The sequence below is a fragment of the Bradyrhizobium sp. SZCCHNR3119 genome (assembly GCF_032487775.1).
Classification (GTDB): Bacteria; Pseudomonadota; Alphaproteobacteria; order Rhizobiales; family Xanthobacteraceae; genus Bradyrhizobium.
On the sequence record NZ_JAUEUV010000001.1, the window covers coordinates 5,583,982 to 5,640,640 of the forward strand.

Below are 56,659 nucleotides of genomic sequence, written 5' to 3' on the forward strand. Positions count from 1 at the left end.
GAGCTGCAGCCCCGTGAGCTTGCCGTCCTTGTCGGCTCCGGCTCTCACGGTGACGCGCATTGGATGCCGTGTCGAGGTCGCGATGAACTGCTCCTCGCGGGTGAATTCAAGCTTCACCGGCCGGCCGGTCTTCAGCGCGGCCAGCGCCAGGACGTCCTCGACGAACATCTCCTGCTTGCCGCCGAAGCCGCCGCCGACGCGTTCGCAGAACACGCGAATCTTCTCCGCCGGCAAGCCGAAGATGTCGGACAGCGCGCGCCGGGTCAGGAACGGCACCTGCGTGCTCGAGCGGATGTTGAGAACACCGGAGGGCTCGAGCCAGGCCAGACCGCCGTGAGTTTCCAGCGCGGCGTGCTGGACCCGCTGCGTCGTGAACGTTCCCTCATAGGTCACGGCGGAAGTCGTGAGCGCCGCTGCGACGTCGCCATATTCGCCATGACTCTCTGCAACGATGTTCCGCGCGGCATTGGCGACGCGATCTTGCGGCGTGCGGCCAGGATGAATGATCGGTGCGCCCGGTGATATCGCCTCAACGGGATCGGCCACCGCGGGGAGGAGTTTGTAACTGATTGCAAGCCGCCGGCAGCCTTCCTCGGCCGCCGCCTCGCTCTCTGCGACCACGGCCGCGACCTTCTGCCCGATGAAGCGAACGACATCGTCGAGCACGCGCGTGTCATCCGGATCCATCCACGCCTTCTCGTGTCGCGCCGTCGAGAACAGCGTGGCTGGTGCATCCTCATGCGTCAGCACGGCCACGACGCCCGGCACGGCGAGTGCCGCAGCCTTGTTGATCCCGACAATCTTCGCATGCGCATGAGGCGAGCGCGCGAGCTTAATATGGCAGAGCCCGTCGATAGCGGTATCGAACGTGTAGCGGGCCTCGCCGCGCACGATCTGCGGTCCGGCAGGTGCCGGCAGGCTGCGGCCGAAAGCCTCGCCGGCAGGCACATTCTCGATATTGCAGATGCCATGAAGCGCATCCTCGATCGCGCGATAGCCGGTACAGCGGCAGAGATTGCCCTTGAGCGCGACACCGAGTTCCTGCCGCTGCGCCTGGTTCAGCGAAGCACAGGTCAGGATCATGCCGGCCGTGCAGAATCCGCACTGAAAGCCTTGGGCATCGACGAAGGCCTGTTGCATCGGATGCAGCCCGTCGTCGGATGCCAGCCCTTCGATGGTGGTGATGGCATGTCCTTCGGCGCGAAGCGCCGGGATCAAGCAGCTATGCACCGGCTCGCCGTCGAGCAGTACGGTGCAGGCGCCGCAATCGCCGGCATCGCAGCCTTTCTTCACGCCGAAATGACCGGTCTCGCGCAGGAAGGTGCGCAGGCACTGACCTGGGCGCGGCGCGGCGGACAGTTCTTTGCCGTTGACGAGATAGCTCATGCTCGCACGTCGTCCGTCAGTTCGCGGCGGACTTGCTCGGCGAGCCGCAACGTCATCGCCTGGCGCCAGACCGGCTTGCCATGCAGGTCGCGATGATAGAGGTCGTCGGGAACATCGTGCAGGATCGACTCTCGCATCACCTCTGCGGTGGGCTTGGTGGCGAAGCGAAGCTGGACCGGCTTCACGGTCGAGGCGGTCACGGTCAGCAGCAGATCGCCACCATGATCGGTCGTACCGATCACCAGGGCGGCCGAACGCCCGACCGGCGTCAGCGAGATCTGGCGAAAGGCGGCGCGTCGCCGCAACGCCACGAGCGGCACATCGATCTGTCGTAACAGGTCGCCTGGGCCAAGCACGTTGCGCTGATTGCCCGTCACGAAGTCAGCGACTGCAATCCTCTGCTCGTTGCCGTCGGCTTTCCAGATCGTGCAGACGCCATCGAGGGATGCGAGCAAGGAAATCATCGGCCCGGCCGGCAGCGACATGCAGAGATTGCCGCCGACGGTTGCCGTCTTCCAGATCTTGAATGAGGCCAGGAAAGCGCGGCAGCACTGATTGATCAGCGGCGCGGCGAGCCAGTCGGCGGGGCAGGGGAAAGCGTCGAGCTGTGCAACCGTACAGGTTGCAGCGATGGCCAGGCTGGTTTCGTCGACCTCGAGCGCCGGCCAGTGAAGGTCGCTGAGGTCGATCAGTCGCGACAGATGCGCCTGCGGTTCCGAGAACAGCCAGGTGCCGCCGGCGAGCCAGGCGTCGCCTGCCTTCCAGACCGGCAGCTCCGCCCGGCTGCGCGGACGAACCACTTCGGTGATGGTGTTCAAATCCATGACCTGTCGACGCTCGTGAGGCGACCATCGCCATTGAAATCCTTGCAAGACCGGCGCCAACTGGCAATAGCGTGCTGTTGGCCTTTCGATTGCAGGCGTAGTCTTGGATAACCGAGGGGTGAGCGCCGATATGGCCGGCACAGAGCGCAGGCGGAAGATGAACATGAGCGAGTCGCAGCCGATCTGGATCAGGGACCCTCTCGCCATTCTCGCCGATGGTGCCGCGCGCGGTGTGGTCACCAGCGGAGGCCGCATCGTTGAGCTGGTCGGGGCGGGGTGCGAGCCCGCGACCCCAAATGCCGCGGTTTTCGATGCGAAGGCGCATGTCGTGATCCCCGGGTTGATCAACACCCACCATCATTTCTACCAGACGCTGACGCGGGCGTTGCCGGCAGCGATGGATCGGGAGCTGTTTCCCTGGTTGCAGGCGCTTTATCCGGTCTGGGCGAAACTGACGCCGGAGGCGCTCGATCTCGGCGTGACAGTGGCGATGGCGGAGCTGATGCTGTCCGGCTGCACCACGACCACCGATCATCATTATGTGTTCCCCGCAGGGCTCGAGGACGCCGTCGACATCGAGGTGGCCGCGGCGAGGCGGCTGGGGCTGCGGGTGTCGCTGACACGTGGCTCCATGAACCGCTCGCAGCGCGACGGTGGCCTGCCGCCGGACAGCGTGGTGCAGGACGAGGACACGATTCTCGCCGACAGCGCCCGCGTGGTCGCCAAGCATCATCAGCGTGGACCGGACGCGATGGTGCAGATCGCGCTCGCGCCGTGCTCGCCATTCTCGGTCACAACCTCGCTGATGCGCGCGACCGCCGAACTGGCCGAGAAGCTCGACGTGCGCCTGCACACGCATCTGGCGGAAACCGAAGACGAGAACGCCTTCTGTCAGGAGATCCACGCCTGCCGGCCCCTCGATTATCTGGAACAATGCGGCTGGCTCGGCTCGCGCACCTGGCTTGCACATGGCATCTTCTTCAATAAGGAGGAGATGACGCGCCTCGGCAAGGCAAAGACCAGCATCACCCATTGCGCCTGCAGCAACCAGATATTGGCGTCCGGCTGCTGTCCGGTATGCGAGATGGAAGAGGCGGGCGTCGCGATCGGTCTTGGGGTGGACGGCTCTGCCTCCAACGATGGATCCAACCTGATGCAGGAGGTGCGCGCGGCGTTCCTGTTGCAACGGGCGCGCTATGGAGTCGGCAAGGTCAGCCACAAGGATGCGCTGAGCTGGGCCACCAAAGGCTCGGCTGCCTGTATCGGCCGTCCCGAGCTCGGCGAGATCGCGGTCGGCAAGGCCGCGGACCTCGCGCTGTTCAAGCTCGACGAACTGCGGTTTTCCGGCGCGGGTGATCCGCTTGCCGCGCTGGTGTTATGTGGCGCGCATCGCGCGGACCGCGTCATGGTCGCCGGAAAATGGGCGGTCGTGGACGGCGTCGTTCCCGGGCTAGATCTGGCCGATCTCATCCGGCGCCACAGCGCGGCGGCACGCAGGATGCAGATCGGTTAGTTTCTCAGCTGGGCAAAGATGGTTCTGCTGCAGCGGTGGGCTCTCTCCCCCGCAAGCAGGGGAGAGAGAAACGAAAGCTTCACCGACGCGTCACTTCCCCGGCACCTTGTCATCGACGCCCTTGACGTAGAAGTTCATGCTGAGGATCTGGCTGTCGTCGAGGTGATCGCCGCCCTTGCACTCCACCTCCTTGCCGTCTTGGGCGAACACCGGGCACTTGAACGGATGCAGCTTGCCGGCAGTGATCGCGCCCTGGGTGTCCTCGGCCATCTTCTTCACATCATCAGGCATGTTGGTGTAGGGCGCCATTTCGAACATCTTGGATTCGAGCCCGCCCCAGGTGTTCTCCGGCTTCCAGGCACCGTCGAGCTCGGCCTTGACGCGTGCGACGTAATAGGGCGCCCAGGTGTCGAGGATCGAGGTCAGCTGCGCCTTGGGACCGAACTTGATCATCTCCGAATCCTGGCCAAAGGCGAACTTGCCGCGCTCCGCCGCGACCTGCATGGCCGCCGGGCTGTCGGTGTGTTGCATGATGATATCGGCGCCCTGATCGAGCAGAGCCTTGGCCGCATCGGCTTCCTTGCCGGGATCGAACCAGGTGTTCGCCCAGATGATCTTGACCTTGATGTTCGGATTGATCGACTGGGCTCCGATCATGGTGGCGTTGATCCCCGAGATCACCTCGGGGATCGGGAACGAGCCGATATAGCCGAGCACGCCGGTCTTGGACATCTTCGCTGCGATCTGCCCCTGGATGTAGCGGCCCTGATACCAGCGCGCCGAATAGGTCGACATGTTCTTGTCGCGCTTGTAGCCGGTGGCGTGCTCGAAATGCACATTGGGGTATTTCTTCGCGACTTTCAGTGTCGGGTCCATGTAGCCGAACGAGGTCGTGAAGATCAGCTTGTTGCCGGCGCGGACCAGCTGCTCGATCGCGCGTTCGGCGTCGGGACCCTCCGGAACATTCTCGAGATAGGTCGTCTCGATCTCGTCACCGAACTCCTTGACCAGCGCCTGTCGCGCCAATTCGTGCTGATAGGTCCAGCCGAGATCGCCGATCGGGCCCAGATAGATGAAGCCAACCTTCAGCTTATCGGCGGCGAGCGCCGCGCCGCTGACGGCAGCGGTAAGGATGAGCGCGGCAGCTGCCGCCAAAAATCTGTTCGCCATCATCAATCTCCCAAAACGGTCGGGGGTGAACTTGCAGAACAACATGCGGCCCCCTCGCATGTGCCCCGAGTGATCTTCATCGATCCGGCACGAACACCGTCCCGAGCGCCGCCGGCGCGGTTGAACCGCCGGTCCGGGTCCGCGCCAGCAGCACCAGCACGATGATGGTTGCGAGATAGGGCAGGGCCGACATGAATTGCGATGGGATGCCGACGCCGGCGCCTTGCGCGTGCAATTGCAGGATCGTCACCGCCCCGAACAGATAGGCGCCTATCACCAGGCGAACTGGGCGCCAGGACGAGAACACGACGAGCGCGAGCGCGATCCAGCCGCGGCCGGCGGTCATGCCCGGAATGAAGAAAGGTGTATAGGCAAGCGGCAGATAGGCGCCGGCAAGCCCGGCGCAGGCGCCGCCGAACAGGACAGCGTACATTCGAATGCGCAGCACGGGATAGCCGAGCGCATGCGCCGAGACATGATTGTCCCCGCAGGCTCGCAATACGAGCCCGGCACGCGTTCGGTACAGGAACCACCAGACTCCGACGATGAGCGCAATCGACAAGTAGACGAAGGCATCCTCGCCGAACAGGATCCGGCCGACCAGCGGGACCTCGCTTAGCCCGGGAATATGCAAATGCGGTGCGGTCGAGATGCGCTCGCCCACGAAGCGCGCGCCGATCAGGCCCGATAATCCGATGCCGAAAATCGTGAGCGCAAGACCTGTTGCGACCTGGTTGACCGCGAGCCCAAGTGTCATCAAGGCAAAGATCAGCGACAATGCCGCTCCCGCGAGTATCCCGCAGAGCGCGCCCACGACGATGGAGCCGGACAGCCAGGCACCGCCGAATCCGCAGGCGGCGCCGACGATCATCAGGCCTTCGACGCCGAGGTTGAGGACGCCGGAGCGCTCGGTCACCAACTCGCCGGTGGCCGCGATCAAGAGCGGCGTCGAAGCCGCCAGCACCGAGAGGATGATGGCCTCAACCAACTCCACGTTGCACCCCCCGTGACGCGAGGATCAGCCGAAAACGGTAGAGGATCAGGGAATCGCAGGCGAGCACGTAGAACAGCAGGATGCCTTGGAAGACCTTGGTCACATCCAGCGGAATCTTCATGGTGATCTGAGCCTGCTCGCCCCCGATGAAAGTCAGCGCGAGAAACAGCCCTGCAATTAATATTCCAATCGGGTTGAGCCGGCCCAGGAACGCCACGATGATCGCCGTGAAGCCATAACCTGGCGAAATTCCTGGTTGCAGGTGCCCGACCGGTCCGGCAACTTCGATGATGCCGGCCAGCCCGGCGAGCGCACCCGAGACGGCGAAGGTCAAGACGATCAGTTGATCGGCATTGAAGCCGCCGAAACGTGCGGCGCGCGGGGCTGCGCCGACCACACGGATCTCGAATCCCTTGATGGTTCGCCGTAGCACGATGAAGGCGCCAGCCACGACCAGGAGGGCAATGATGGCGCCGAGATGCAGGCGTCCGCCCTCGATCAGCACAGGCACCGTCGCGACGGGATCGAACTCGGCGGTGGTCGGGAAATTGAAGCCGGCCGGGTCGCGCCAGGGACCGCGGACCAGGTAATCAAGCAGCAGATCTGCGACATAGACCAGCATCAGGCTGGTGAGGATCTCGCTTGCGCCGAACTTCACCCGGCATAGCGCCGGGATCAGCGCGTACAGCGCACCGGCGGCAGCGCCTGCCAGCAGCATGGCGGGCAGGACCCAATGGCCGGCGTCGGTGCCTTGGGTCTTCACCGCGATCCAGCTGCCGGCGACCGCGCCGATCAGGAACTGCCCTTCGGCGCCGATATTCCAGGCGCTGGCGAGATAACATAGCGATAGCCCGATCGCGATCATCACCAGCGGCGTCGCCTTGACCGCGATCTCCTGCAACGAATAGCTGTCGGTGAGCGGTGCGATGAAATAGGCCGCCAGGGCGGCGAGCGGATTCTTGCCGAGCAGGGCGAACAGGATCGTCATCGTTACGAGGGTGAGCCCGATCGCGATCAGTGGTGAAACCAGTGCTATCGTGCGCGACTGTTCGGCGCGTTTTTCAAGCACGAGTTGCATGCGCCGTATCCTTCTGATCGAGGCTGCTGCCGCCCATCAACAGGCCGAGCTTTTCGCGCGTCGCCTCCGACCGCGGCAAGGCGACCGACAATTGGCCGTGGAACATCACTGCGATCCGGTCGGCGATCTCGATCAACTCATCAAGATCCTGGCTCGTGACGAGAACTGCGGCACCTTGATCCGCCAGATCGAGCAGGGCTTGGCGAATCACAGCCGCGGCGCCCGCATCAACACCCCAGGTCGGCTGGTTGACGACGAGCACGGCGGGGTTGCGCAAGATTTCCCTGCCGACCACGAATTTTTGCAGATTGCCGCCTGACAGGCTCGCAGCCTCCGGATCGCGCTCGGCCTTGCGGACGTCGAACGCCTCGGTGGCGCGGTCGACCGTTCGCAGCGTGGCTGCGGTATTGACAAAGCCATGCTGAACCATTTCGCCGGCCGCATGGCCGGTCAGCAGAGCATTTTCAGAAAGCCTCATCCGCGGCGCCGTGCCATGCCCCAGCCGCTCTTCCGGCACGAACGCAGCACCCAGCTTCCGGCGTTCGGTGATCGAGAGGTGCCCGCAGGCGATGCCGTCGATGATGATGGTGCCGGGTTCTTTCACCCGCCGCTCACCCGACAGAGCCGCGAATAGTTCATCCTGGCCGTTGCCGGCGACCCCTGCGATGCCGAGGATCTCGCCGCCTCGCAGTTCCAGCGAGATGTGCCGCAGGTTCACGCCATGCGGGTTATCGGGCGGAAGAGCGAGGTCGTTGACGACGAGCCGCGGCACGGTCACCCGGCGTTCGCCCCTGGGCTTCACCGTCTTGACCTCCGAGCCCACCATCATGCGCGCCAGCGAGGCGGCGGTTTCGAGCCTGGGATTGCAGGTCGTGATTTTCCTGCCACCGCGCAAGATCGTGGCGGTATCGCAGAGCCGCTTCACCTCCTCGAGCTTGTGGCTGATGTAGAGGATCGCGCGGCCTTCCGCCTTCAGCCGTTCCAGGACTACGAACAGTTGGTCTGCCTCCTGCGGCGTCAGCACCGCGGTCGGCTCGTCCAGGATCAGGAATTTCGGTCTCTGCATCAAGGCGCGTACGATCTCGATGCGTTGGCGCTCGCCGACCGAGAGCTGCCAGACCTCGCGTTTGGGATCGAGCGGCAGCCCGTAGTCGCGCGCGACATGTGCGAGCCGCGCGGCAATCGCCTTGAACGACTCCTCGCCGTCGAGGCCGAGCGCGACGTTCTCGGCGACAGTGAGGTTGTCGAACAGGGAGAAGTGCTGGAACACCATCCCGATACCCAGAGCACGTGCCTGCGCCGGGCCGGACAGCACGATTCGCTGGCCCTGCCAACGCAGTTCGCCCTCGCTCGGCTGGATCAGTCCGTAGATGCTCTTGACCAAGGTCGATTTGCCGGCGCCGTTCTCGCCGAGCAGCGCGTGGATCTGGCCTGGCCAGATTTCGAAATCAATCGCGTCGTTGGCGACGAAGTCGCCATAGCGTTTGGTCAAACCGACAGTCTGCAGGAGTGGGATTCCGGGTGCAGGTGAGGCGGCGGGCGGCAAATCGGACATTCTCTGCCACAGCTTGATAGGGAGGCTTGCTGATAGGAGGCTTGCCCGAATTGTGGGCTAATTTGTCGCTGCACGTAAGAGGCGAAAAGCGTCACCCTGTGCTTAACTCCTGCTCAGCGTCAGCCTGCGATGAGCGGAGGCCGCCGCGTCGATCGACCACACCGCCTCGCCTGGATCGTGGCTGGATTGTTGTAAATTTACGACAGTCTTTGTAAATCAATCCGATGCAGCTAGCGCTGCTTGTTGGATGAGCAGCATCATTCCACGCGCAGGTTCGACAATTCGGCACATCGGCAGTCTCCGACTTGGCATGGCTCAGGCGTTCGAGCCGCGGACAAAAATCTCAGTAATGTGAACTAATAAGCTTCGCGCGCCGATCGCTTTCGGCGCCGGCCTGACCGCGCTTGCAGCTCCGTCTCGTGCATACAAGCCGATGACGTCGAGGCGCCACCCTGATGAAAGGCGCGGCAGGCGTTGAAAAAAGATGAGGCTTCTCCCCTCGGCAGATCGGCGCAACTCTCCGCTCCAACAAATGTGATTGCTTTTCAACTGGGGGTGCTCATGACGTTTCGTCGGACAATCATTGCGGCAGTGACGCTGGCGGCCGGAGTGCTGGGGACGATCGGCTCTGCTGCGGCGGCCGATCTGCCGGTCAAAGCCGCGAAGAAGGCAGCCGATCTGCCATTCTTCCTGCTGATCGATAACCGCGTAAGCTTCTCATGGATGCCGAAGGGCACCGATCCCGGTGTATTTTCGGTGCGGCCGGACGGAAGCATCAACGGCACCACCGCCAAGCAGGTCTACTCCTTTACCCATTTCGATCTCTGGCAATACGGCACCAACTTCTTCACGATCTCGATGTTCAAGTCGGACCATAACGATCCGGCCAATCCTTGCACCAATGCCGGTGTGATCTTCACGCCGTCGACCGGAATTGCCACGCCGGCGTCGTGCGAAGGTGCAACCGAGATCTATGGCCTGTTCCGCTCGACCTTCGGCTGGAACGAGATCTTCAACACCAAGGCCTTTACGATGGGGCCGCTGCACAACGTCTCGTTCGAAGTGGGCATGGATGCCAATACCGAGAACAATTATCTCTCGCCGGCCAAGCGCGACGTGGTCGCGGGTCTGCAGTTCGCGTTCGATCTGCCGTATAAGGGCTATATCGACGTTGCGCCTCTGGTCTATTGGGAGTTCTACAACCGCAATGCCTTTACGCAGTGCGGAGCTGGCTGGCAACTGCCGGCGCCTGCCGTACCCGGCGTGAACTGCCTTAATGACGGCAACCGCAGCTTCAACCCGACCTGGGCTGTCGAGGTCAATTACTACATGGATCTGGGCTTCCTGCCGCCCAACATGCAATTCTGGTCGATCAGCGGCCGCGCCGGATGGTATGGCGAGAAGGGGAGTGAGAACAATCCGCTGCCGGGCATCAAGACCGCGATCGAGTTGAACTCGGAGCCGATTCGTCTGACCTTCGACGCCAGCAAGGCGGTGCTGGGCGAGAAGTATTCGCACTTCGTCGATCTCTGGGTCGCCTACCGCTACTGGCAGAACAAGTTCGGCATCGACCATAAGGTCAGCACGGTCTGCAACGTCCGGGCGGGTGTCAGCAACAACTCCTGCACCGAGGAGACGGTGTATGGCGGCATCACCGTCAAGTTCTGATCATCGCATCTGATGAGCCGATGGCGCCGCGATCGCATCCGGCGCCATCGACCGTCTTCCTAGGGACCCGCCGTCAGGTCCCCCACACGCCGGCGTGAACCGCTTCGGCCTCGTCCTCGAGCAGCGGTCCGATGACCTCCGTCGGCCGCTGCCCACTGGCGAACACATCGCGGCAGGGCAGGTCGAGTGTCGGGTTCTCCGGATGGTTGCCGGTGATTGCGCGCAAACGGTGTTCGCTCAAACCGTAGACCACACGCCCGATGCCAGCCCAGTAGAGCGCGCCTGCGCACATCGCGCAGGGCTCGGCGGACGAATACAGCGTCGCTTTCGCTCTGACGTTTTCGCTTAGCGTGGTACAGGCTTCGGTGGCGACGAGTCGTTCGGCATGAGCCGTGCCGTCGCGCGTGGGCATGTAGCCATTCTCCATCTCGATCAGGACGTTTCCGTGCTCATCGGCCAGAATGGCCGCGAAAGGGTGGTTGCCGTGCGCGAGCGATCGGAGCGCGACGGCGTAAGAACGCCGTAGGAAATCTTCATCGCCCGCGCGCGATCCGGGAACGCCGGTGCCGGCGGGTGCGCTGCCATTGATATGCTGCTTGACCATTGATCCTCCGCTGCGGAGCGATGTCCCCAATACTGAGCTTCTCAGGCTCGCGCAGCAAGTCTTCCTAGGTGCCGCGTGGGATCGTGCTGTGCGTGCGCTCCGTTTCGCAGTATGTATGAGCGGGCGGACGCATCGAAGTGCGTGGTGCGCAGAACCGATGACAGAACGACTACAGCGTCAAGAGTAAGACCTTGAACAACCGGAGCGTCTCACCGTGCATAGTTTTGACGCATGCTGGTGCGATTTGATGCAGTCATCGCTCTGATAACGCTCTTGACAGAGTCCGGGTTCTAGACGACCGTTGCCATGCGCGTTGGGCAGCGTGGCCCGTCAACGCAACGAGTTCAATCATTTCCAACACCGTCCCGAAAGGGTGCGTTTGGTTGGTGGCGAGGGCGCCCTCGGCTTCACAGCCGGCGGGCGCTTTTTTTGTTTTGGGTCGAGGAATGGCACGGAAGCAGTTTCGGATCGGCGTGATGTTCTCGACGACGGGGCCGTACAGCGTCGTCGCGCGCTCGATGCTGAACGGTGCGCTCTTGGCGCTGAGCGAGATCAATCAGACGCAGGATGGCGTCACGCTCGAACCGGTCGTGGTCAATCCGTCCGGCGATCTTGCGAAATACCGTGAGCTCAGCCTCGACCTCTTGAAGTCCGGCATTCGCCAGGTGATCGGCTGCTACACTTCGTCGAGTCGCAAGGAGGTTATCCCCTGTTTCGAGAAATTCGACGGCCTGCTCTGGTATCCCTCTCATTATGAGGGATTCGAGAGTTCCGATAACGTCATCTACACGGGGGCGGCGCCGAACCAGCATGTATTGCCGTTGGTCGACTATCTCGCATCCCGGGTCGGAAAGCGTGCCTTCTGCGTCGGGTCCAACTATATCTGGGCGTGGGAGAACAATCGCATCTTCCGCGAAGCGCTGACGGCGCGCGGCGGTACGGTCGTGGCGGAACGCTATCTCTCGGTCGGCGACATCGAATTCGACCAGGTTATCTCGGCGATCCTCGACCAGCGCCCGGACTTCGTGTTCAACAACCTGATCGGCACGAGCGCTTACGCATTCCTTCGCGACTTCCGCGCCGCCTGCCGCTCTCGCGGCATCGACCAAGCGGCGCGAATACCGGTGGCGAGCTGCACGCTCTCCGAACCCGAACTGCAGGAAATCGGCGCCGAAGCTGTCGACGGACACCTGTCCTCCAGCGTGTATTTCTCTTCACTGAACACGGTGGAGAACGCGGCGTTCATGCGGACATATACGAGCGCCTTTCCTGGTGGACCCGTCGCCTCGGCCGATGCGGAGGCCTCCTATATCGCGGTGAAGCTGTTGGGCGCGACACTTGCGCAGGCCGGGAGCGACGAATCGCGCCTCGTGCGCGGCGCGGTCGCCAATCAGCGCCTGCGCGCGCCGCAAGGCGAGGTGCGGATCGATCCACAAACCTATCATGCCTGGCTAACGCCGCGGATCGGCCGCTCGTCCCTCCACGGACAATTCGAGCTGCTCCTGGAAGCGCGTCAGCCGATCGAGCCAGATCCCTATCTCGTACAGTCGTCGCCGCGCTTTGCGACGGCCATGCGTCCTCCGCTGCTGCGAATGGTGAAATCATGACATTCCGATTGCTGCAGAACTTCAAGGGTGGCCGTGCGCTCGTGGTCATCCGCCGCGCAGGATGGGAATCCACGCTGGAGACGACGCTGGCCAAGCTCGGTGTCGCTTGCGAATATCCCGACATTGTCGACGGCCGCGCCCAAATCGATGTCGGCAGTTTGCACCCCGAGCGCGATATTCTCTTCGTCGACGGAGATCTCGATGGCGCCGTGACGTTCGAGGTCAATCCCGTATCGAAGCTGCCGCCGGTACCGGTCATCGGGCTGGTCGGCGTCGAAGCCCCGAGCCGGCTGAAAGCGCTCGTCAACCTGGGCGCGACCTCGTTTCTGCGCAAGCCCGTGCACGGCGGAGCCGTCTATACGTCACTGTTCATGGGCATCAATCAGTTCCTGTTGCGCGCGGAGATGTTCGAGCAGTTGCAGGAGCTGGAGAGCCGCCAGCGGGGCCGGCGCGCGGTGGTTCGAGCGGTCGTCCTGCGCATGCAGGAAACCGGATCGAATGAGGACGATGCCTATTCGGAACTTCGCCGCGACAGCATGCGCGTGCGACAGAAGCTGGAACTCTATTGCGAGGAGTTTCTGAAACGACGGGCGAGACCGCCCGATACGCCCGCCCGCGCGATCAGCGTCGCGCTGGAAGGCGAAAAAAAGCAAGCGATGTAGGAGCATCACGATGACCAGATCTGTAGTGAGAGGGCTGCGCGCCGCGGCCCTCACGGGAACGCTTGTCCTTGCGTCAGGCGTGCTCGCGGCGGAGAATCCGATCAAACTCGGCGTGCTGGAGGATCAGTCCGGCGACTTTGCGGCTGCCACCATCGGCAAGGTGCACGCGATCCAACTCGCCGCCGACGAGATCAACAAGGCCGGCGGCATCATGGGCAGGCCGCTGGAGCTCGTGACCTACGACACACAGTCGGACAACACGCGCTACCAAGAGTTCATGCGGCGCGTACTGCAGCGGGACAAGGTCGACGTCGTGTTCGCCGGCTTCTCCTCGGCCTCGCGCGAGGCGTACCGGCCGATCGTCGACCAGTTCAACGGCTTTGCCTTCTACAACAACCAATACGAAGGCGGCGTCTGCGACGGCCATATGATCGTGACCGGCGCGGTACCCGAGCAACAATTCTCGACGCTCATTCCCTACATGATGAAGACCTACGGCAAGAAGGTCTACACCCTGGCCGCCGACTACAATTTCGGCCAAATCTCGGCCGAGTGGGTCCGCAAGATCGTCAAGGAAAACGGCGGCGAGATGGCCGGTGAGGAGTTCATCCCGCTCGGTGTTTCCCAATTCTCGCAAAGCATCCAGAACATCCAGAAGGCGAAGCCGGACTTCGTGGTCACGCTCCTGGTCGGTACCGCGCAGGCCTCCTATTACGAGCAGGCGGCATCCGCCAACGTCAACCTGCCGATGGCATCCTCGGTCAATGTCGGTCAGGGCTATGAGCACAAGCGCTTCAAGCCGCCGAGCCTGAAGGACATGTACGTTACGACCAACTATATCGAGGAAATCGATTCGCCGAAGAGCAAGGAGTTCTACGCCAAGTTCAAGGCCAAGTTCCCGAGCGAGCCTTATGTGAACCAGGAAGCGGAGAATTCCTATCTCGCGGTCTATCTCTACAAGCAGATGGCGGAGCGGGCGAAGTCGACCAAGCGCGACGACATTCGCAAGGTGATCGCGCAGGGCGACGTCTGCATGGATGCGCCCGAGGGCAAGGTCTGCATCGACCCGAAGAGCCAGCACATGTCGCACACGATCTATCTGGCGAAGGTCGGCGCCGATCACTCGATCTCCTTCCCGAAAGTCTGGGAGGACATCAAGCCGTACTGGCTCGGCGAAGCCGGCTGCGACCTGACCAAGAAGGATCCGATGGCGCAATACACGCCGTCGAATCCGCCCCCGCCGAAGCCCTGATCGGCGGAAGAGTCGCCCCGGCGTCCCTCACGCCGGGGCGGCTCTTGCACCCCCCCCCCCCGCAAATCTGCGCCCACGCATATCTGACCTTGCGCAAACCTCGACCGAAGTCATGGACATCGCGACACTGACATTCTCCGCACTCTACCAATTCGGCGACGCATTCGCGTTCCTGGTGCTGTCGGCCTGTGGCCTGGCCGTCATATTCGGCATGATGGGGGTGATCAATCTCGCTCATGGCGAGTTCATCATGTGCGGTGCTTACGTGACCGCGGCGACGGTGCATGCCGGCCTGCCGCTGCCGCTCGGCATCCTCGCCGGCACCCTGGTCGCGGCTCTGGTCGGCGTGCTGGTCGAACTGCTGGTGGTCCGGCATCTTTATGAGCGTCCGCTCGATACGATTGTCGCGACCTGGGGACTGAGCCTGATCGCCACACAAGGCACCTTGATCCTGGTCGGCTCCACTATGGCCGGCGTCGGCACGCCGTTCGGAAGCTTTCAGGTCGGCGCCTATTCCTACTCGGTCTACCGCATCGTGCTGTTCCTGGCGGCGCTCGCGGTGCTGGGCTTGCTCTATGCGTTGTTCAATTGGACCCGTTTCGGTGTGCTCGCGCGCGCGACTATCCAGGTGCCGCACATGGCGGCAGCGCTGGGGGTCGACACCCGCCTGATCTACAGTCTGACCTTCGCATGCGGGGCAGGGCTCGCCGGCCTCGCTGGCGGGCTCTACGCGCCGACCATGACGCTGGTGCCGACCATGGGCGCGACCTTCATCATGGAGGCGTTCGTCACGGTGGTGATCGGCGGCGCCGATGTCTTCCTCGGCACCGCTCCCGCCGCCGGCGTGCTCGCGATCGTGAAATCCGCGATGACCTCCTGGCAGGGGCAATTGTTCGGCCAGATCGGGCTGCTGATCGCGGTCATCATCGTGGTCCGGGTCCTGCCGAAGGGCATTTCCGGCTTCGTGCTGCGCGAGCGGACCTGAAGGAGAGCGATCGTGACCGGACTCGTTTCGCTGCTTCGCCGTCTTGAAGGTCCTCAGACGCTCGGTCGGGGCCGGGGCTTTTGGTCGTTGTTCGCGCTGGTGCTGGCGGGAGCCGTGGCCTATCCGCTGTTCAGCGACGGCTACACCGTCGGCAACACGGTGTACTTCTTCGTCTGGGTGTTCATCGCGCTCAGTCTCAGCCTGATCTGGGGCTATGGCGGCTCGCTATCGTTTGGCCAGACGGCTTTCTTCGGCATCGCCGGGTACGGGTACGGAATCCTCACCATCAATTTCGGCTCGGCCTATGGTTTCACCTGGATCGCGCTCGTGCTCGCGGTCTTGATTGCCTCGCTGTTTGCGGCACTGCTCGGCTATTTCATGTTCTTCGGGCGTATCGCGGGCGTCTTTCTCGGCATCGTCACGCTGGCCGTGACCCTGATGCTCGAGCGCTTCATGGCGCAGACGGCGGGGCCTGAATGGCACATCGGAAGCGCACGCCTGAACGGGTTCAACGGCATGAGCGCAATGCCGCCGCTGACCATCCCCTGGTTCGACGAGCCGATCGTACTATTCGCCGACGTCGGTCTTTACTACGTCGTGCTCGCGATGCTTGTCGTGGTCTATCTCGCACTGCGCATCCTGATGAATTCCTCGTTCGGGAACGTGATTGTCGCGATCAGGGAGAATCCGGAACGGGCCGAGATGCTCGGCTACGACATCCGGAAATATCAGCTGATCACGTTCGTGATCGGGGCGGCGCTCGCCGGCCTCTCCGGCGTGCTCTACACGGTGTGGGGCCAATACATCACGCCGTCCAGCATGGGCATGACCGCTGCGTCGCTGCCCTTGATCTGGGTCGCCGTTGGCGGCCGCAGCGACATCACCGCGACCCTGATCGGCACGCTCGTCGTGCTCGCGGGCTTCCAGGCGCTGACGATCTACGGCAGCCAATATGCGCTGGTATTCATGGGCGTTCTGCTAGTGGCGACCGTCCTGATCGCACCGAACGGGCTGGTGCTCGGCATCATCAGCTGGGTCGGCCGGCTCGCCACCCGTCGTAAGCGGGAGGCAGCCTGATGACGCTGCTCGAACTGCGCGGGCTGAACAAGCATTTCGGCGGCCTGCATGTGACGAATTCGGTCGATCTGGCGCTGCAGCCCGGCGAAATCCATTGCCTGATCGGGCCGAACGGCGCCGGCAAGAGCACGCTGTTCCGTCTGATCCTGGGCGAATATAGCGTCGGCAGCGGCCACATCTATTTCAGCGGCGAAGAGATCACGACACTGAAATCCTTCGCACGTATCCGCCGCGGCCTGTCGGTGAAGTTCCAGGTGCCCGGTGTGTTCAAGGGGCTCTCGGTCCGGCAGAACCTGGAGATCGCGCTGCAGAGCCGGCATCGCGGCGCCGTACTCGCGCAGGAGATCGATCGGCTGCTCGCTTTTCTCGCCCTCGAAGCCGAGCAGGCGCAGAGCGCGGGCAATCTCAGCCACGGCCAGAAGCAATGGCTGGAGATCGGCATGGCGATCGCGCTCAAGCCGCGGCTGTTGTTGTTGGATGAGCCGACAGCCGGGATGTCGCCGGAAGAGACACATATGACCGGCGAGATGGTGCGGCGGCTCAATGCGGAGGGCGTGACTGTGCTTGCGATCGAGCACGACATGGCCTTCGTCCGTCAAGTGGCGCAGCGGGTCACGGTGCTGCATCTCGGCCAGGTCTTTGCGCAAGGCTCGATCGAGGAGATCGTCGCCGACGAGCGCGTCGCGGCGATCTATCTGGGACAGGCTCATGCTTGAGGAAACGCGCAAGGAAGTCATCCTCACGACGCTCGGCCTGCGCGCCGGCTACGGCGGCAAGCCGGTGCTGCAGGGGCTCGAGATCGAGGTGCGCGAGGGCGAGATCGTCGCGGTGATCGGCCGCAACGGCGTCGGCAAGTCGACGCTGATGAAGAGCCTGATCGGGCTGGTGCCGGCGATGTCAGGTTCGATCGTCTATCGCGGCGAAGCCGTCGAGCATCTGCCCGCGCACAGGCGTGCGCGGCTCGGCATGGGCTATGTGCCGCAGGGCCGGGATGTATTTCCGCGCCTGACGGTCGGCGAGAACATCGCCGTGGGCGCCGCGATCAAAGGCGGCATTCCCGAAGACGGCAAGCGGCGCGTGCTCGATGCGTTTCCGATCCTGCAGGAGCGTTGGACGCAGCGCGCGGGCACCATGTCCGGCGGGCAGCAGCAGCAGCTTGCGATTGGCCGCGTCTTGATCGCCGATCCCAATCTGATTCTGCTCGACGAGCCCTCCGAAGGCATCCAGCCGAACATCGTCCAGGACATCGCGCGCAACATGGTCGAGCTCAACCGCCAGACCGGTGTCACGATCATCCTGGTCGAGCAGAATCTCGACATGATCCGAGCGATGGCGCAGCGCTGCTACGTCATGGACAAAGGACGCATCACCGCGAGCCTCGCGCGCGCGGCGCTCGACGACGAGGCCGAGATGCGCCGCCACCTCGCAGTCTGATGCAAGAAACGTCACAACCAGAACAAGGAGAATGAGAATGGCCTGGCAGTCGGAATCGATCATGGCCCGCAAGGGCATCGCCAAGGGCAAGCGCGGCAGCGAGCACGTGATCACGGAGAAAGATCAGGGCAAGTACCACTATGTCTACGGGCCCTATGTGAACCCGATCCTGAGCGTCGATCCGGGTGCGGTGGTCTCCGCGGAGACCCATGACGCCTTCGAGGGCCAGATCAAGCACGAGACCGACAGCCCGTCGAAGATCCTGAATTTCCCGTTCCTCAATCCGCAGAATGGGCCGATCTACGTCAACGGCGCCGAGAAGGGCGACACGCTCGCGGTCTATATCGAGAGCATCGTGCCGCGCGGGCCGCAGCCGCGCGGCACCACCGTGGTCATGCCTGATTTCGGCGGCCTGGTCTCGACCGGAAATACGGCCTTGCTCAACCCGGCACTGCCCGAGCGCGTCAAGAAGCTCGAGATCACGCTGGAGAACGGCACCAAGTGGAACGACAAGATCACGCTACCCTATGAGCCGTTCATCGGCACCATCGGCACCTCGCCGGAAATCGAGGCGATTTCCTCGCTGGTCCCGGACTATTATGGCGGCAACATGGATCTGCCTGACGTTGGCGTCGGCGCCATCATCTATCTGCCTGTGAACGCCAAGGGCGCGCTGCTCTATCTGGGCGATTGCCATGCCGCGCAGGGCGACGGCGAGCTCTGCGGTGTCGCGATCGAGCATCCGACGGTGACGACGGTCCAAGTCGACCTGATCAAGAACTGGACTATCGCTTGGCCGCGGCTCGAGACCAAGGATTTCATCATGACGATCGGCTCGGCGCGGCCGATGGAGGATGCCGCACGCATCGCCTATCGCGAGCTGTGCCGCTGGATGGCCGCCGACTACGGCTTCGAAGAGATCGAGGCTTATATGTTGCTGACCCAGGCCGGCCGCGTCCGCCTCGGCAACATGGTCGACCCGAAATATACGCTCGGTGCTTCGATCAAGAAGTCGTTCCTGGTCTGAGGGGAACTGCAGGATGTCGTCGACATACAAGGTCGCCACCGTTCAGTTCGAGCCGACATTGTGCGAGAAGGAGCGCAACATCGCGCGCCTGCTCGAGCTTTGCGAACAGGCGGCGGCTGCGGGCGCCAAGCTCATCGTGACGCCCGAGATGGGGACGACCGGCTATTGCTGGTACGACCGCGCTGAGGTCGCCGCGTTCGTGGAGAAGATCCCGGGCTCGACCACGCACCGGTTTGCCGCTTTGGCGCGCCGCCACGGCTGCTATGTGGTGATCGGCATGCCCGAGGTCGATGACGACGACATCTATTACAACAGCGCGGTGCTGATCGGCCCCGACGGCATCATCGGCCGGCACCGCAAGACGCATCCCTATATTTCCGAGCCGAAATGGGCGGCGGCCGGGGACCTGCACAATCAGGTGTTCGAGACGGAGATCGGGCGCATCGCGCTCCTGATCTGCATGGACATCCATTTTGTCGAGACTGCGCGGCTGATGGCGCTCGGCGGGGCGGATATCATCTGTCACATCTCGAACTGGCTCGCCGAACGCACTCCGGCGCCGTATTGGATCAGCCGCGCGTTCGAGAACAGTTGCTACGTGATCGAGAGCAATCGCTGGGGGCTGGAGCGCACGGTGCAATTCTCCGGCGGAAGCTGCGTCATTGCGCCCGATGGCGCCGTCGCAGCCGTAATCGACAAAGGGGACGGAATCGCCTTTGCCGAGGTCGATCTTGCAGTTGCGCGGACAAGACGCGTGCTCGGAGAGTCGGTGTTGGCGCAGCGTCGGCCGGAGCTCTATCCGGAGCTGCTGACCAATACTTACAGCTGGAACCCCCGCGATTTCTTCGGGCTCTACGGTCATCAGCCATGGCCGGCTGGAAAGCGCTCGCGGGTAAGTGTCGGGCAATTTGCGCCCACACCAGAGGTCGCGACGAACTTGTCCATCATTGCCGATCTCGCGCGCAAGGCGAAGGTGGACGGCGCCGAGCTCGTGGTATTCCCCGAACTTGCGGCGACGGGCCTCACCGACCCGGCCGGGTCGGCGCAACCGATCCCGGGGCCGGTGACGGAGCGGCTTGTTGCGCTTGCTGGCGAACTCGACATCTATCTGGTCTGCGGGCTGGCCGAGCGCGTGGGCGAAGAGAGCTACAACAGCGCCTGTCTCGTCGCTCCCGACGGAGCCGTCTCGGTCTATCGAAAGACGCACCTTGCGAGCGGCGATCGAAGCTGGGCTACCGCGGGCGACAGTTGGACCGTCGTTGACACCCCGATTGGGCGCATCGGCCTGTTGATCGGCCACGATGCGCTGTTTCCTGAAGCAGGGCGGGTGCTCGCTTTGCGCGGCTGCGATCTGATCGCTTGTCCGGCGGCGGTGCAGGGGGCGTTCACATCGTCGCACGCGGGCACCACGGTCGCGCAGCCCGCACCGATTCCAACTGGAGCCGACCCCCAGCATTGGCATCATTTTCGGGTGAGGGCGGGAGAGAACAACACCTTCTTTGCGTTCGCAAACGTGCATGATCCGGCCCACGGCTACTCCGGACTGAGCGGCATCTTCGGCCCCGACACCTTCGAATTCCCGCGCCGTGAGGCAATTGTATCGGATGGGGCGGCGATTGCGACCGCGCAGATCGATACCAGCAACCTCGACACTGCCTATCCAACCAACGTTGTAAGGCGCAAGGATCTGGTCGCGATGCGCATGCCCCACAGCTATCGTGGGCTCGTCCGCACACAGGCCGGCAATCGATGACCTCCAGCGGAGGTTGATGACGAAGCAGAGGAGCTGACAATGGATATGGGGCTCAAAGGAGCGAAAGCTCTGATCACGGGTGCTACCAAGGGGATCGGCCGGGCAATCGCTGAGACGCTGGCGGCAGAAGGCGCCGATGTTGGTATCTGCGCTCGCAACACCGGAGATGTCGAGGCGACGGTGGCCGCGCTGAAAGCAACAGGTGTCACGGCGGCCGGAAAGGCGGTCGACGTCGCCGATGGGCCCGCGCTGAAAGCCTGGGTCAACGAAATGGCCGATGCGCTCGGCGGGATCGATATCGTGGTCGCCAATGTGAGCGCGCTCGCCATCGGTCAGGATGACGAGAGCTGGAGCAAGGAATTTTCTACGGACATGATGGGGACGGTTCGGCTCGTCGATGCCGCCATGCCGTATCTCGAGAAGAGCAAGCAAGCGGCCATCGTGACGATTGCCAGCGTGTCGGGGCGGGAAATCGATTTCGCCGCGGGTCCCTACGGCACATTCAAGGCCGCGATCATCCACTACACTCAGGGGCTCGCTTATCAGCTGGCGGCCAAGGGCATCCGTGCCAATACGGTTTCACCGGGCAACACCTATTTCGAGGGCGGCGTATGGAACACGATCAAGGATGGCAATCCTGATCTCTATAAGGCGGCGCTTGCGCTCAACCCGACCGGACGGATGGGGATACCTCATGAGATGGCCAATGCGGTCGTGTTCTTGGCGAGCCCCGTCGCGAGCTTCATTTCCGGCACGAACCTGGTCGTCGACGGAGCTCTGACGAGAGGTGTGCAGTTCTGAGCGTGGACACTGGGCGAGAGGCAGCAACGCGGTGATGTTGATCGGGCGTCGGCAGGCGGTCCCCATCACCGACGATAAGTGCCGATGAGGGTCGCTTCGGCGAGCGTGAACTGGCGAGCCTTGTGCGCGACCTCCCGGCAAGACGTCCCTGGATGGACCTTGAGGTGGTCGGTCGAAAGAGCCAGGAGCTGGAAATGATAGTGGTGAACTCCATGGCCTCGAGGAGGGCATGGACCTCCATACCCGATCGTTTTGAAATCGTTGAGCGCCTGTTTCAGGTTGCCGGCTTGGGCCGCCCCCTCGGCAAGCCCGGCCTGATCGGGCAGAAGATCGTAGACGGCCCAATGATGCCACGTTCCAGCCGGCGCATCCGGATCACTGCAAAGCAGGACCAGGCTGCGTGCGGTGCTCGGCACGCCTGACCATTGCAGAGGCGGTGAGATATTTTCGCCGTCGCAGGTGAAGCGTTGCGGCAGGGAGGATCCGTCCGCGAAGGCGCTGGATGCGAGTTTCATGCGGCCTCTCCATCAGCTTGCGAGTGAAGTCGGCTCCGGCTTCACCAATTCGTCCAGATCCGGCTCGCCGACGTGGGCGAGCATCACGCGGCGCACTTGGTCCCTCAAACGAATGACGGCCTGAAAGTCGGAGCCGGATGGCATTATCGGATCGCAGATCGCAACGCTGATTGCGCTGTGACGCGGAAACCACTGATCGCTGCGCAGCATGGTTCGCGTGCCCTTGATGATGCCCGGCAGAACCGGAACGTTGAGCTCGGCTGCGATCTTGAATGCGCCCAGGAAAAAGCCCGAAAGCCCCGCGCGCCGGGTGAAGGTGCCTTCGGGGAAGAACACCAGAATGCGTCCTTGTTGTGCGAGTGCGGTCAACGTCGCCGTGTCCGTCAGGCTGCCTGCAACATCGTAGCGCTCCACGAACGGGATGGCGAGCCGTCGTAACATCAGTCCGGCGATGACTTGTTGAGCCAATTCGCGCTTGGCGACGATAGCGGGTTCCGACGGTAGCGTCGCGGCCAGCACAAAGGCATCCATGTAGCTCGAATGATTGAACACGAGCACGGCTGCATGGCGGGGGATCTTTTCGAAGCCCAGAGTTGTGAGTGGCACGCCCATGGTGCGGAGCGCGCCGCGGCCGATGCATCGAAGCGCCGACCAACGGGCGGATACGCTCGGCAGCACCAGGACGGCCAGGCATCCGGCCAGGGCCGAACAGCCTAGTACGCTCCACCACCACGCCGCATAAGATGTTTCGGAGATGCGACGCGCCACGCGCCGGAGTTGCGGGCCGATGCCGGCGAACGTGAGCCGGAGCAATTGCCACCAGAGGACCCGCTGGATTGGGCCGATATGGCCGCTCTGATAGAGTTCCTTGGCGGCGCTTCGCCGGATTTTCCCGCTGGAGGTCTTCGGTACCGTGCGGGGAGGCGCAAGCACGATCTCGTCCGGCGGCGTTCCCGCGACATCGGTGACAATCTCATGTGCGCGGGCCTGCAAAGCGGCCCGCATGCCTGGATCGGACTCTCGCGTTTCGAGCAGAATCACTACGCGTTCGGTCCCGGTTGCGCGATCGGCAACGCCAAACACTGCAACCCCGCCTTTGTGCACACCTGGCAAGGCTGCGACGGCCTCCTCGATCTCCTGCGGATAGAGATGGCGGCCGGCCCGAATGATGATGTCCTTGATGCGGCCGGTGATGAAGATGTCTCCATCGGCCATGTAGCCGCGGTCTCCCGTGTCGCGCCAGTCGCCGCGGACCAATTCACGCGTCTTTGTCTCATTGTGGAAGTAGCCGCTGGTTGCGGACGGACCGCGAAATTCGATGCGTCCTTCCCGCCGGTCGCCGAGTTCTCGCCCGGCCTGATCGACGATCCGGATTTCGTGGCCAGGGAGCGGCTGGCCGCAGCCGACGAGTTCGAACGGTCGCGGATCTTCTGGCTTGGCCGGGACCGCAACACCATGGAGGCTGAGCTGATCCCGGTCGATGCGGTCGACCGGCGGAAGGCGTCGCGCAGGCCGGAAAGCCAGTCCGACCGAACATTCCGCCAATCCATAGACTGGCGCCATCGCGTTCGCGGGAAAGCCGTACTTGGCAAACCGTTCGGTGAACTTGCGTAGCGTTTGGACGCTGACCGGCTCGGCGCCGTTGGCGACCATTCGCAGCGAACCGAGGTCCAGGCCCTCAAGCTCCTGGTCGGCGATCTTGGTAAGGCAGAGCTCGAAGCCGAAATTGGGCGATGCCGAGAACGTCGCGCGAAAGCGATGCATCGCCCATAGCCAGCTTTGTGGCCGGATCAAAAAGCTGAGCGGCGACATGACATAGAGCCGGGCGGCGTAATGCAGGCATCCGAGCCAGGCGCCGATCAGGCCCATGTCGTGATAGAGCGGCAGCCAACTGACGAAGATGTCGGATGAGTTCGCGCCGATGACGGTTCCCATTGCGCGGATGTTGGCCAGGAGATTGGCGTGTGACAGGACCACGCCTTTTGGATCGCCGGTGCTGCCCGAGGTGTACTGAATCAGCGCGACCGCAGCCGGATCGTCCACATGCGGGAGCGCCGCCGATACAGTAGACTCGATATCGGCGACGCTGACAACGTGATCGAGATCGCCTGCCATGGCCCGAAGCAGATTCCCCACACGCAGGGCTTCCGGCACGGCTATCAGCACGCGTGCTCCTGCATTCTGCAATATGGTCGTCTGTCGACGAAGATGGTCTTCGACCTGGGATAGACGCATTGGCGGGTAGAGCGGCACCGGGATAGCACCCGCATAGAGAATGCCGAAGAACGCCACGAAGAAATCGACGCTGGTCGGAAGCATCAGCGCCACGCGGTCTCCGGGAGAGATATCCCGCTCGAGCAGTCCGTAAGCGACGCTACGCGCGCGGGCTGCAAGCTCGCCGTAGGTTAGCGTTCCCAGCGAGACCGTTTCGTCCTGCAGGACGGTCAGATGTAACCGGTCCGCATGTCGGGCCGCATGCCAGTCCAGAACGGCCGTCAAGGTGACGGCTTCATCCGGTGCAGGGACGCTCGGAAGCGCGGTCGTGGTGAGGACCTTGAGAGCGGCGACATCACCCGCCGGCCCGCCGCGTTGGACGCAGCGAATGACATCCTCGACCGTTTCCGCTTCGCCGACCGCTTGCGCCGGCAGATGCAGATGAAGCGCGCGTTCGATGCGGAGCACCAGCTCGGTGCGCGCCAGACTATCGATCCCGAGATCGCGCTCGATGCGGCTGGAGGGAGTAATCTGGATAAATCGGCTGCGCTGCGGATGCAGCTCGCGGACGAACTCGCGCACGAGCGAAATCAGATGTTCCCGCTGAGATGGTCCCAGTGCGTCATCCATGGTGTCTCTCTAAGCCGCCGAGGCGGCCTGGCGTTGACCCGTATCAATCCGGAGGATGTCGGCTCCTCTGGCTCCCGGTGGATGCGACATCGAAGGTGGCTCTGGCAGGCCTGATCTACGTCAAAGTCTGGCTCCGGCTTGTCGCTAGGCTTGGACGAGGGATGGAGACACGACGATGCCGGTCCAAAATGCCGAGATCGCCGAGATGTTCGACCACACCGCCGAGCTGCTCGAGATCAAGGGCGATAATCCATTCAGATCGCGTGCCTATCGTAATGCCGCGCGGGTGATCGAGCGGTTGCCGAAGAGCATCACGGGCCTGCTGAAGGCGGGCGAAGACCTCTCGGAACTCCCCGGCATCGGCAAGGACCTGGCCGGCAAGATCGCCGCCATTGTGACCACGCACAAATTCGACGTGCTCGAGCGACTCAAGCGCGAGTTGCCCGGTGATCTCGGCGAGATTGCCGCTTTGCCGGGTCTCGGTCCCAAGCGCGTCAAGTTGCTCTACGATAGCCTGGGAGTGCGGACGCTCGACGATCTGCGGCGAGTGATCCAATCGGGACGCTTGCGTGATCTGAAGGGATTTGGCCTCAAGAGCGAGCAGAAGCTGGTCGCTGCGCTGGCGAAGCCCCCGGCCGAAAGGCGCTTCAAGCTGGTGGAGGCTGAGGCCGAAGCGGAGGCGCTGCTCGCCTATCTCCGCAAAACAAAGGGGCTCGCTGAGGCCGTGGTCGCCGGGAGCTTTCGTCGCAGGCGCGACACGGTGGGCGACCTCGATGTTCTCGCCATCGCGCGCAATGGTGCGGCGGTCGGCAACCGACTTGTCCGCTATGAAAATGTGGCTCATGTGGTCGCGCACGGTCCGACGCGGACGACTATCATCCTCCGGTCCGGCCTGCAGGTCGATCTCAGGGTGGTCCCAAAAGCAAGCTATGGCGCGGCATTGATGTACTTTACCGGATCGAAGGCGCACAATATTGCGTTGCGCGGCCTCGCCAACGACCATGGCTGGAAGCTCAACGAATATGGGCTGTTCGACGATAGGCGTCGGATTGCAGGTGCCACGGAGAATGAAATCTATCGCAAGCTCGGTCTGGCCATGGTTCCACCCGAAATGCGCGAGGACCGCGGAGAGGTTGCGTTGGCGGCCACAGGAGATCTGCCGAAATTGATCACGCTTGGTGATATTCGCGGCGATCTTCATGTTCATTCGCGCTGGAGCGATGGAACCGCGTCGATCGAGGAGATGGCCATTGCTGCGAAGGCGCGCGGCTACGCCTATATCGCGATCACCGATCACAGCAAGCACGTCACGATTGCTCACGGTCTCGATTCCGCGCATCTTGCCCGGCAGCTCGACGAGATCGATCGCGTGAATGAAAAGCTCTCAGGCTTCACCGTGCTCAAGGGAGCGGAGGTCGATATCCTGGCTGATGGGAAGCTGGATCTGCCGGATAAGGTGCTCGTGCGTCTCGACCTCATTGTTGCTGCGGTGCACTACAAATTCGATCTCTCCCGCAAGGCCCAGACCGAGCGCATCATTCGGGCGATAACCAATCCCTACGTATCTGTGATCGCGCATCCGACCGGCAGACTGATCAATGAGCGAGTGCCGTACGAGGTAGACATGGAAGAGATCATTGCCGCGGCGGCTGAACATGGCTGTTGTCTGGAGTTGAATGGAGATCCGGATCGCCTAGATCTTGACGATATTCATGCCCATGCGGCGAAGCTGAACGGTGTCAGGCTGGCGATTTCGTCCGACGCCCATGCCATTGGCGGCCTCGGCAATATGCGCTTTGGCGTGGATCAGGCTCGCCGCGGGTGGCTTGAGGCTGGGGAGGTGATCAATACGCGTCCAATCGCCGAGTTACGCATGCTGCTGAAGCGACGGCACTAGCCGGTTTCTTGCCACGATGGACCGGCAGCAAGACGGAGGAAGAGGTGAGTAAACTCAAGATCCCACATGATGCGCTGATCTTTGTTGGCGACGGCCGAAAGGCATTATTCCTCCGCAACGAGGGAGACGAGAAATTCCCAAATTTGAAGGCTGAGAAGGTCTTCGAGGATGAAAACCGGCCGACTCACGAGCAGGGCAGCGAACGGCCTGGACGGGTCAGCAAGGCGCATCAGTCGGGGCATCGGAGCGCCGTGGATGCGGTGGACTGGCATGAACTTGAAGAGCATCGGTTCGTGCACAACGTTGCGGCTGCGATGGAGCAGATGGTCCGATCGCAAAAGGCGAAAGCACTGATCGTTGTGGCGCCTCCACGAGCGCTCGCCGATCTGCGTGACGCGTTCCACGACGACGTCAAGGCGCGCATCATTGCTGAATTGCACAAGGATCTAACGAAGCATTCGGTCGGCGAAATCGAGAAACATCTTCTCGGGGAGTGAACGACCGACGTGGAGCGCGGATCGGAATTCTAGGAGCGCTGGCAAGCGAATGAATTGGCGCGACGTTAGCTTGACGTTCCCAACGATAGAGCGCACGAAGAACTTGATCGGAAGCGTCAAGTTCGCCGTCCTAAGGCACGACGACCACAACGCAGGGGGCGAGGCTGACAAGCTTCTGAGATACGCTGCCGAGCAGTAGCCCGGTAAGGCGTCCGCGGCCTCTGCGCCCGACGACAATGGCGTCCGGTCCTAGATCTGCGATCGCATCCAGGATGGCCTCGGCCGGGTCACCCCATTTGAGCAGCGTTCTTGCGGCTGTAAGGCCGGCCAGATCCAGGCGGTGTTCGGCTGCCTTGAGAATCTGTTGGGCCATCATGTCGGACGCATCCGCAACGTTGCCCTCGGCTCGTTCGAACGCGGTCTGCTCTGCCTGCGTCAGGGGAACGGCGACCGCCAGCAGGGACAATGTTCCGGACGCAGCCTTCGTCATGGCGATGGCAACATCCAGCGCGCGCGTGGCAGACTCGGACCCGTCCACTGTCGCTATAAAGGTCTTGATCCGGATAGGCATGATGCTCTCCGCGCAACAATTGGCGGTCCAGTCTGTTTGATGACACGAGCGGTAGGTTGATTTCGCTCAAAGTCAACAGATGTTGGCGTGCTCAAATGTCTCATAACTGAGGTGGAGAATTGCGATGCAAACGTCAGCTCGGATCGAGTTCGAGGGATTTGAGGCTTCGAACGAACTGCAAGCGGCTATCGAAAAGCATCTCGCGGAACTCGAAAGCCGTTACGGCCGCGTGACCTCGGGGCGCGTCGTGGTAAAAGGGCCGGGTGAGCACCACCGCACCGGCGGTCAATATCACGTCAACATACGGCTTGCGTTGCCGGATGGACGCGAGGTCAATGTCGGACGCACGCCGAGTCAGGACGAGCGCTACGCCGACCTCACATTTGCAGTCGACGACGGATTCAATCGCGCCCGCCGCCAATTGCAGGACCAGGCGCGCGTCATGCGTGGCGATGTCAAGGAGCACGAAGCGCAGCCGATCGGAACGGTGGTACGCTTCGACAAGGACGGCGGTTTTGGTTTCCTCGCAGCTGCCGACGGGCACGAAGTGTACTTTCATCGCAATAGCGTTCTCGGCACCGCCGAGGTTTCCGTCGGGATGCGCGTGACCTATGTCGAGGAGCAGGGCCAAAAGGGGCCGCAGGCGAGCTCGGTCAGGGTGCTCGGCAAGCACGCCCTTAAGATCTGACCGGTGGAGCCCAACGTGGCCAGCGGCACGTCTTTGTCCCGACGGCCATTGAATGGCAGCGACCGGTTACGTCTGTTCGCGCTGAGGGGCTCGGTCGAAATCGGTCAGGATATCGCCGACGCGCTGGGTTGCCGACTTGCCACGGCCGAGGAGCGCAGCTTCGAAGACGGTGAACACAAGATCCGTCCACTGGACAATGTCGCGGGTTGCGACGTGTACGTCGTGCATAGTTTGCATGGGGGACCGCAAGAGAGCCCAAATGACAAGCTGTGCCGGTTGTTGTTCTTCATCGGTGCACTCAGGGATGCGGGCGCGGCGCGCGTGACGGCAGTTATTCCCTATCTGTGTTACGCCCGTAAAGACCGCCGGACCAAGACCAACGATCCCGTGACGATCCGGTATCTTGCCAGTCTGTTCGAGGCGGTTGGCGTCGGTCGTGTCGTTACGCTTGAGGTTCATAACCAAGCAGCGTTCGAAAATGCCTTTCGCTGCCCCACGGTCGCGTTGAGTGCGGTGCCCTTGCTCACCGAGAAGGTTAGGGACATGGCCGGGGTGCGGCCGATCTGCGTGGTCTCGCCCGATCTAGGCGGCGGCAAGCGGGCCGATCTGCTCCGCGAGACCCTCGAGAGGTCATTGGGGCAGCCGATCGGCAAGGCCTTCGTCGAGAAGCATCGGAGCTCCGGAAAGGTCGCTGGCGATCTGTTCGCCGGCGACGTCGCAGACGCGTTCTGCGTGGTTTTTGACGATCTGATCAGCACGGGAGGAACGTTGGTTCGCGCCGCCAAGGCGGCACGGGCTCGCGGTGCCGCCGAGGTGGTGGCCTGCGTCGCCCACGGTCTATTCATGCCTGGGGCCGAGACTAAGCTTTCGGACGGTGCGATCGATCGCATCGTGATCACGAACTCGGTTCCGCCCTTCAGGTTGCCATCAGGACCCGTTCAAGCCAAGCTCGATGTTGTCTCGGCGGCGCCATTGTTCGCGGCCGTCATTGGTCGGCTGCATCTGGACGAGCGACTGGATGATCTGCTGCCTTACCAGGCCTGATCAGCGGAACGGGTATCCGTCGCGATCCAATAATCGTTCGAGCGCCATAACATCGGTGCCGACGAGCTTCAGATAGGTCTGCGCAAGTCTTGGCCATTTGTCCGGCGTTCGTACATGGGTGTCGGCAAGATGCGCAATGGACAGGCGAGCTCGCAACATGGCACGGCCGATCCGATAGAATAGGAACAGTCCGGAAGCCGGATCGTCGTTCAGAACGACTGCCAACTGTCGCCGTAGGGTGTCGCCGACCGCGACCCCTCCGAGCCGTTCGCATTCAAGATGAAGGAAGGCGAATTCGTCGAGGGCGTCTCCGGCACGCAGCGCCGCATTGAATTCCAGGCAGTCGATGATGGGATAGGAGCCGCCGAGCCATATGTGCTCAGGTCTCAAATCGCCGTGCCCGTCAAGAATGAGCCGGCGATGGATTCGGGATGCCAGGACCGGCCGGCGCTGCTGCAGGAAACGGTGCTGAATATTGACGATCCGTTGGATTTGGCCCGGTCGCAGGTCAAACGTGCCGCCCAGGAGAAGGCGGCGGTCGGCCAGGATCGCCTTATTCAGTCCGGACAGATAGCTATCGGCGCCGAGCAGGAGGCGTGGTGCGCGCGAGTAAAAGCACGTCAGTATCTCCCCGAGCTGACGAATCCGGGCTCGCGGGATTTCTCGGCGGCCAAGCGCAGCCTCGAGGGTCTGGCTTTCGTCCAGGCGGCGCATGACAACGAGCCAGTCGACCACGGTTCCGCTAGCGCCGATCGTGTAGCCTTGCGGGGTGATCGTGAGGGGCGCGACCCCGAGGTAGACATCCGGTGCCAGCCTGCGATTGAGGGTCACTTCAGCATTCGCTGCCGCGGCGCGGCGTTCGAGCGTAGAGAAGTCGAGATAAGGAAAGCGGACCGGCTTCTTGAGTTTGTAGACGCGGTGGCCAGCCATGAAGACCCACGACATATGAGTTTCGCGGACAACGACGTTCTCCGGAGCCGGCACATAGGCCTCGGGACGGCTGAGAAAGCTCACTTTGCGCCTGAGCGAGGCCGGATCGTCTTGGTCGATATCGTTCTGATCTATGTCGCTAGTCATAGTCCGTGCTGTCGCCCGGCATGCTGTGGCCCTTGATCGATTGCGATCCGCCGTGAACTTGACGCGGATCAACCATGTGCGCAATGGGCGTCGGTAGGATTTTGAAAGCTGGAGATTGCGCCATGTCGTTTGAGAACCGAACGGATGCCGGCCGGCAACTCGCCAGGAGGCTGCTCAATTACAAGGATAGAAATCCGGTGATCCTTGCATTGCCGAGGGGCGGCGTTCCGGTTGCTGCCGAGGTGGCGGCGCTGCTCGACGCTCCCCTCGATTTGCTGATCGTGCGGAAGATCGGCGTACCGACCCAGCCCGAACTGGCCATGGGAGCTGTCGCGGAGGGAGCGGAGGCAACGGTCGTCCGCAACGCCGATGTGATCGAGCTTTGCCAGGTTTCTGCGGCGGAGTTCGATTCCGTCTGCCGCGACGAACAGGCCGAGATCGAGCGCCGCAGCAAACGCTATCTGAAGGGCCGGCATCGGGCGCAAATCAAGGGCAGGTTGGCGATCGTCATCGACGACGGTATCGCCACCGGCGCGACCATCCACGCGGCTATCAAGGCAGTCCGGAAGCAGGGGCCGGAAGAGATCGTTCTGGCGGTTCCGGTAGCTCCGTTGGAGACACTTGAAAAGCTCCGACCGGAGGTCGATGTCATCGTCTGTCTGGATACGCCGGTGGAGCTTGGGGCAATCGGCTATTTCTATCGCGACTTTCACCAGGTCAGCGATGAGGAGGTCATCGCACTGCTAGAGCAGTACGGGTCTAAAGAGCCCGTAAAGCGATCGGCAAACCCGTGATTTGCAATGACAGGGCGATCGAAGTGCTGCCGAGTGCATTGCTGACGGATCTCTATCAGTTGAGCATGATCGAGGCCTATTTGGTCTCGGGTCAGACGGATACGGCTGTCTTCGAGTTCTTCGTACGTAAATTGCCGAGAGAGCGACATTTTCTGCTTGCTGCGGGTTTGGAACAGGCACTTCAGTTCCTGGAAAATCTGAAATTCTCAGACGAGGAGCTGAACTGGCTCGCCCAGTCCCGGAAGTTCAATCAGCAGCTCCTGGACTATCTCGCCACGTTTCGCTTCAGCGGCGATGTTCATGCGATGCCGGAAGGAACAGCGTTCTTCGAGAACGAGCCCATTCTCCGGGTTACCGCACCTTTGCCGGAAGCCCAGCTTGTTGAAACGCGTCTCGTCAATATCCTGCACTTTCAGAGCTTGATCGCCTCCAAGGCCGCCCGATTGAAGCTGTTGGCGCCGGACAAGCTGCTGGTCGATTTCGGCCTCCGCCGTGCCCATGGTGCCGAGGCCGGGCTGCTGGCGGCGCGAGCGAGCTATCTCGCCGGATTTTCCGGCACCGCTACACTTTTGGCTGAGAAGACATTCGGTGTTCCCGCCTATGGCACGATGGCGCATTCCTTCGTTCAATCGTTCGACGACGAAGCGAAGGCCTTCGAGGTGTTTGCGCGCGCCCGGCCGCGCGACTTGGTCCTCCTGATAGATACGTATGATACCGAAGCAGCTGCGCACAAGGTGGTCGCGTTGGCGCCCCGGCTCACGGCGCTCGGAATTCCCATTCGCGCGGTTCGAATCGACAGCGGCGATCTGGCTGCACTTGCAAGAGGTGTCCGTCACATTCTGGACGCGGGCGGATTGAAGGACACCGGCATTTTTGTAAGCGGCGGGATCGACGAGGAGGTCCTGCTGGGCTTCTCGCGCCAGCAAGCACCGGTTGACGGTATCGGCATCGGCACCAACCTGACGACCTCATCGGACGTTCCGGGGCTCGATTGCGCCTACAAGCTCCAGGAATATGCCGGCCTGCCGCGCCGTAAGCGCTCGGTGGGGAAGGCGACATGGCCCGGGCGCAAGCAGGTCTGGCGATGTTTCGATGGCGACGGCTTCATGTGTGGTGACGTGGTGTCGACGGAGGACGATTGCATAGAAGGCGAGACCCTCGTGCAGCAGGTCATGCAGGCTGGACGTCGTGTCGGTCCGCTCGTCTCGCTCCAGGAGAGCCGTGCCCGCGCCGAACAGCAACTGAGACAATTGCCTCAGGAACTGAGGACGCCGGCGCTGGCCGCGACTTATCCGGTGTGTATATCGGAACGCCTTCAGCATCTTGCCGTTGCCGCGGATGAAAGAATCAAGCTCGCGGAATTCCCGGCATGACCGCCGAGCGCTGTTCGGGTCAGAGGCGAGCTCAGCGGGGGAGATAGTTTCCAGGACGAAGCCGGTTTGCACGGATCAGTGAGGATGGCATGGTAGAGGGGAGATACGGGAGCCGGATGGGCGAGGCTGGAGGAGGGGGGCCGCATGACCCCTTCTCCTGGTCCTTTCTTGCGGCAAAGATCGCAATCGATGCCTGGCAGTGGTGGCTCCAAGGTGGTGAGTTTGGAGAGGGCAGGCCGGAGCCTGACTTGCAGTGGACCACGCCCAATACGATCGCGCTTGAAATTGCCGATTTGCGGCTGCGGGACTTTTCACTCGCCCGCACGGGCGCGCCTGTTTTGATTTGTGCTCCTTACGCGCTTCATGGGGCTTCGATTGCGGATTTTGCTGCCGGGCATAGTATCGTCGAGGCGCTTCGGAACGGCGGCGTTGCTCGTCTTTACCTTGCGGAGTGGCGCTCGGCATCTCCCGACATGAGCTCGCGGTCCATCGACAGCTACCTCTCTGATCTGAATGTCGCAGTGGATGACATCGGCCATCCGGTCGATCTCGTCGGATTGTGCCAGGGCGGGTGGCTCTCGCTGATCTATGCGGCACGTTTTCCGAATAAGGTACGCTGCTTGGTGCTCGCGGGCGTTCCGGTCGATATGTCGGCCGGCTCGGCGCTGACTCGTGCAGTGGCGTGCATGTCGTCGGATGCCTTCAAAGCCTTGGTGGACAGTACGAGCGGCTTGGTAAGAGGCGAACAGATGCGGCGGTTCTGGGGGGCCTCTCCGGATCCGACGACCGCTTTGCAGAGAACGTTGTCACCGGACATTCTCAGTGACCGTCAATTCGTCGAGCGGTTCGATCGTTGGCAAAGGCAGACGCTCGATTTACCCGGTACGTTCTTTCTCCAAACAGTGAACTGGATCTTCAGGGAGAACCGGCTTGCGGCCGGAGAGTTCGTTGCACTCGGGCACGCGGTCCAACTGAACCGGGTGAGTGTGCCGGTCTTCCTGCTCGCTGGCGCCAATGACGAGGTCGTGCCGGCCGAGCAGGCTCTGGCGACCGCGTCGTTGCTGGGGACGCCCGACGCAGAGATCGAGACCGCCGTCGCGCCATCCAGTCATCTCGGCCTTTTCATGGGCCGCGAAACGATTGGCGTGTTCTGGGCGCGCATCGCCGATTGGCTTCGGAGCATGGACGGGAGGTCGTTGTAGGCGGTATCCGCGTGATCTGCAGCACGCTGAATTGGCTGTCTAGGCAGCCACGATGCGTCGCCCGTGCGCAATCAGCATTCGGAACGCTGCGATGATGTTGCCGCATTCGTGTATGGCAGATCGACGGATCGGAGAGCGGCTCTCTCTTCCAATAGTCGCCTCTCGATGTAGGCGCGCTCGACATCCGTCAAGGATGTCTGGAGCAACCTGCTATAGCGCTCAATATTGCGTCTGCGCGCCTGGACAAGAGTAATTGCGAAGTCCGCCATGTTCACCCCCTTTGCGAGACGGTGCATTAGAAAAGGGACGGCAAGGTCACACATTGACGGAAATCAATGGTGCTGGCGCCGATTGTCGCGGCCCGCAAGCGCAGCTTTAGATGCTCCGCTGCTTTGCGCTGTTGCGTAAGCGATGACAAAGATCCTGCAGCAGGGTTTGCCGATTCTCGAAGTTTATCAGCAGTGCTTCCGCCTGGCTGTGTTCAGCCGTACCGACGGTAAGGGCGTCTCGTATCCGACGGACATGGCTCACCCTTTCGCGTCCGCTGGCCGCTCGGCTTTCCGCGAATTCGAGCTGCTCCAGATCGTAGCTGAGCTTGTCCTCTTCGAAGATCAACAGCTTGGTGACAATGCTTCTCGTCTCGTGCGCAATATTGTGGTTATCGAGTAAGTCAAGGTAGTGATCGATATTGGCTTTGACCACGAAATCACTCATGACGCCCTCCGATACCCTGGAGTGGGCAAGAAGTACCGTTTGGATCACCTAAGAAGAGCAGAGAACAGTAGCCTCTCTTGAACGGTCTATAGCGACGAAACCCAACAGCGAAGGCCGAAAAACAACCTATGCTTGAATCTATATTGCAGGGCGGCCGATCTTGCAATATGGACATAGCCACGTAAGCGTGACACACGCCGATGTGGCAGCAGGCATGGTTAAATGTGCCGCGATGCACAAAACATGACGTTCACTGGGGGCCTGCGCGGGCCGAGCCGAAAGGTTAAGGGCGCCGCTGCCGTCCACTCATGAGGTTTAGCCTGCGTGAGTGTGGGACGGCATGGCGAGATATCGCTCGAACCAGTGCGCGGCGTATTCGATCACGGTGTCCATGGCTCCGGGTTCAGGAAAGAGATGCGTTGCGCCCGGAACGATCTCCAGCGCCTTCGGCGCGCGCAGACGTTGGAGTACATCTTCGTTCAACTCGATGACCCCGACGTCGGCGCCACCGACGATGAGGAGGGTCGGCGCAAGTACCTGGGACAGTGCATCGCCAGCGAGGTCCGGCCGTCCACCGCGAGAGACCACCGCCTTGACCCGTTCCGGATCACGCGCCGCAGCAACGAGCGCGGCTGCGGCGCCGGTGCTGGCGCCGAATAGGCCGGTCATGAGGCCGGTAACCGGGAGAGGCTGCTCGTCAAGCCAATGCAGAACCTCGATCAGCCGCTCGGCGAGCAGAGCGATGTCGAATGTGTTGGCGCGGTTGGCCTCCTCCTCCGGGGTGAGCAGGTCGAACAGCAGGGTGGCGAAGCCGCGTGAGTTCAGGGCTTTGGCAACCGCGACGTTACGCGGCGAGAGGTGGCTTGACCCGCTGCCATGGACGAAGACGATCAGTCCCGCGGGGCTCTTCGGTACGTTCAGGGTACCAGCCAAGCCCAACGGCAGGATGGTGAGATCGGATGATCTGATCGACCCGGTCATCGTAAGCAAGTGCCGGGGCTAGGCCTTGAGAGCCCTGATCTGTTCGGGCAGATGGTGCATTGCTTTTTCGAATTCGCCCGGATCGAGCTTCTGCCAGAGCAGTTCGAACACGCCGCGCGCGACCATCAGTGGATGGGCGGGAAATTGCTGCGGCAGTTGCGCAGCCACGTGTTCGACGAAATCATCGACATGACGCTCCTTGGTGGGCGTGCCCGCGACGTGCCAGTTTTCGTAGTAGATGCCGCGTACCAGGATCGGCAGCTGAGCTCCCAGCTTGATTGCGACCTCCGGAGGCAAGCGGTCGCGCAGGATATGCAGCACCGCTCGCAACGCACTATACGCTTGCTGGCGATTGTCGAGCCTGAGCTCTTCCTCCAGACCTTTGAGCCAAACGTTCGCCTCTTGAATCGTATGGTCCAGAGCGGTGACCCCTGTGACACTCATGACGAGCTCCTTTGAGGTGAAGGAAGCTCACGTCTTGCATGCATCCGTCGAGTCCAGCTTGAGCTGCATCAAACCGAATTCATGCGACGTCGGTGCAGCAGAGGTTGATCTCGCGCAAGGATGGCTGTCCTCTCGTCGGCAATATTGCGTGCGATATCTGCCTTCGTTGGAGGATGAGATGCGCAAGTTCGCGTTGCTTACTGCCGCTGCGATGGTCCTCTCGGTCGCGGCTGTAGCGCCCAGTAGCGCCCAGGCCGGCTGCTATCGGCTGGGCGAGACCGGCTACCACTGGTATCGGTCATGCTGGGGTCCGCATTGGATCTATCCCCATCATCGTGTCTGCCGTCGCGGTCATTGTTGGTATCGCTAATGGCTGGATTTGAGCCGGGCACGCCCATTTTGCCGGCTATGGAGATCGTGCGTGATCGCCCGATTGTCGTCGCGCTGCCGTGCGGTCAGTTCTGCAGGTGCTCGAGGTAGAGGTAGACGGCGGGCTCGGTGTACAGCGTGAGTGCTTGCGGCGCGGCAAGGACGCCAACGATCCCTCTCGTGGAAGGACGGAGTTTCGAGCCTGCGCCGGTGCCGGGCACGATCGGCACCGCGGGTCGCCTTGCCGGGCAGCAAATCACCATGCGGGCTTCCGATTGCTGATCGGCTTTCGTCGCCAGATACCAGCGATCAGCAGAGAAGCCTCCCCCGTAAACGGGCGCAACTCATTTGGAGCGGTCGCATGCGTGGTCCTTTGGTATGTGGTATCTTGCTCGTCTTGTGTATTCCCACGTTTGCGGCAGGGCGCGATCGAGTCCGGCCAATGACGCGACACGCGCACGCACACCGGGTGGTCAGTCCGAGTCCGGTTTTACGTACGCAATACGTGCCGTCGTTGACCCAATCCTATGGGACGTCCGGATCGCCGACGGTCCCACCCAGGACCTATGGAACATCCGGAACTTCCGTCGGAACTGTCACGGCTCCTTCAGTTGGCTCCTACTATTGGCCGACGGTTGGCGTGACCAACGCGGTGCCCACCTGGAGCAACACCAATCCGCCTGCGCGGTAGGGGCATTGCTCTCCCGTCAACCGGTCAAACACGATTGGGGCAATTGCTGAAGGCTATGGCGATCTCGCGCGGCAGCAGCCGGCACGTCGGATGATGCATCGTGGCCTGCTTCGCAGATCGGTATTTGCACGGCACTCCGTTCCGATTTTCGCATGCGCAACGTGTGCAGCGAGGGATCAAATGCGGTACAAGCGCGTGAAATTCTGGCTGGTTTGGGACGCAAACCGAGCGCGCGGAGGCCTGATCCAGTCCATTGGAAAAACAGAGTAAGCTATTGAAGTTACAGCATTATAAATTTTCGGTAGCGCCGATGATGGATTGGACGGACCGGCACTGCCGCGTTTTCCATCGGCTCTTGTCGCGCCGGGCGCTGCTCTACACCGAGATGGTCACGACGGGCGCAGTCATCCACGGCGACCGGAAGCGGCTGCTTGGTTTCGATAAAAGCGAGCATCCGGTTGCGCTGCAGCTCGGCGGCTCGGAGCCTGGCGACCTCGCGACGTCGGCGAGGATCGGGGAGGATTTCGGTTATGACGAGGTCAATCTGAATGTGGGCTGTCCGTCTGATCGGGTGAAGGATGGTCGTTTCGGTGCCTGTCTGATGGCCGAGCCTGGGCTCGTCGCCGCCTGTGTAGCGGCGATGAAGGGCGCGGTGAGGATTCCGGTCACGGTAAAATGCCGGATCGGTATCGACGACCAGGATCCCGAAGTGGCGCTGGATGTGTTGGCTCGGGCCGTCGTCGCGGCCGGGGCCGATGCGTTGATCGTGCATGCGCGCAAGGCCTGGCTCAATGGCCTGTCGCCGAAGGAGAACCGCGACGTTCCGCCGCTCGATTATGATCGCGTGTATCGGCTGAAGGCTGCGCTGCCGCAGGTACCGATCATCATCAATGGCGGCGTTCCGAGCATCGAGGCCGCGAAGCAGCATCTCGCTCACGTCGACGGCGTGATGCTGGGGCGGGCGGCCTATCAGGAGCCGTGGCGGCTATTGGCCGTCGATCCCGAACTCTTCGGCGAAGCGCCGCCGCATGCGAGCATGAAGGATGCCTTGGCTGCGCTCGAGCCCTATATCGCACGTGAACTCGCCGGCGGCACGCGCCTGCACGCGATCACCCGCCACCTTGTCGGTGCTTACCACGCCGTGCCGGGCGCGCGTGCCTTTCGCCGCCATCTCGCCGAGTACGGCGTCAGGCCGGAGGCCGGCATCGCCGTGCTGCGCGACGCGGTCGCCATGGTCGAGGAGCGCGCCGCGTCGGTTGCGGCTTACGCTTAATTCGACCCGATCGCGGCGGTGAAGCTCCGGTCGACCGCCCTGCTGACCTCGAGATGCTTTGTGAGGATGCCGTAGCGGGTGGCGCGGTCCGAGGCAGCCTGTACATCGTTGACCACACCGTCGTCGATCGCAATGGGTGAGGTGTGCTGAGCTTGATAGGCTGACTGCACCACATCCTCGGGCAGTTTGGTCAGCTCGGCCGTGTTTCTGGCATACTCCGCGATATGGTCGAGCGACCACAATCGCGCCTTGTTGAGGCGGTTGACGAAATCCTGGACGGCGGCGCGCTTGGCCACGATTGCCGCCTCCGACGCGACGATGAAAGTGATCGTGGGCGTCAGCCCGTCGCCATCGGCGATCACCCGCGCCTTGTCCTTGAGCACCGCATAGGAGACATAGGGCTCCCATACGGCCCAAGCGTCGACCGAGCCGGCGAGCAGCGCGACCTTGGCGTCGACCGGGCCGAGCGGAGCGAAGGTGGCATCGTCGAGCTTGTATCCTGCTTTCTCCAGGGTGGCATCGATCAGGAATTGGCCCCAGCCGCCGCGGGTGCCGGCCAGCCGCTTGCCCTTCAAATCGCCGGCCGACTTGATCGGCGAATCCTGCCGCACCAGGATCGCTTGCGTCTTTGCATCCGATCGTGTGCCACCGATCGCCTTGATCGGCGCGCCGCCGGCATAGACCGTGAGGAATGAGAGGTCGCCGGTGTAGCCGACATCGAGCGCGCCAGCGTTCAAGGCTTCGAGAATGGGGGCCGCCGCCGGAAATTCCGACCATTCGATTCGATAAGGCAGGTTGTCGGCGAGGCCGGAGATCTCGAGCAGCGAGCGATTGCCGCCTTTCTGATCGCCAACACGAAGGACGACCTGCTCGGCGGCTTTGGCGATTAGCGTTTCCGACAGGAGCAAGGCTGAGCCGAGCAACGCTGCAACAAGTAGCCGGCGATGCCATTGGCCATGCCGATGGGAGTTCGACCTCTTCATTCCTGGTCCCCGGATTTTCTATGTCAGTGCAGATCGCGAGTGCGCAACATCGAGTCTAAGATCGTGCGCTGTGCCGTCAATGAAATGCCTGACTGAATTGAGCGGATGGCAGATAACGTTCGTGTCGTTGATCGTGACGTGCATGAAACATGATGGTCTCGTGCTTGTTCGTGGACGAGATCGACGACAAACGTCGTGGTCTTGCGGGTGTCTGACACGACGATGTCTACAAAATCCTTTCACTGTCGATATTGGTGCGCGTGGAGATATTCGTTTGCCCGCGCGCGACATTCGAAAATCCATTTCATTGACGACGATCAGCCATCTCCGCATCATCAGTTCATCTTTTCGCGGTGCAAGAGCCGCATTTGTTCGGCGAACCATTTGACGCGCTCCGTTGATGGCTGAGTGTGCGGGCGTTGTGCGTCCGCGCAGACGGCGGAGTTTTGCAATGCAGGGGGTGGGATGAGCGACGAAGCAAAGCTTGATCAGACAAGATGGGACCGGCGCCGGTTGCTCCGGGCCGGCGGTGCTGCTGCGTTGCTGGCGCCGCTCGGGGGCTTGGGCGCGCAGGCTCTGTCATTGCGCGCGCCGCCGCAGATCGACTTCTCGGAGTTCCCGATCTGCAAGACCGGCTCCGACGCGCCGCCGCTGACAGGCGCGCCACGCAAGCTGCGGCTGTCCTGGAATGCGGGCGCGGTCTGCCTGACGCCGCTGCCGGTCGCGATCGACCAGGGCTTCTTCCGCAAGCAGAACCTCGATGTCGAGCTGGTCAATTACAGCGGCTCGACGGACCAGCTCCTTGAAGCCATTGCGACCGGCAAGAGCGACGCCGGGCTCGGCATGGCGCTGCGCTGGCTGAAGCCGTTGGAGCAGGGGTTCGACGTGAAGATTGCCGCAGGAACCCATGGCGGCTGCATGCGCGTGCTGGCGCGCGCTGATTCCGGCATCACCAAGCTCGCAGACCTGAAGGGCAAGGCCGTTGCGGTCGGCGATCTCGCCGGCCCCGACAAGAACTTCTTCTCGATCCAGCTGTCGCGGCTCGGCGTCGATCCGGTGAAGGATGTCGACTGGCGAGTCTATCCCGGCGCCGTCGTCAACCTCGCCGCCGACAAGGGCGAGGCGCAGGCGTTCCTGGCCTCCGATCCGCTGGCTTATCTCTGGCTGAAGGACCCCGCTTACAAGGAGGTCGCCTCTAACCTCGATGGTGAATATCGCGAGCGCGTCTGCTGCATCGTCGGCTTGCGCGGCAGCCTGGTGCGCGAGGAGCCGCAGGTCGGGCGAGCGCTCACCCAGGCGCTGCTCGATGCAGCGATGTTCACATCGCAAAATCCGAGCGTGGCAGCGAAGTCGTTCCAGCCTTATGCGCCGAAGAACGCCAGCCTCGAGGATATCGAGGGGATGGTCCGCTACCACACCCACCATCATCATCCGACCGGGGCTGCGCTGAAGCAGGAGCTCAAGGCCTACGCCGACGATCTGAAGGTGGTGTCGGTTTTCAAGCCGAGCACCGACACGAATAGGTTCGCGGAGCGCATTTATGTCGACATTTTCTCTGTCTGACGTCGCGGCAGCCAGTGAGCTGTCGCGGGGCAGTGCGCTCGTCGAACGGCTTCGCGGGGCGCTGCCCGGGCTCGCCGCCGCGCTCGCCTGGGCTGCATTCGGTATCTCCTGCCTGATCCGGGAGGATCTCGGCGACTGGTCGCGGACGCAGGAGGTCGCGATCGCGGCCTTCGTCGTCGCAATGCTGGTTCTGACGGGGACGTTAGGTGGCCATCATCTCGGCCGCGCAGGGGATGGATTGCGCCGGCGCGCGCCGTGGCTGATTGTGCTCGGCTTGGTCCTGTCGGTCTGGGAGCTTGCGACCGCCAAATTCGCCCTCCTGCCGTTGCCGTTCTTCCCGCCGCCGCAGGCGATCGTCGAGGTCTATACCGACGATCTGCCCAAGCTCGCCGACAGCGTTTTCGCCTCTATCAAGCTGCAACTCGGGGGCTACATCATCGGTGCTGCGCTCGGGTTCATCACCGGTGTGGCGATCGGCTGGTCGACCAGCATCGGTTACTGGGTTCATCCGGTGCTGCGCTTCATCGGCCCGTTGCCAGCGACCGCCTGGCTGCCGATCGCCTTTTTCACCTTCCCCTCGAGCTGGAGCGCCTCGACCTTCCTGATCGCACTGGCGACCGGTTTCCCGGTGACTGTGCTCACCTGGTCAGGCGTGGCGAGCGTCAGCTCGGCCTATTACGACGTAGCCCGCACCCTCGGCGCCAAGCCCTCATTCCTGGTGCTGAAGGTCGCCATTCCCGCCGCGCTGCCGCATGTCTTCGTCGGACTGTTCATGGGGCTCGGCGCGTCCTTTGCCGTGCTCGTGGTTGCCGAGATGATCGGCGTCAAAGCAGGCCTCGGCTGGTACCTGCAATGGGCACAGGGCTGGGCCGCTTATGCTAACATGTACGCCGCGCTGCTGGTGATGTCCCTCTTGTGCTCGGGCGCGATCACGCTGCTGTTCAGGGTGCGCGATCGCGTTCTTATCTGGCAGAAGGGCGTCGTCAAATGGTAGCGCAAACGATTGTCGAGCCGATCGCCTATCCGGCGGTCGGCGCCTCGATCGACATCGAGCATGTCGATCATGCCTTCGACATCGATGGCACCGAGCTCCAGGTGCTTGACGACGTAAGTCTGATCGTAGAGCCCGGAGAATTCGTCGCGCTGCTCGGCCCATCTGGCTGCGGCAAGTCGACGTTGCTGCGGCTGATCGCAGGCCTGGAGGCGCCGCGCAGTGGCGTGTTGCGCGAGGACGAGATTCGGATCAAAGGGCCGCATCCGTCTCGCGTCGTCGTGTTCCAGGATCCGACGCTGTTTCCCTGGCGCTCGGTCTGGGACAATGTGGCGCTCGGGCTGGAAGCGCAGGGCATCCTGAAGACGCAGCGGCATCGTGTCGATGCCGCGCTCGATCTCGTTAGCCTCTCTGGCTTCCGCAACGCCTATCCGCATCAGCTGTCCGGCGGCATGGCGCAGCGCGTCGCGCTGGCGCGGGCGCTGGTCAACGATCCCAAGGTGCTGGTGCTCGACGAGCCGCTCGGCAAGCTCGATTCGCTGACGCGGATCGCGATGCAGGCGGAGCTCGTGGCGCTGTGGCAGCGCAAGGGATTTACGACCTTGCTCGTCACCCATGATGTCGAGGAGGCGTTGGTGCTCGCCAACCGCGTCGTGGTGCTGAGCGACCGTCCCGCGCGGGTCAAGGCCGATATCGCGGTGGCGCGGCCCTATCCGCGCCATCGCGGCGATCCTTACCTTGCCGATCTGCGCCGCCGGATTCTCGGTCTGCTCGGTTTGGAGGCGACATGGTAGCGGCGATCGAACGGACGGCGGTGCAGCCCAAGGCGGGCGAGGACGAACTGATTGCGCGCGCGCAGAAGCTCGCGTCGCTCTTTGCCCAGCGTGCGGTGGTGCACGACCGCGATGGCAACGTTGCATCCGAGAGCTTCCAGGATTTGTTCGACGCCGGACTGTTGTCCCTGACCGTGCCCGCGGCGTTCGGCGGTCACGGCGCCGGTGCGCGAATGACGTCCCGTGTGCTCGGCGTCGTGGCTCAGGCCGATCCATCCACCGCGCTGATCCTGGCCATGCATTACATTCAGCATTTCGTGATGGCCCGGAGCAACGAATACCCGCCACGGCTGGCGCGCAAGCTTGCGCAGGAGTCGGTGGAGGCCGGCGGGCTGATCAATACGTTGCGGGTCGAGCCGGCGCTCGGATCGCCTTCGCGCGGCGGGCTTCCTGAGACCGTCGCCCGACGCACCGAGACCGGCTGGCGATTGACCGGGCACAAAATCTATTCGACCGGCGCGCCGATCCTGAAATGGTACTCGGTCTGGGCCAGGACCGACGAGGCCGAGCCGCGGCTCGGCCTGTTCCTGGTGCCGGCGGGGCTGCCGGGCACGCGCATCGTCGAGACCTGGGACCATCTTGGCCTCAGGGCGAGCGGCAGCCACGACGTGATCTTCGATGATGTGGTGATCCCGCTCGACTACGAGATCGCGCTACGCAAGCCGGAAGCTTGGCGCGTACAGGATCCGACTCAGGCACTGGTGCACGGCATCTTTGTCGGTGCGATCTATGACGGTATCGCGCGTGCCGCGCGGGATTGGATCGTCGGGTTCCTGAAGGCGCGGAGCCCGTCGAGTCTTGGTGCGCCGCTCTCGACCTTGCCCCGTGCGCAAGAAATTCTTGGCGGCATCGAGGCGAAGCTGCAGGTCAATGCGCGGCTGATCGACGGCGCCGCGCGGGAGTTCGACGAAGGCATCGTTCCGAGCGCTGCCGAGTCCAACATCATCAAGCTCACCGTCACCAGCAACGCCGTGACGGCGGTGGAGGATGCGCTGTCGCTATCGAGCAATCACGGTCTCAGCCGGACCAATCCGCTGGAGCGGCATTATCGCGACGTGCTGTGCGGCCGGGTGCATACGCCGCAGGACGATGCGACGCGCATTGCCGCCGGCCGCCTGGCGCTCGGTCTCTGAATTTTTCAAAAAGGAAAGGCTTACCCGATGTCCATCGAATTCATCGGTTTCATCTCCAACAACAACTCCTCCGAGACCATCGTCCGCAACGGCCCGGTGCTCGATCCCATCCATATTGAGACGGTCGCGAAGGCGCATGAGAATGCCGGTTTCGACCGCGCGCTGCTGGCATTCCACTCGACGACGCCGGACAGCCTGCAAGTTGCCCAGCACGTGTTGGGTGTGACCGAGAGGCTGAACGTGCTGATCGCGCAGCGGCCGGGCTTCACCGCGCCGACCTTGCTGGCCCGTCAGTTCGCGGTGCTCGATCAGTTCTCGCGGGGACGCGTCGCTCTGCACGTCATCACCGGCGGCAATGCCGCCGAGCTGCACCAGGACGGCAATACGCTCGACGACAAGGACGAACGCTATGCCCGCACCAGCGAGTTTCTCGATGTGGTGCGCTCCGAATGGAGCAGTGACAAGCCATTTAGCTATGCGGGCAAATATTATCAGGTCGAAAATGGCTTCTCCCAGGTGAAGCCGTATCGGCCGGAAGGCATCCGGATCTATTTCGGCGGAGCGTCCGATGCGGCGATCGAGGTCGCCGGCAAGCATGCCGACACCTTTGCGCTGTGGGGTGAATCCTACGCACAGGTCCGGGAGCAGACCGCGCGTGTGCGTGCGGCAGCCGCGCAGCACGGCCGGCCGGCGCCGCGCTTTTCGTTGTCGGTACGGCCGATCCTCGCCGATACTGAGGAGAAGGCCTGGGCCAAGGCGCAGGATATCCTGGAGCGCGCCACCGCGCTGCAGGACCAGACAGGCTATCGCAAGCCGGCGGACGGTCATGCCACGGCGGGCGCCAAGCGGCTGCTTGCGATCGCCGAGCAGGGCAAGCGCGTCGACAAGCGGCTGTGGACCGAGATCGCCAAGCTCACCGGCGCCAACAGCAACACCACCGCGCTGGTCGGAACGCCGGAGCAGGTGGCCGACGTGTTCGGCGACTATTACGACCTCGGCATCAGCCATTTCCTGATCCGCGGCTTCGATCCCCTGATCGACGCGATCGAATATGGCCGCGAGCTGATTCCGCTGACCCGTCAGCTCATTGCAGAACGGCAGCGCACCCGGGGAGTGGCGGCGGAATGATGCGCCTGTTCGTTATCGCCGGGCTTCTGCTCGGGCTCGTCACCTCGGCCGATGCGCAGGTGAGCCTGCGGGTCGGCGATCAGAAGGGCAATGCGCGCGCCGTGATGGAGGCGGCCGGCGTGCTCGACGACGTGCCCTACAAGATCGAGTGGAAGGAGTTTGCCGCGGCAGCTCCTTTGCTTGAAGCATTGGGGGCGGGAGCCATCGAAACCGGACTGGTTGGCGATGCGCCCTTCACCTTCGCCGCGGCCTCGGGCGTGCCGGTGAAGGCGATCGCCGCCATTCGGCAGACCCAGGAGGGGCTTGCGATCCTCGTGCCTGAGAGTTCCTCGATCAGAAGTTTCGACGAGCTGAAAGGCAAGAAGGTCGCGACCGGCCGCGGTTCGATCGGGCACCAGCTGGTCCTTGCTGCACTCGAGTCCAGGGGCTGGACAGTGAACGACGTCCAGCTCGTCTTCCTGGCGCCGTCCGACGCGAAAGTGGCGTACACGCAAGGTTCAGTGGATGCCTGGTCGACCTGGGAGCCCTATGTGAGTCAGGAGGAAGTACTGTTCAAGTCGCGCCGGATCATTACCGCTGAGGGGCTGACCCCGGGACTCAGCTTCCAGGTTGCGACGCCGGGCGCGATCAAGGAGAAGCGGGAGGCGCTTGCAGACTTCGTACGGCGGCTGACGATCGCGCGCGCCTGGTCGCAGGACCATGTCGAAGGCTATGCCGAGACATGGGGCAAGCTGATGAACATCCCGCCGGCGGTGGCCTTGAACTGGCTGAAGCGCGCCAGGATACGGATCGCGCCGATTGATGACACAGTCGTCGCGGACGAGCAGAGCACGATTGATCTCTACGTCCGTACCGGTCTCATCAAGCAGCAGCTCAAGGCCTCCGACATCGTCGACCGCTCGTTCACTGAGGCCATTGCCAAGGGCACGGGCCTGTAGTCGAGGCGACTACGCTGGAGCTAGGAGGTCTGCCACGGCCTTTCGTGCGATCGCATTCTCCTCCGGCAGGCCGATCGAGATGCGCACCCAATTGTCGAGCGGCGGCTGGGCGCGGCCGATGAGAATGCCCTGTGCGGCGAGCGCGGCTGCGACCTTCTGCTGCGGCTGTCCGGCATCGAAGAAGACGAAGTTGCCGTATGAATTGGTGAAGCGGACCTTCCGCTCGCGAAACAACTGATGCCAGGCCTCGCGCTCGGCCGTTACCTTGTCGCGTATCGAGGCGACATAGCCTGCATCAGCGAGGCTCGCGGTTGCCGCGACCAGGCTGAGCCGGTTCAATCCGAAGAAGGCGCCTATGCCCATCTGCTTCAAGGAGGCGGCAAGCTTCTTCGGGGCAAGTGTGTAGCCAATGGCAAGGCTGGCCAGTCCGTAAATCTTCGAGAAGGTTCTGAACACGGCGACATTGGCACCATCGCGGACCAGACCTGCGACGGTCCGTTGTTCGAAATCCGGGGTGAATTCGAGATAGGCTTCATCGACGATGACGAGCGTTCGCTTGGCCATCTCGCGGACGGCGTCGGCGAACTCTTTGATGTCGCTGACCGTGCCTGAAGGATTGTGCGGGTTCACCAGATAGACGGCGCGGGTATGGGAATTGATCCGACCCGCAAGGGCAGGCAGGTCGTTTTCGAGCCGATGGTTCAAGGGGACACCGACCACGACGCCGCCGGCGGGTGCGACGGCATCGACCAGTGCGGTATAGCCCGGCTCGGAATAGACGAATTCGCCGTCCGGCCCACCATGCGCGGACAGATAAAGTCCGAGCACGTCGAGGTTCTCGCCGAGCACGATCTGCTCCGGCCGGATGTCTTCGCGCGCGGCGATCGCGTCGGTCAGCCCTGTCAGTTCGTCACCGGTATAGCGGCTGAGGCCGGCAAGATGCGTCCGGATGGCTTCCACGGCCTGAGGTGACGGCCCAAAGGGATTTTCGTTGAGGGCAAGCCGGATGGGATTGTGTGACGATGTGCTGGCCATGGCAGGATGTACCAAATTGAGGGCCGCCACCGTCGTGAGCAACAGCCATTCGCGACGATCGAGATGAGCCACGTTTTGCTCCCACGGCGGGACCGAACTGACGCCGAAGTCTGCCGTCCGCATGACGATCGCGCAACCCGATGCCGGTCACCGTGAAGTGAGGGGTGCGATGTTTGTGGTTACAGTCGCAATGTCGCCGGTCAGCCCCGTTCCGGATAGCCGTGCAGCATCAGGCGGTCGGAGCGCACCTCCCAGCGTTCGAGCCGGTCCAGGAAACTCATGCCGAGCAGGTTGGTCTTCATCTGGCCGTGCGGCACCACCAGCGCCGGCACTGAGCGCTCGACCAGCTTGCCGACCGCCAGCCGATCAAGCGTCAGGCGGGCGGCCTTGGTGTGGCCGCCGGCGGTCTCGACATCGACGTCGTAATCGAGCAGTTCGAGCGGAAGCCCTGCAGCTTTTGCGGTCTCATAGGTCAGCACGACGGAGGTTGCGCCGGTATCGACCACCATCGGAGCTGTGATCCCGTTGATCTTGGCGCGCAGCGTGAACTCTCCGCCTTGGCCGCGCTGGATCTCGACCGCGCTTGCCTTCATCCTGCTTGCGCTCTTGCGCAGCAACTCCGACACCGTGTCGCTGGCGAGCGCGGCCTGTTCAGGGTCCTTGTAGGCGATCACGGCGCCGGCGGTGATCGCCATCGTCATCAGAACGAGCAGGAGACGGCTCACGGGGCAACTCCAATTGCGACCGAGGCGTTCAACGGCGTTCGCGTGACGGAGCCTGATCCGGCAATCCAGCCTCGTGCATCCGCGCAGGCAGTTCGGCCATCAGCGAACGCCGCTCCGCGTCGTCCATTTGGCTCCAGCGCGCGATTTCCGGCAGCGTGCGGCCGCAGCCGAAGCAGAGGTTGATCTTCGGATCCATCATGCAGATTTTGATGCATGGCGTATCTTTGCTGGTCTCTTGGCTCATCGTTCGAGAATGGAGGAGGTCTTCCCGCCGGTGCAAGGGCCGTCATGTCACAACCCCGTTCCCGCATTCATGATCGGCTTGGCTCGCGGTCGGCGCTTGCCTTCGGTTGCCATCACCACCGGCTCCGGCTGCAGCGGCGGCGCTTCGTCCGACATCGGCCCGAGCGCCGACATCACCCGCTCCGGCGGGAACGTGACGATGACCTCAGTGCCGATTCTGAGCTTCGATTTCAATGTGAAGGTGCCGCCATGCATCTCGATCAGGTTCTTGGCGATGGGCAGCCCAAGGCCTGCGCCCTGTTCGGCCGATTTGATCGAGTTCGAGCCCTGACCAAACGAGGCCAGAACGATCGGAATTTCGTCTTCGGCGATGCCGGAGCCGGTGTCCTTGACGCTGAGATATTGTCCCCCGGAAGCGGTCCAGCCGGCCTTCAGCCAGATATCACCGCCTTGCGGGGTGAACTTGATCGCGTTGGACAACAGGTTGAGCACGACCTGGCGGATCGCGCGCTCATCCGCCCACAGCTTCGGCATGTTGCGCTCGAACACCTCGTGAATCGTCAGCCCGCGGCTGGAGGCGCGCAGTTTGAGCAAGTGATGACAATCCGCCACGACATGCACCAGCGAGACGGCTTCCTCGTTGAGCTCATAGCGTCCCGCCTCGATCCGCGAGAGGTCGAGGATCTCGTTGATCAGGTTGAGCAGGTGCACGCCGGAATTATGGATGTCGGCGGAATATTCCTTGTAGACCGGCACCGCATGCACGCCGAAGATCTCGCTCTTCATCACCTCGGAGAAGCCGAGAATGGCGTTCAGCGGCGTGCGCAGCTCATGGCTCATTTGCGCGAGAAAGCGCGATTTGGCGACATTGGCGGCCTCTGCGCGGTAGCGTGCCTCGTCGGAAATCGCCTTGGCCTGTTCGAGCTCGCCGATCAGCGCATCTTTCTCGGCGCGCGCCTCGAGTGTGGCGAGGGTGGTCGAATGCAGTTGATGCGCGAGCAGTGCGAAATAGCCTTCGGCTGCGATCGCAAACGCGGCCAGGACATAATTGTCGAGCTTGCCTGTCAATGCGAGATTGAGCGCGATAGCGATCGTGACCGGCGTGGTGGCGGCAAGGGCTGCGAGCGGCAGGTTGGCCGCGAGCATGCTGGAGACGGCGATCACCAGCAGCATCAGGAACATCATCAACGTGCCGGAGACGGCCGCCAGCGCCGGGTCGATCAAGATCGCCATCCAGCAGACGCCGTAGAGCAGGTCGAGCAGCAGGAACCGCGTGCGCCAGCGCCGCGTCGCGGCCAATGACGGCTTGTCGGCGAGAAAGCGCTGGCAGGTGCGCACGATTGCGGCGTGGATGCAGAGGATGCCGCAGGTCCAGGCGCCGGCCGCGAGCGGCTTTAGCCAGACGCTGAGCAGCATGCCGGTCGCAACCACCAGCAGCATCACCACGTAGGAAGCGGAGATCCGGGTCTGCGCATATTGGCGCAGCAACTCGCGATCGAAGGCCGGCCGTGTCCCCGAAGTCGACGTCAGCCGGTCGCGCGCCTCACGAACCCGCTGTTGCGCCGCCCGCCGCTGGCTCGCAGACGCGAGCGCCGGCGGGTCGGCCGGAATCTCGACGACCTCAGGCGTTTCAGCGGAGTTACTCATCAGACACACAAGTTCTGCCCGCGGCCGCACGGGCTCTTCGCATTGTCTATAACTGGCCTGAAATCCTTAAGAGGGATTATAGAGAACTGAATATTTCCGTTAACGGCGCGTTAAAACCGAACTTCGGCCGTGCCGCCGCACCTGCATCGTAAGAAAACGCCCGCGCGAGGCGGGCGTTTGGGTCGTTGTCTGTGAGCCCAGGCGCGACGGCGCTGCTTGATCGCGCCGGCTTATTTTTCCAGGCGCGCGAGCAGGCTCGATGTATCCCAGCGCTTGCCGCCGAGCTTCTCGACCTCGGAGTAGAATTGGTCGACCAGCGCGGTCACCGGCAGATGCGCGCCGTTGCGGCGGGCCTCGCTGAGGCAGATCGACAAATCCTTGCGCATCCATTCCACCGCAAAACCAAAGTCATACTTGCCTTCATTCATGGTCTTGTAGCGGTTTTCCATCTGCCAGGACTGCGCCGCGCCCTTGGAGATGGTTTCGATCACGGCCGCAACGTCGAGGCCGGACTTCTTCGCGAAATGGATGCCTTCCGACAGGCCCTGAACGAGCCCGGCGATGCAGATCTGGTTGACCATCTTGGTGAGCTGGCCGCTGCCCGCGGGGCCGAGCAGCTTGCACATGCGGGCGTAGGCGGCGATGACCGGTTCGGCGCCGGAATAGGCGTCCTGGGTGCCGCCGCACATCACGGTGAGCACGCCGTTCTCGGCGCCGGCCTGTCCGCCGGACACGGGAGCATCGACGAATTTGAAGCCAGCCTTGGTCGCTGCGGCATCGAGTTCACGCGCCACTTCGGCAGAGGCGGTGGTGTGGTCGACGAAGGTTGCGCCCTTGGCCATGCCGGCAAAGGCGCCATCGGGGCCGATCGTCACCGAGCGCAGATCATTGTCATTGCCGACGCAGCACATGACGAAATCCTGCCCCTCGGCGGCCTGCTTCGGCGTCGGCGCGGTCTTGCCGCCGAACTTGTCGGCCCATTCCTTCGCCTTGGCCGCGGTGCGGTTATAGACCGTGACCTCGTGACCGCCTTTTTTCACGAGATGTCCTGCCATGGGAAAACCCATGACGCCGAGACCGATAAAAGCGACTTTAGCCATGTGAGCTACCTTGGGTTTGCCGGCGGCCTTGCGCTGGCCGGCCTGTTCTCATCCAAATACGCTGCAAGGACCAGCCCGGCTGGGAACCGCGGCGGCCGCTTGGGAGGGGCACCATAAACGCTGAGCCCATAAGGGCAATGCCCAGCTACGAACGGCTCGCAACCTTGTGCTAAGGTTTTGCCGTCAGCGAGGCTTGCAAAGCCGTCATCCGACAACGAAATCCGCCAGACGGGCAGACAACAGGGAGTGTTTCGCATGAGCATCAGCGTAGGCGTGCTCGACCATTTCAACATCCGAACCCGCAATCTTGCCGACACGGTTCGCTTTTACGAGGACGTGCTGGGGCTGGAGAATGGCCCGCGGCCGAATTTCGGCTTCCCCGGTGCCTGGATGTACAGCGAGGGCCGGCCGGTGGTGCATCTGGTCGACATCGCCCCGACCTCGGAGCCGCAGAAGCCGGATTCCGGCGTGGTTCATCACGTCGCTTTCGTCAGCCGCGGCTTTGCCGGGATGAAAGCGCGGCTTGCCGCCAAGGGCATGCCGTTCGATGCAAGGCAGGTCCCGGGCGGCGAGCTCTGGCAGATCTTCGTGCGCGATCCCAACGGGGTGACCATCGAGCTCAATTACGAGGCTGCCAAGGAGCAGGGCGATTCTGCACCGGTCGAGACGGATTCCGATATTGGAACCAAGGTGGCATTTTGAGCCGACGCGCTTTATTGGAAGCGTCCAAGCGGGGGCCGGACCGAACCGGTCGGACCGGAAGATCATGTCCAATCAGCGGGATGGAGCGCGGTGATGTGGCGCGCTCTTAAGTTTTTCAGGAGAGGCGTCGTGAGCGTCAACCAGCAGCAGGTTCTCGAAGCACTGAAGCGGGTTCGCTCGCCGCGCGGAGTGGCGTTGCCGGACGCCAATGTCCTGTCTCCGATCACCGCCAATGATGGCAAGGTGTTCTTCTCGATCAATGTCGATGCGGCGGAGGCGCGCGCCTGGGAGAACACCCGGGCCCAGGCCGAGGCCGCCGTCCGCGCCATCCCCGGCGTGACGATGGCGATGATCGCGTTGACCGCCGAGCGCAAGCCGGGCGCCTCGTCGCCACCACCACCACGGAGCTCCGGTGTGCAGCCTGTCGCAGCCCATCGACCGCCGCCGCAGCATCCCGCGGGCTCGCCGATGGCGCGCCAAACCGAGATTCCCGGCATCGGTGCCGTCGTCGCGGTGGCATCGGGCAAAGGTGGGGTCGGCAAGTCGACCACCGCGATCAACCTTGCGTTGGCGTTGCGCGATCTTGGGCTCAAGGTCGGGCTGCTCGATGCCGACATCTATGGTCCGTCGATTCCGCGTCTGACCGGTCTGCGCGACAGGCCCGAACTCGACGACGCCAAGAAGATGATCCCGCTGCAGCGCTTTGGGCTTGCGATCATGTCGATCGGCTTCCTCGTGGAGGAGGAGACCGCCATGATCTGGCGCGGGCCGATGGTGATGTCGGCCATCAACCAGATGTTGCGCGACGTCGCCTGGGGCACGCTCGACGTGCTGGTGGTGGATATGCCCCCCGGCACTGGCGATGCGCAGCTGACGCTGGCGCAGAACGTGCCGCTCAAGGGCGCGGTGATCGTTTCGACGCCGCAGGACCTGTCGCTGATCGATGCACGGCGGGGGCTGGCGATGTTCCGGAAGGTGGATGTGCCGGTGCTCGGCATCATCGAGAATATGAGCTACTTCCAGTGCCCGCATTGCGGCACCCGCTCGGACATTTTCGGCCATGGCGGGGCGCGACATGAGGCGGAGCGGCTCGGCGTCCCGTTCCTGGGCGAGATCCCCCTGCACATGGATATCCGCGCCACCTCGGATGCCGGCAATCCTGTCGTCGTCAGCGAACCCGACGGCCCGCATGCGGCAGTCTATCGTGCCATTGCGAAACAGGTACGCGAGCAGCTCGAGGGCGCCATCGCCGCGGCTTGATGCGTTGCAGCATCCATAGCTGGCTCCGAAATGTGGCCTACTGCGATGGTCGCGTTTTCGCATCGACGGTTCCGTGCTAAGGCGGCGCGGCCGGAGCGCCTTCGGCCAGATGCGGGACACGCGCATCGGCGAATGAGCGCGACTTTTTCAAACGGGAAGAACGCCCAACAAGGAGATGGCTTAATGAAGCGTCGTGATTTTCTGAAGGTATCGGCTGCCGGTGCGGCGGCAACGGCCGCGGTGGCCTCGCCGGCGATCGCGCAGTCGATGCCGGAGATCAAATGGCGGTTGACCTCGAGTTTTCCGAAGTCGCTGGACACGATCTATGGCGGCGCTGAGTATATGGCGAAGCAGGTCGCCGAGATGACCGATAACAAGTTCCAGATCCAGGTCTTCCAGGCCGGCGAGCTGGTTCCCGGCCTGCAGGCGCTCGACGCGACCTCCAAGAACACCGTCGAGATGTCCCACACGGTCTCCTATTATTACGTCGGTAAGGACCCGACCTACGCGATCTTCGCCTCGGTCCCGTTCGGGCTGAATGCGCGTCAGCAAAATTCCTGGTGGTACCAGGGCGGTGGCATGGAGCTCGCCAACGAATTCTACAAGAAGTCGGCCAACGTCATCGCTTTTCCGTGCGGCAATACCGGCACCCAGATGGGCGGCTGGTTCCGCAAGGAGATCAAGACCGTCGCTGATCTCTCGGGCCTGAAATTCCGCATCGGCGGTATCGCCGGCCAGGTGCTTCAGAAGCTCGGCGTCGTTCCGCAGCAGCTCGCCGGCGGCGACATCTATCCGTCGCTCGAGAAGGGCACGATCGACGCGGCCGAATGGGTCGGTCCATACGACGACGAGAAGCTCGGCTTCCAGAAGGTTGCGAAGTACTATTACTATCCGGGTTTCTGGGAAGGCGGTCCGACCGTGCATGCCTTCGTCAATCTCGACAAGTACAACGAGCTGCCGAAGAGCTATCAGGCCATTCTCAGCAATGCCGCCAACAACGCCAACACCTGGATGGCGGCACGCTATGACCTGCAGAACCCGGCGGCGCTGAAGCGCCTGGTCGCCGGCGGCACCCAGCTCCGTCCCTTCACCAACGAGGTGCTCGAGGCTTGCCTCAAGGCAACCAACGAGCTGTGGGGTGAAATCTCCGCCAAGAACGCCGATTTCAAGAAGGTCATCGATGCGATGCAGGCGTATCGTTCCGACGAATATCTGTGGTGGCAGGTTGCGGAATACACCTTCGACAGTTTCATGATCCGCTCGCGCACCCGCGGCTGATCGCGCTCACGATCGCTTTAGCTGATCCGAAGCCCGGCCGTGAGGCCGGGCTTTTTTTGTATTGTGTGCCAGGTTGGACCCGGCGCGGATGACAGGCCTCGGATCAGTGCCTCAGCGCCAGGGAACGTCTCGTCAGTGGCTGTTGCAAGGCGGTTCTTGCGAACACTTCGCTCCTGTAGCGGTCGGCGGCCAACGATGGGCTGGGCTCATCGGAGGTGTCCACCGCCCAAGCACAAATAGGGCGATTGCTCCCCTCGGGCACCGACCAGCGACAGATGAGCCGGGGGCGCGGACGCGCCGCGCGTTGACATGCGGACTGACGGTTGTCGTTTGCCGGCATGATCGCATCCCGCAGCCGGCGGCGGGATGGAAGCATCCGGAATTTGGGGACTTTCGTAAACATCGCTCGCCTCCTTGACCGCGGCTGACGCGGCAGGAAGGGAGCGGAAAGCGGTCACCTAGGTGCGACCGCCAGCCCGCGCGCGGCTGCCGCCGTCGCGATCGATCTCATGATGTGGCGGCAGCGAGGCTCCGATCGAAACAACCGGTCTGGCGCTGCCAAAGCAGGTACTGCCCATGATCTCTTCGTTGGGTTTGAAATACAGCGACGAGCCCGAACGTGCGCGCAGCTGCGTTGGCGCACATAGGCTCGGTCCCGGCCTAAGTCAAGCATCGAGTCGACGACATCCGCTATCCTGGGGGGAGGATCACCTGCTATCCTCCAACGAGGAGAAGAGACCGCATGCCAGATCAGCCACACGCCGCGATCGCCCGCCGTCTGCGGCGGGCGCGCGGCCATCTTGAAAGCATCATCGCTATGGTCGAGCAGGGCAGTCCATGTGGCAAGATCGCTCAGCAACTGCAGGCCGTCGAGGGGGCGATCGAGAACGCGAAGAAGGCGCTCATCCAGGATCATATCAGCCACAGCCTTGAGCGGAGGTTGAGCGCGTCTGGGAGAAAGTCTCAGGCGCAGGCCATGTTAAAGGATTTCAAGCTGATCGCGAAATATCTGTAGGCGACCTTTGGGGGCCGCTTCCCTTGAGACCCGCCGACATGCGCAGATGCGCGCCTATCGGCACCGGGGCGGTGCCCTTGGCCCGGCAGTGTGCCGTCATCATCTGATACTGGCGTCCACGGCCCGCACCGACCCCGCCATCGCTTCGGTCAATACGCAGTCACGCCAGACCGGTGTGGTGCACGCGGCTGGCCAGCTGCCGCCGAGCGCCATGAACAGCGCCGCAGTATCGGATAGTCGCGTCGCCTCAGCCTGGACGCGGGCGATCGCAGTGTTCAGATAGGCCTGCTGCGCATTCAGCACGGTCACCTGAGTGATCTGTCCCAGCGCGAGCTGCTTCTGGATGATGTCGAGCGTCGCCTTGGCGCTATTCTCGGCCTTGATCGCGGCCTGAACCGCGCGAGCGTCTGCCTGAAGGCTGCGCAGGCCGTCAGCGACGTTCTGCAGTGCGGTGATCACGGCCTGGCGGTACAGTGCGCCGGCCTGATCGAGCGCTGCTTCGCTCGATTTCTGGCGGTGGTAGAGCGTGAAGCCGTCGAACACGGTGGAGGTGGCGCTACCCGCGACCGTGTAGAACAGCGTGCCTGGCGTGAGCAACTCGGCCGCCTTGAATGCGCTGCTGCCGGGATTGCCCGATAACGTGATGTTGGGAAGCCTGGCCGCGATGGCGACCCCGACCAGCGCGCTCGTGGAATGCAGGTTGGCCTCGGCGGCCTTGATGTCCGGCCGTTGCGCGACGAGCGCTGCAGGCAGGCTCACCGGCAGATTTCGCGGCAACGACAAGTGTTCGAGATCGAACTTCTCGAGAATCTCATTCGCGGAGAATTGTCCGGCCAGAGCGGTCAAGAGATCGCGCTGGATTGCGAGCTGCTTCTGCAGCGGCGGCAAGGTCTGTTCGACCTGCGCCAGTGCCGTCTCCTGGGTCAGGACGTCCACCTGCGCGGCCTGACCTGCCTTGAACTGGCTCTGCAGGATACCGAGGATGTCGCGTTCGATCTTGATGATGTGCTCTGTGGCCGCAATCTGTCCGCGTAACGAGGCTTCCTGGATCGCCGCAGTCACCACATTGGCGGTGAGCGTCAGATAGGCCGCCTCGAGCTGGAATTGCGCCTGATCGGTGAGCGCATCGAGACTTTCGACCGAGCGCAGATTCTGTCCCCATATGTCGGGCACGAAGCTGATCGTCAGCTGTGCGGTATGCAGGGTATAGCGCGACTGCGGCGGATCGCCCGGGCCCTGCTGGGTGGCCATGTTGGACGACTGCTGGTCCGCCACATTATAGTTTGCGCCGACCTGTGGATAGAACAGGCCGCGCTGGGCCAGCGCATTCTCGTTCGCGATGCGGATCGCGGCATCGGCCGATGCAAGTGTCGGATTGTGCTCGATCGATTGCCGGATGAGCGCATTGAGCGGTTGGGAGCGAAACGCCGCCCACCACCGCACCGGAATCTGGGCACGGGGAATGAATCGTTGCCCTGGGACGCGCGGTCCTTCGCGATCCGTACGCGGCGAGGTCAGCGGCTCCGGCGTATATCCGGTTACATCGGGAGCGGGAGGCGGAGTGAAATCAGGGCCGACAGCACAACTTGCGAGCATCAGTCCAGCCGCCGCGGTGGCTGCCAGATGCAGCCGCGCCTTGCGGGTCCTGCGTGCGAGGCCAAACCGAAGCGGAACGACAATGGTGCGCATTGGTCCGGACTCCCTATTCCGCGGGTGCCGGG

General features: G+C 62.8%; 54 protein-coding genes (2 of these 54 running past the window's edge). 31 read left to right on the forward strand and 23 right to left on the reverse strand.

The genetic code is table 11. The features are described 5' to 3' along the window. Positions 1 to 1,386 carry the 5' portion of a molybdopterin-dependent oxidoreductase gene (locus QX034_RS25735; protein ID WP_315705146.1) on the reverse strand. Its footprint begins 1,338 nt before the window's first position, so the window shows 1,386 of its 2,724 coding nt (coding positions 1-1,386); its start codon is at positions 1,384 to 1,386; its stop codon lies beyond the left edge, outside the window. Further along, a complete protein-coding gene (locus tag QX034_RS25740; protein ID WP_315705147.1) occupies positions 1,383 to 2,210 on the reverse strand; it encodes an FAD binding domain-containing protein in 828 nt (275 codons plus the stop codon). The genes QX034_RS25735 and QX034_RS25740 overlap by 4 nt, the downstream gene beginning before the upstream one ends. A 163-nt stretch (positions 2,211 to 2,373) precedes the next feature. Here QX034_RS25740 and QX034_RS25745 point away from each other — a divergent pair, with 163 nt between their 5' ends. After that, the gene (locus QX034_RS25745) at positions 2,374 to 3,723 is read left to right on the forward strand and encodes an 8-oxoguanine deaminase (RefSeq protein WP_315705148.1); all 1,350 of its coding nucleotides are present in this window, start codon (positions 2,374 to 2,376) and stop codon (positions 3,721 to 3,723) included. 90 nt (positions 3,724 to 3,813) lie between these two features. Here QX034_RS25745 and QX034_RS25750 read toward each other — a convergent pair whose 3' ends face one another. From QX034_RS25750 to QX034_RS25765, 4 genes are all read right to left on the reverse strand, one after another. Continuing rightward, on the reverse strand, positions 3,814 to 4,893 hold the full coding sequence (locus QX034_RS25750; protein WP_315705149.1) for a BMP family ABC transporter substrate-binding protein: 1,080 nt from the start codon (positions 4,891 to 4,893) through the stop codon (positions 3,814 to 3,816). A 76-nt stretch (positions 4,894 to 4,969) separates the two neighbouring features. Beyond that, on the reverse strand, positions 4,970 to 5,887 hold the full coding sequence (locus QX034_RS25755) for an ABC transporter permease (RefSeq protein ID WP_315705150.1): 918 nt from the start codon (positions 5,885 to 5,887) through the stop codon (positions 4,970 to 4,972). After that, entirely contained in the window at positions 5,874 to 6,965 is a 1,092-nt protein-coding gene (locus QX034_RS25760; RefSeq protein WP_315705151.1) for an ABC transporter permease, read from the reverse strand. The genes QX034_RS25755 and QX034_RS25760 overlap by 14 nt, the downstream gene beginning before the upstream one ends. After that, positions 6,949 to 8,520, reverse strand: a complete 1,572-nt coding sequence (locus tag QX034_RS25765; RefSeq protein WP_315705152.1) for an ABC transporter ATP-binding protein — start codon at positions 8,518 to 8,520, stop codon at positions 6,949 to 6,951. The genes QX034_RS25760 and QX034_RS25765 overlap by 17 nt, the downstream gene beginning before the upstream one ends. Before the next feature lie 561 nt (positions 8,521 to 9,081). Here QX034_RS25765 and QX034_RS25770 point away from each other — a divergent pair. Next, positions 9,082 to 10,188: a hypothetical protein gene (locus QX034_RS25770; RefSeq protein WP_315705153.1), complete on the forward strand. Its 1,107-nt coding sequence runs from the start codon at positions 9,082 to 9,084 to the stop codon at positions 10,186 to 10,188. Between the two features lie 73 nt (positions 10,189 to 10,261). On the opposite strand, the gene QX034_RS25775 is transcribed toward QX034_RS25770, so the two are convergent. Beyond that, the gene (locus QX034_RS25775; protein WP_315705154.1) at positions 10,262 to 10,792 is read right to left on the reverse strand and encodes a nucleoside deaminase; all 531 of its coding nucleotides are present in this window, start codon (positions 10,790 to 10,792) and stop codon (positions 10,262 to 10,264) included. Between the two features lie 446 nt (positions 10,793 to 11,238). Between QX034_RS25775 and QX034_RS25780 the strand changes: the two genes are divergently transcribed. The 10 genes from QX034_RS25780 (at position 11,239) to QX034_RS25825 (ending at position 21,390) form a co-directional block, all read left to right on the forward strand. Next, positions 11,239 to 12,399 (forward strand): transporter substrate-binding domain-containing protein, encoded by a 1,161-nt coding sequence (locus tag QX034_RS25780; protein ID WP_315705155.1) that lies wholly within the window; start codon positions 11,239 to 11,241, stop codon positions 12,397 to 12,399. Further along, positions 12,396 to 13,061: an ANTAR domain-containing response regulator gene (locus tag QX034_RS25785; protein WP_315705156.1), complete on the forward strand. Its 666-nt coding sequence runs from the start codon at positions 12,396 to 12,398 to the stop codon at positions 13,059 to 13,061. The genes QX034_RS25780 and QX034_RS25785 overlap by 4 nt, the downstream gene beginning before the upstream one ends. Positions 13,062 to 13,071: 10 nt before the next feature. Further along, a complete protein-coding gene (locus QX034_RS25790) occupies positions 13,072 to 14,313 on the forward strand; it encodes an urea ABC transporter substrate-binding protein (protein WP_315705157.1) in 1,242 nt (413 codons plus the stop codon). A 112-nt stretch (positions 14,314 to 14,425) separates the two neighbouring features. Beyond that, positions 14,426 to 15,298, forward strand: coding sequence for an ABC transporter permease subunit (locus QX034_RS25795; RefSeq protein WP_315705158.1), 873 nt, complete (start codon positions 14,426 to 14,428; stop codon positions 15,296 to 15,298). A 12-nt stretch (positions 15,299 to 15,310) separates the two neighbouring features. Further along, positions 15,311 to 16,375, forward strand: a complete 1,065-nt coding sequence (locus tag QX034_RS25800) for a branched-chain amino acid ABC transporter permease (protein WP_315705159.1) — start codon at positions 15,311 to 15,313, stop codon at positions 16,373 to 16,375. Then, positions 16,375 to 17,091: an ABC transporter ATP-binding protein gene (locus QX034_RS25805; RefSeq protein ID WP_315705160.1), complete on the forward strand. Its 717-nt coding sequence runs from the start codon at positions 16,375 to 16,377 to the stop codon at positions 17,089 to 17,091. The genes QX034_RS25800 and QX034_RS25805 overlap by 1 nt, the downstream gene beginning before the upstream one ends. Then, positions 17,084 to 17,809, forward strand: a complete 726-nt coding sequence (locus tag QX034_RS25810; protein ID WP_315705161.1) for an ABC transporter ATP-binding protein — start codon at positions 17,084 to 17,086, stop codon at positions 17,807 to 17,809. The genes QX034_RS25805 and QX034_RS25810 overlap by 8 nt, the downstream gene beginning before the upstream one ends. A 37-nt stretch (positions 17,810 to 17,846) precedes the next feature. Beyond that, entirely contained in the window at positions 17,847 to 18,836 is a 990-nt protein-coding gene (locus tag QX034_RS25815; RefSeq protein ID WP_315705162.1) for an acetamidase/formamidase family protein, read from the forward strand. Positions 18,837 to 18,849: 13 nt separating this feature from the next. Next, positions 18,850 to 20,589 carry a nitrilase-related carbon-nitrogen hydrolase gene (locus QX034_RS25820; protein WP_316195973.1) on the forward strand — a complete coding sequence of 580 codons (1,740 nt, stop codon included), beginning with the start codon at positions 18,850 to 18,852 and terminating at the stop codon, positions 20,587 to 20,589. Positions 20,590 to 20,628: 39 nt separating this feature from the next. Then, positions 20,629 to 21,390: an SDR family NAD(P)-dependent oxidoreductase gene (locus tag QX034_RS25825; protein WP_316195976.1), complete on the forward strand. Its 762-nt coding sequence runs from the start codon at positions 20,629 to 20,631 to the stop codon at positions 21,388 to 21,390. A gap of 65 nt (positions 21,391 to 21,455) precedes the next feature. Here QX034_RS25825 and QX034_RS25830 read toward each other — a convergent pair whose 3' ends face one another. Continuing rightward, positions 21,456 to 21,905: a YbhB/YbcL family Raf kinase inhibitor-like protein gene (locus tag QX034_RS25830; protein ID WP_315768123.1), complete on the reverse strand. Its 450-nt coding sequence runs from the start codon at positions 21,903 to 21,905 to the stop codon at positions 21,456 to 21,458. A gap of 12 nt (positions 21,906 to 21,917) precedes the next feature. Continuing rightward, complete coding sequence (locus QX034_RS25835) at positions 21,918 to 24,749, reverse strand: AMP-binding protein (RefSeq protein WP_316195978.1); 2,832 nt, start codon at positions 24,747 to 24,749, stop codon at positions 21,918 to 21,920. Between the two features lie 205 nt (positions 24,750 to 24,954). Between QX034_RS25835 and polX the strand changes: the two genes are divergently transcribed. Together polX and QX034_RS25845 are read left to right on the forward strand one after the other, a co-directional pair. After that, on the forward strand, positions 24,955 to 26,646 hold the full coding sequence (gene polX / locus QX034_RS25840; RefSeq protein ID WP_315728683.1) for a DNA polymerase/3'-5' exonuclease PolX: 1,692 nt from the start codon (positions 24,955 to 24,957) through the stop codon (positions 26,644 to 26,646). Positions 26,647 to 26,654: 8 nt separating this feature from the next. Beyond that, entirely contained in the window at positions 26,655 to 27,143 is a 489-nt protein-coding gene (locus QX034_RS25845) for a host attachment protein (protein WP_315705168.1), read from the forward strand. A gap of 130 nt (positions 27,144 to 27,273) precedes the next feature. Here the strand turns inward: QX034_RS25845 and QX034_RS25850 are convergent, their stop codons facing one another. Continuing rightward, complete coding sequence (locus tag QX034_RS25850) at positions 27,274 to 27,714, reverse strand: universal stress protein (protein ID WP_315705169.1); 441 nt, start codon at positions 27,712 to 27,714, stop codon at positions 27,274 to 27,276. Between the two features lie 124 nt (positions 27,715 to 27,838). Here QX034_RS25850 and QX034_RS25855 point away from each other — a divergent pair, with 124 nt between their 5' ends. Together QX034_RS25855 and QX034_RS25860 are read left to right on the forward strand one after the other, a co-directional pair. After that, positions 27,839 to 28,402, forward strand: coding sequence for an HPF/RaiA family ribosome-associated protein (locus tag QX034_RS25855; protein ID WP_315705170.1), 564 nt, complete (start codon positions 27,839 to 27,841; stop codon positions 28,400 to 28,402). A gap of 15 nt (positions 28,403 to 28,417) precedes the next feature. After that, the gene (locus tag QX034_RS25860) at positions 28,418 to 29,446 is read left to right on the forward strand and encodes a ribose-phosphate diphosphokinase (protein ID WP_316195980.1); all 1,029 of its coding nucleotides are present in this window, start codon (positions 28,418 to 28,420) and stop codon (positions 29,444 to 29,446) included. Here the strand turns inward: QX034_RS25860 and QX034_RS25865 are convergent, their stop codons facing one another. Beyond that, positions 29,447 to 30,460, reverse strand: a complete 1,014-nt coding sequence (locus tag QX034_RS25865) for a hypothetical protein (RefSeq protein WP_315761942.1) — start codon at positions 30,458 to 30,460, stop codon at positions 29,447 to 29,449. Between the two features lie 185 nt (positions 30,461 to 30,645). On the opposite strand from QX034_RS25865, the gene QX034_RS25870 reads away from it, so the two are divergent. From QX034_RS25870 to QX034_RS25880, 3 genes are all read left to right on the forward strand, one after another. After that, positions 30,646 to 31,317, forward strand: a complete 672-nt coding sequence (locus QX034_RS25870; RefSeq protein ID WP_315761940.1) for a phosphoribosyltransferase — start codon at positions 30,646 to 30,648, stop codon at positions 31,315 to 31,317. Positions 31,318 to 31,340: 23 nt separating this feature from the next. After that, positions 31,341 to 32,690, forward strand: a complete 1,350-nt coding sequence (locus QX034_RS25875) for a nicotinate phosphoribosyltransferase (protein WP_315761939.1) — start codon at positions 31,341 to 31,343, stop codon at positions 32,688 to 32,690. 116 nt (positions 32,691 to 32,806) lie between these two features. Beyond that, complete coding sequence (locus QX034_RS25880; RefSeq protein WP_315741345.1) at positions 32,807 to 33,892, forward strand: alpha/beta fold hydrolase; 1,086 nt, start codon at positions 32,807 to 32,809, stop codon at positions 33,890 to 33,892. Between the two features lie 375 nt (positions 33,893 to 34,267). On the opposite strand, the gene QX034_RS25885 is transcribed toward QX034_RS25880, so the two are convergent. From QX034_RS25885 to QX034_RS25900, 4 genes are all read right to left on the reverse strand, one after another. Continuing rightward, the gene (locus QX034_RS25885; protein ID WP_316195983.1) at positions 34,268 to 34,606 is read right to left on the reverse strand and encodes a hypothetical protein; all 339 of its coding nucleotides are present in this window, start codon (positions 34,604 to 34,606) and stop codon (positions 34,268 to 34,270) included. Between the two features lie 315 nt (positions 34,607 to 34,921). Then, a complete protein-coding gene (locus tag QX034_RS25890; RefSeq protein WP_315705177.1) occupies positions 34,922 to 35,587 on the reverse strand; it encodes a dienelactone hydrolase family protein in 666 nt (221 codons plus the stop codon). Positions 35,588 to 35,605: 18 nt separating this feature from the next. Further along, complete coding sequence (locus QX034_RS25895; protein WP_315705178.1) at positions 35,606 to 36,031, reverse strand: DUF2267 domain-containing protein; 426 nt, start codon at positions 36,029 to 36,031, stop codon at positions 35,606 to 35,608. Positions 36,032 to 36,486: 455 nt separating this feature from the next. Beyond that, complete coding sequence (locus QX034_RS25900; RefSeq protein WP_316195984.1) at positions 36,487 to 36,663, reverse strand: hypothetical protein; 177 nt, start codon at positions 36,661 to 36,663, stop codon at positions 36,487 to 36,489. A 98-nt stretch (positions 36,664 to 36,761) separates the two neighbouring features. Between QX034_RS25900 and QX034_RS25905 the strand changes: the two genes are divergently transcribed. Continuing rightward, positions 36,762 to 37,091, forward strand: a complete 330-nt coding sequence (locus QX034_RS25905; RefSeq protein ID WP_316195986.1) for a hypothetical protein — start codon at positions 36,762 to 36,764, stop codon at positions 37,089 to 37,091. A gap of 274 nt (positions 37,092 to 37,365) precedes the next feature. Further along, positions 37,366 to 38,364 carry a tRNA dihydrouridine(20/20a) synthase DusA gene (gene dusA / locus QX034_RS25910; RefSeq protein ID WP_410050932.1) on the forward strand — a complete coding sequence of 333 codons (999 nt, stop codon included), beginning with the start codon at positions 37,366 to 37,368 and terminating at the stop codon, positions 38,362 to 38,364. Here dusA and QX034_RS25915 read toward each other — a convergent pair. Further along, entirely contained in the window at positions 38,361 to 39,347 is a 987-nt protein-coding gene (locus QX034_RS25915) for an ABC transporter substrate-binding protein (protein ID WP_316195988.1), read from the reverse strand. The two genes, dusA and QX034_RS25915, sit on opposite strands and share 4 nt — an antisense overlap. 465 nt (positions 39,348 to 39,812) lie before the next feature. Between QX034_RS25915 and QX034_RS25920 the strand changes: the two genes are divergently transcribed. From QX034_RS25920 to QX034_RS25945, 6 genes are read left to right on the forward strand one after another with little or no spacing between them, the layout of a single operon-like run. Further along, positions 39,813 to 40,910 (forward strand): ABC transporter substrate-binding protein, encoded by a 1,098-nt coding sequence (locus QX034_RS25920; protein WP_315705181.1) that lies wholly within the window; start codon positions 39,813 to 39,815, stop codon positions 40,908 to 40,910. Then, positions 40,888 to 41,904: an ABC transporter permease gene (locus QX034_RS25925; RefSeq protein ID WP_315705182.1), complete on the forward strand. Its 1,017-nt coding sequence runs from the start codon at positions 40,888 to 40,890 to the stop codon at positions 41,902 to 41,904. The genes QX034_RS25920 and QX034_RS25925 overlap by 23 nt, the downstream gene beginning before the upstream one ends. Next, positions 41,898 to 42,695, forward strand: coding sequence for an ABC transporter ATP-binding protein (locus QX034_RS25930; protein WP_315741340.1), 798 nt, complete (start codon positions 41,898 to 41,900; stop codon positions 42,693 to 42,695). The genes QX034_RS25925 and QX034_RS25930 overlap by 7 nt, the downstream gene beginning before the upstream one ends. Beyond that, positions 42,689 to 43,867, forward strand: a complete 1,179-nt coding sequence (locus QX034_RS25935) for an acyl-CoA dehydrogenase family protein (RefSeq protein WP_316195990.1) — start codon at positions 42,689 to 42,691, stop codon at positions 43,865 to 43,867. Before QX034_RS25930 ends, QX034_RS25935 begins: the two co-directional genes overlap by 7 nt. Before the next feature lie 27 nt (positions 43,868 to 43,894). Continuing rightward, complete coding sequence (locus QX034_RS25940) at positions 43,895 to 44,995, forward strand: LLM class flavin-dependent oxidoreductase (protein WP_315705185.1); 1,101 nt, start codon at positions 43,895 to 43,897, stop codon at positions 44,993 to 44,995. Continuing rightward, positions 44,992 to 45,933: an ABC transporter substrate-binding protein gene (locus QX034_RS25945; RefSeq protein WP_315705186.1), complete on the forward strand. Its 942-nt coding sequence runs from the start codon at positions 44,992 to 44,994 to the stop codon at positions 45,931 to 45,933. The genes QX034_RS25940 and QX034_RS25945 overlap by 4 nt, the downstream gene beginning before the upstream one ends. Before the next feature lie 9 nt (positions 45,934 to 45,942). On the opposite strand, the gene QX034_RS25950 is transcribed toward QX034_RS25945, so the two are convergent. The 5 genes from QX034_RS25950 to QX034_RS25970 form a co-directional block, all read right to left on the reverse strand. After that, complete coding sequence (locus QX034_RS25950; RefSeq protein WP_316196100.1) at positions 45,943 to 46,968, reverse strand: histidinol-phosphate transaminase; 1,026 nt, start codon at positions 46,966 to 46,968, stop codon at positions 45,943 to 45,945. A gap of 200 nt (positions 46,969 to 47,168) precedes the next feature. Beyond that, a complete protein-coding gene (locus QX034_RS25955; RefSeq protein WP_315705187.1) occupies positions 47,169 to 47,693 on the reverse strand; it encodes a TIGR02281 family clan AA aspartic protease in 525 nt (174 codons plus the stop codon). Between the two features lie 28 nt (positions 47,694 to 47,721). Further along, positions 47,722 to 47,937: a DUF1289 domain-containing protein gene (locus QX034_RS25960; RefSeq protein ID WP_315705471.1), complete on the reverse strand. Its 216-nt coding sequence runs from the start codon at positions 47,935 to 47,937 to the stop codon at positions 47,722 to 47,724. Positions 47,938 to 47,984: 47 nt separating this feature from the next. Next, positions 47,985 to 49,583 carry a HAMP domain-containing sensor histidine kinase gene (locus QX034_RS25965; RefSeq protein ID WP_315705188.1) on the reverse strand — a complete coding sequence of 533 codons (1,599 nt, stop codon included), beginning with the start codon at positions 49,581 to 49,583 and terminating at the stop codon, positions 47,985 to 47,987. Positions 49,584 to 49,813: 230 nt separating this feature from the next. Next, positions 49,814 to 50,683, reverse strand: coding sequence for an NAD(P)-dependent oxidoreductase (locus QX034_RS25970; RefSeq protein WP_315705189.1), 870 nt, complete (start codon positions 50,681 to 50,683; stop codon positions 49,814 to 49,816). 255 nt (positions 50,684 to 50,938) lie between these two features. Between QX034_RS25970 and QX034_RS25975 the strand changes: the two genes are divergently transcribed. From QX034_RS25975 to QX034_RS25990, 4 genes are all read left to right on the forward strand, one after another. Beyond that, on the forward strand, positions 50,939 to 51,385 hold the full coding sequence (locus QX034_RS25975; protein WP_315705190.1) for a VOC family protein: 447 nt from the start codon (positions 50,939 to 50,941) through the stop codon (positions 51,383 to 51,385). A 129-nt stretch (positions 51,386 to 51,514) separates the two neighbouring features. Beyond that, a complete protein-coding gene (locus QX034_RS25980; protein ID WP_316195992.1) occupies positions 51,515 to 52,645 on the forward strand; it encodes an Mrp/NBP35 family ATP-binding protein in 1,131 nt (376 codons plus the stop codon). Positions 52,646 to 52,828: 183 nt separating this feature from the next. Beyond that, on the forward strand, positions 52,829 to 53,923 hold the full coding sequence (locus QX034_RS25985) for a TRAP transporter substrate-binding protein (RefSeq protein ID WP_315705192.1): 1,095 nt from the start codon (positions 52,829 to 52,831) through the stop codon (positions 53,921 to 53,923). Between the two features lie 742 nt (positions 53,924 to 54,665). Beyond that, positions 54,666 to 54,938 (forward strand): metal-sensing transcriptional repressor, encoded by a 273-nt coding sequence (locus tag QX034_RS25990; RefSeq protein ID WP_316167020.1) that lies wholly within the window; start codon positions 54,666 to 54,668, stop codon positions 54,936 to 54,938. A 99-nt stretch (positions 54,939 to 55,037) separates the two neighbouring features. Here QX034_RS25990 and QX034_RS25995 read toward each other — a convergent pair whose 3' ends face one another. Both QX034_RS25995 and QX034_RS26000 read right to left on the reverse strand, forming a co-directional pair. After that, complete coding sequence (locus QX034_RS25995; RefSeq protein WP_316192427.1) at positions 55,038 to 56,627, reverse strand: efflux transporter outer membrane subunit; 1,590 nt, start codon at positions 56,625 to 56,627, stop codon at positions 55,038 to 55,040. A gap of 13 nt (positions 56,628 to 56,640) precedes the next feature. After that, positions 56,641 to 56,659, reverse strand: partial view of an efflux RND transporter permease subunit gene (locus tag QX034_RS26000; RefSeq protein ID WP_316195995.1) — the 3' portion only. The gene runs 3,233 nt beyond the window's last position; only the last 19 of its 3,252 coding nucleotides appear in the window; its start codon lies off the right edge, out of view; the stop codon is at positions 56,641 to 56,643.

Coding starts and splice junctions, on each gene's coding strand:
- QX034_RS25965 (WP_315705188.1), bottom strand. CDS start 49,583: ATGAGTAACTCCGCTGAAACGCCTGAGGTCGTCGAGATTCCGGCCGAC.
- QX034_RS25975 (WP_315705190.1), top strand. CDS start 50,939: ATGAGCATCAGCGTAGGCGTGCTCGACCATTTCAACATCCGAACCCGC.
- QX034_RS25885 (WP_316195983.1), bottom strand. CDS start 34,606: ATGAGTGATTTCGTGGTCAAAGCCAATATCGATCACTACCTTGACTTA.
- QX034_RS25880 (WP_315741345.1), top strand. CDS start 32,807: ATGGGCGAGGCTGGAGGAGGGGGGCCGCATGACCCCTTCTCCTGGTCC.
- QX034_RS25925 (WP_315705182.1), top strand. CDS start 40,888: ATGTCGACATTTTCTCTGTCTGACGTCGCGGCAGCCAGTGAGCTGTCG.
- QX034_RS25780 (WP_315705155.1), top strand. CDS start 11,239: ATGGCACGGAAGCAGTTTCGGATCGGCGTGATGTTCTCGACGACGGGG.
- QX034_RS25835 (WP_316195978.1), bottom strand. CDS start 24,749: ATGGATGACGCACTGGGACCATCTCAGCGGGAACATCTGATTTCGCTC.
- QX034_RS25895 (WP_315705178.1), bottom strand. CDS start 36,031: ATGAGTGTCACAGGGGTCACCGCTCTGGACCATACGATTCAAGAGGCG.
- QX034_RS25770 (WP_315705153.1), top strand. CDS start 9,082: ATGACGTTTCGTCGGACAATCATTGCGGCAGTGACGCTGGCGGCCGGA.
- QX034_RS25870 (WP_315761940.1), top strand. CDS start 30,646: ATGTCGTTTGAGAACCGAACGGATGCCGGCCGGCAACTCGCCAGGAGG.
- QX034_RS25920 (WP_315705181.1), top strand. CDS start 39,813: ATGAGCGACGAAGCAAAGCTTGATCAGACAAGATGGGACCGGCGCCGG.
- polX (WP_315728683.1), top strand. CDS start 24,955: ATGTTCGACCACACCGCCGAGCTGCTCGAGATCAAGGGCGATAATCCA.
- QX034_RS25830 (WP_315768123.1), bottom strand. CDS start 21,905: ATGAAACTCGCATCCAGCGCCTTCGCGGACGGATCCTCCCTGCCGCAA.
- QX034_RS25785 (WP_315705156.1), top strand. CDS start 12,396: ATGACATTCCGATTGCTGCAGAACTTCAAGGGTGGCCGTGCGCTCGTG.
- QX034_RS25945 (WP_315705186.1), top strand. CDS start 44,992: ATGATGCGCCTGTTCGTTATCGCCGGGCTTCTGCTCGGGCTCGTCACC.
- QX034_RS25905 (WP_316195986.1), top strand. CDS start 36,762: ATGCGTGGTCCTTTGGTATGTGGTATCTTGCTCGTCTTGTGTATTCCC.
- QX034_RS25790 (WP_315705157.1), top strand. CDS start 13,072: ATGACCAGATCTGTAGTGAGAGGGCTGCGCGCCGCGGCCCTCACGGGA.
- QX034_RS25815 (WP_315705162.1), top strand. CDS start 17,847: ATGGCCTGGCAGTCGGAATCGATCATGGCCCGCAAGGGCATCGCCAAG.
- QX034_RS25940 (WP_315705185.1), top strand. CDS start 43,895: ATGTCCATCGAATTCATCGGTTTCATCTCCAACAACAACTCCTCCGAG.
- QX034_RS25850 (WP_315705169.1), bottom strand. CDS start 27,714: ATGCCTATCCGGATCAAGACCTTTATAGCGACAGTGGACGGGTCCGAG.
- QX034_RS25775 (WP_315705154.1), bottom strand. CDS start 10,792: ATGGTCAAGCAGCATATCAATGGCAGCGCACCCGCCGGCACCGGCGTT.
- QX034_RS25890 (WP_315705177.1), bottom strand. CDS start 35,587: ATGACCGGGTCGATCAGATCATCCGATCTCACCATCCTGCCGTTGGGC.
- QX034_RS25745 (WP_315705148.1), top strand. CDS start 2,374: ATGAGCGAGTCGCAGCCGATCTGGATCAGGGACCCTCTCGCCATTCTC.
- QX034_RS25900 (WP_316195984.1), bottom strand. CDS start 36,663: ATGGTGATTTGCTGCCCGGCAAGGCGACCCGCGGTGCCGATCGTGCCC.
- QX034_RS25855 (WP_315705170.1), top strand. CDS start 27,839: ATGCAAACGTCAGCTCGGATCGAGTTCGAGGGATTTGAGGCTTCGAAC.
- QX034_RS25820 (WP_316195973.1), top strand. CDS start 18,850: ATGTCGTCGACATACAAGGTCGCCACCGTTCAGTTCGAGCCGACATTG.
- QX034_RS25795 (WP_315705158.1), top strand. CDS start 14,426: ATGGACATCGCGACACTGACATTCTCCGCACTCTACCAATTCGGCGAC.
- QX034_RS25950 (WP_316196100.1), bottom strand. CDS start 46,968: ATGGCCAGCACATCGTCACACAATCCCATCCGGCTTGCCCTCAACGAA.
- QX034_RS25915 (WP_316195988.1), bottom strand. CDS start 39,347: ATGAAGAGGTCGAACTCCCATCGGCATGGCCAATGGCATCGCCGGCTA.
- QX034_RS25750 (WP_315705149.1), bottom strand. CDS start 4,893: ATGGCGAACAGATTTTTGGCGGCAGCTGCCGCGCTCATCCTTACCGCT.
- QX034_RS25985 (WP_315705192.1), top strand. CDS start 52,829: ATGAAGCGTCGTGATTTTCTGAAGGTATCGGCTGCCGGTGCGGCGGCA.
- QX034_RS25805 (WP_315705160.1), top strand. CDS start 16,375: ATGACGCTGCTCGAACTGCGCGGGCTGAACAAGCATTTCGGCGGCCTG.
- QX034_RS25760 (WP_315705151.1), bottom strand. CDS start 6,965: ATGCAACTCGTGCTTGAAAAACGCGCCGAACAGTCGCGCACGATAGCA.
- QX034_RS25935 (WP_316195990.1), top strand. CDS start 42,689: ATGGTAGCGGCGATCGAACGGACGGCGGTGCAGCCCAAGGCGGGCGAG.
- QX034_RS25810 (WP_315705161.1), top strand. CDS start 17,084: ATGCTTGAGGAAACGCGCAAGGAAGTCATCCTCACGACGCTCGGCCTG.
- QX034_RS25825 (WP_316195976.1), top strand. CDS start 20,629: ATGGATATGGGGCTCAAAGGAGCGAAAGCTCTGATCACGGGTGCTACC.
- QX034_RS25740 (WP_315705147.1), bottom strand. CDS start 2,210: ATGGATTTGAACACCATCACCGAAGTGGTTCGTCCGCGCAGCCGGGCG.
- QX034_RS25765 (WP_315705152.1), bottom strand. CDS start 8,520: ATGTCCGATTTGCCGCCCGCCGCCTCACCTGCACCCGGAATCCCACTC.
- QX034_RS25990 (WP_316167020.1), top strand. CDS start 54,666: ATGCCAGATCAGCCACACGCCGCGATCGCCCGCCGTCTGCGGCGGGCG.
- QX034_RS25995 (WP_316192427.1), bottom strand. CDS start 56,627: ATGCGCACCATTGTCGTTCCGCTTCGGTTTGGCCTCGCACGCAGGACC.
- QX034_RS25930 (WP_315741340.1), top strand. CDS start 41,898: ATGGTAGCGCAAACGATTGTCGAGCCGATCGCCTATCCGGCGGTCGGC.
- QX034_RS25970 (WP_315705189.1), bottom strand. CDS start 50,683: ATGGCTAAAGTCGCTTTTATCGGTCTCGGCGTCATGGGTTTTCCCATG.
- QX034_RS25960 (WP_315705471.1), bottom strand. CDS start 47,937: ATGAGCCAAGAGACCAGCAAAGATACGCCATGCATCAAAATCTGCATG.